Annotated in this window: 52 protein-coding genes, 2 tRNA genes, 1 rRNA gene, 3 pseudogenes, 2 riboswitches and 1 other annotated feature (2 of these 61 only partly in view); of the genes and pseudogenes, 45 read left to right on the top strand and 13 right to left on the bottom strand. The window is 30.6% G+C overall.

Annotated elements, in window-relative coordinates; translation table 11 throughout:
* Nucleotides 1-1075, top strand: a sequence feature (23S ribosomal RNA rRNA prediction is too short) (it extends 672 nt beyond the left edge of the window).
* 70 nt (nucleotides 1076-1145) lie between these two features.
* The 3 genes from rrf to C1715_RS14580 all read left to right on the top strand — a co-directional run bounded on the left by rrf (nucleotide 1146) and on the right by C1715_RS14580 (nucleotide 3956).
* A 5S ribosomal RNA gene (gene rrf / locus C1715_RS14570) occupies nucleotides 1146-1262 on the top strand.
* Nucleotides 1263-1269: 7 nt separating this feature from the next.
* A tRNA-Asn gene (locus C1715_RS14575) sits at nucleotides 1270-1344 on the top strand.
* Nucleotides 1345-1502: 158 nt separating this feature from the next.
* Nucleotides 1503-3956 carry an ABC transporter substrate-binding protein gene (locus C1715_RS14580; RefSeq protein WP_102401184.1) on the top strand — a complete coding sequence of 818 codons (2454 nt, stop codon included), beginning with the start codon at nucleotides 1503-1505 and terminating at the stop codon, nucleotides 3954-3956.
* A gap of 76 nt (nucleotides 3957-4032) precedes the next feature.
* Here the strand turns inward: C1715_RS14580 and C1715_RS14585 are convergent, their stop codons facing one another.
* On the bottom strand, nucleotides 4033-4947 hold the full coding sequence (locus tag C1715_RS14585; RefSeq protein ID WP_102401185.1) for a ComEC/Rec2 family competence protein: 915 nt from the start codon (nucleotides 4945-4947) through the stop codon (nucleotides 4033-4035).
* Between the two features lie 349 nt (nucleotides 4948-5296).
* On the opposite strand from C1715_RS14585, the gene C1715_RS14590 reads away from it, so the two are divergent.
* Together C1715_RS14590 and C1715_RS14595 are read left to right on the top strand one after the other, a co-directional pair.
* Nucleotides 5297-6013 (top strand): lysophospholipid acyltransferase family protein, encoded by a 717-nt coding sequence (locus C1715_RS14590; RefSeq protein WP_102401186.1) that lies wholly within the window; start codon nucleotides 5297-5299, stop codon nucleotides 6011-6013.
* Between the two features lie 568 nt (nucleotides 6014-6581).
* A riboswitch (FMN riboswitch) is annotated at nucleotides 6582-6697 on the top strand.
* Nucleotides 6698-6782: 85 nt separating this feature from the next.
* Nucleotides 6783-7433, top strand: coding sequence for an ECF transporter S component (locus C1715_RS14595; protein ID WP_102401187.1), 651 nt, complete (start codon nucleotides 6783-6785; stop codon nucleotides 7431-7433).
* Nucleotides 7434-7762: 329 nt separating this feature from the next.
* Here C1715_RS14595 and rimI read toward each other — a convergent pair whose 3' ends face one another.
* The 4 genes from rimI to C1715_RS14615 all read right to left on the bottom strand — a co-directional run bounded on the left by rimI (nucleotide 7763) and on the right by C1715_RS14615 (nucleotide 10704).
* Nucleotides 7763-8206, bottom strand: a complete 444-nt coding sequence (gene rimI / locus C1715_RS14600) for a ribosomal protein S18-alanine N-acetyltransferase (protein ID WP_102401188.1) — start codon at nucleotides 8204-8206, stop codon at nucleotides 7763-7765.
* A 1-nt stretch (nucleotide 8207) separates the two neighbouring features.
* The gene (gene tsaB / locus C1715_RS14605; protein ID WP_035293962.1) at nucleotides 8208-8906 is read right to left on the bottom strand and encodes a tRNA (adenosine(37)-N6)-threonylcarbamoyltransferase complex dimerization subunit type 1 TsaB; all 699 of its coding nucleotides are present in this window, start codon (nucleotides 8904-8906) and stop codon (nucleotides 8208-8210) included.
* Entirely contained in the window at nucleotides 8903-9361 is a 459-nt protein-coding gene (gene tsaE / locus C1715_RS14610) for a tRNA (adenosine(37)-N6)-threonylcarbamoyltransferase complex ATPase subunit type 1 TsaE (protein WP_102401189.1), read from the bottom strand. Before tsaE ends, tsaB begins: the two co-directional genes overlap by 4 nt.
* A gap of 89 nt (nucleotides 9362-9450) precedes the next feature.
* Nucleotides 9451-10704, bottom strand: coding sequence for an HD-GYP domain-containing protein (locus tag C1715_RS14615; RefSeq protein ID WP_102401190.1), 1254 nt, complete (start codon nucleotides 10702-10704; stop codon nucleotides 9451-9453).
* 301 nt (nucleotides 10705-11005) lie between these two features.
* Between C1715_RS14615 and C1715_RS14620 the strand changes: the two genes are divergently transcribed.
* From C1715_RS14620 to C1715_RS14740, 25 genes are all read left to right on the top strand, one after another.
* Nucleotides 11006-11950, top strand: coding sequence for a metal ABC transporter substrate-binding protein (locus C1715_RS14620; protein WP_102401191.1), 945 nt, complete (start codon nucleotides 11006-11008; stop codon nucleotides 11948-11950).
* A 47-nt stretch (nucleotides 11951-11997) separates the two neighbouring features.
* On the top strand, nucleotides 11998-12624 hold the full coding sequence (locus C1715_RS14625; protein ID WP_102401192.1) for a CBS domain-containing protein: 627 nt from the start codon (nucleotides 11998-12000) through the stop codon (nucleotides 12622-12624).
* 266 nt (nucleotides 12625-12890) lie between these two features.
* Nucleotides 12891-14033, top strand: coding sequence for a 1-propanol dehydrogenase PduQ (locus C1715_RS14630; protein WP_102401193.1), 1143 nt, complete (start codon nucleotides 12891-12893; stop codon nucleotides 14031-14033).
* Between the two features lie 121 nt (nucleotides 14034-14154).
* Nucleotides 14155-14985 (top strand): MerR family transcriptional regulator, encoded by an 831-nt coding sequence (locus tag C1715_RS14635; RefSeq protein WP_102401194.1) that lies wholly within the window; start codon nucleotides 14155-14157, stop codon nucleotides 14983-14985.
* 486 nt (nucleotides 14986-15471) lie between these two features.
* Nucleotides 15472-16581, top strand: coding sequence for a hypothetical protein (locus tag C1715_RS14640; protein WP_102401195.1), 1110 nt, complete (start codon nucleotides 15472-15474; stop codon nucleotides 16579-16581).
* A complete protein-coding gene (locus C1715_RS14645) occupies nucleotides 16568-16834 on the top strand; it encodes a hypothetical protein (protein ID WP_035293940.1) in 267 nt (88 codons plus the stop codon). Before C1715_RS14640 ends, C1715_RS14645 begins: the two co-directional genes overlap by 14 nt.
* A gap of 126 nt (nucleotides 16835-16960) precedes the next feature.
* The gene (locus C1715_RS14650; protein WP_035293939.1) at nucleotides 16961-18058 is read left to right on the top strand and encodes a membrane protein; all 1098 of its coding nucleotides are present in this window, start codon (nucleotides 16961-16963) and stop codon (nucleotides 18056-18058) included.
* Between the two features lie 3 nt (nucleotides 18059-18061).
* Entirely contained in the window at nucleotides 18062-18328 is a 267-nt protein-coding gene (locus C1715_RS14655) for a hypothetical protein (RefSeq protein WP_035293937.1), read from the top strand.
* A gap of 318 nt (nucleotides 18329-18646) precedes the next feature.
* Nucleotides 18647-18943, top strand: coding sequence for a BMC domain-containing protein (locus C1715_RS14660; RefSeq protein WP_035293935.1), 297 nt, complete (start codon nucleotides 18647-18649; stop codon nucleotides 18941-18943).
* 24 nt (nucleotides 18944-18967) lie between these two features.
* Nucleotides 18968-19276: a BMC domain-containing protein gene (locus tag C1715_RS14665; RefSeq protein ID WP_035293933.1), complete on the top strand. Its 309-nt coding sequence runs from the start codon at nucleotides 18968-18970 to the stop codon at nucleotides 19274-19276.
* A 35-nt stretch (nucleotides 19277-19311) separates the two neighbouring features.
* Nucleotides 19312-20802, top strand: a complete 1491-nt coding sequence (locus C1715_RS14670) for an aldehyde dehydrogenase family protein (RefSeq protein WP_102401196.1) — start codon at nucleotides 19312-19314, stop codon at nucleotides 20800-20802.
* Between the two features lie 49 nt (nucleotides 20803-20851).
* A complete protein-coding gene (gene cutC, locus C1715_RS14675) occupies nucleotides 20852-23392 on the top strand; it encodes a choline trimethylamine-lyase (RefSeq protein WP_102401197.1) in 2541 nt (846 codons plus the stop codon).
* A 130-nt stretch (nucleotides 23393-23522) separates the two neighbouring features.
* Nucleotides 23523-24476 carry a choline TMA-lyase-activating enzyme gene (gene cutD / locus C1715_RS14680; RefSeq protein WP_035293929.1) on the top strand — a complete coding sequence of 318 codons (954 nt, stop codon included), beginning with the start codon at nucleotides 23523-23525 and terminating at the stop codon, nucleotides 24474-24476.
* Nucleotides 24477-24515: 39 nt separating this feature from the next.
* Complete coding sequence (locus C1715_RS14685) at nucleotides 24516-24869, top strand: BMC domain-containing protein (protein WP_102401198.1); 354 nt, start codon at nucleotides 24516-24518, stop codon at nucleotides 24867-24869.
* On the top strand, nucleotides 24866-25312 hold the full coding sequence (locus tag C1715_RS14690; protein WP_035293926.1) for a EutP/PduV family microcompartment system protein: 447 nt from the start codon (nucleotides 24866-24868) through the stop codon (nucleotides 25310-25312). The genes C1715_RS14685 and C1715_RS14690 overlap by 4 nt, the downstream gene beginning before the upstream one ends.
* Before the next feature lie 6 nt (nucleotides 25313-25318).
* A complete protein-coding gene (locus C1715_RS14695) occupies nucleotides 25319-26002 on the top strand; it encodes a cobalamin adenosyltransferase (protein WP_102401199.1) in 684 nt (227 codons plus the stop codon).
* Nucleotides 25984-26829: an ethanolamine utilization protein EutJ gene (gene eutJ, locus C1715_RS14700; RefSeq protein ID WP_035293922.1), complete on the top strand. Its 846-nt coding sequence runs from the start codon at nucleotides 25984-25986 to the stop codon at nucleotides 26827-26829. Before C1715_RS14695 ends, eutJ begins: the two co-directional genes overlap by 19 nt.
* Before the next feature lie 18 nt (nucleotides 26830-26847).
* Nucleotides 26848-27150 carry a BMC domain-containing protein gene (locus tag C1715_RS14705; protein ID WP_035293920.1) on the top strand — a complete coding sequence of 101 codons (303 nt, stop codon included), beginning with the start codon at nucleotides 26848-26850 and terminating at the stop codon, nucleotides 27148-27150.
* The gene (locus tag C1715_RS14710) at nucleotides 27147-27410 is read left to right on the top strand and encodes a EutN/CcmL family microcompartment protein (RefSeq protein WP_035293918.1); all 264 of its coding nucleotides are present in this window, start codon (nucleotides 27147-27149) and stop codon (nucleotides 27408-27410) included. Before C1715_RS14705 ends, C1715_RS14710 begins: the two co-directional genes overlap by 4 nt.
* A gap of 80 nt (nucleotides 27411-27490) precedes the next feature.
* On the top strand, nucleotides 27491-28162 hold the full coding sequence (locus C1715_RS14715; RefSeq protein ID WP_102401200.1) for a cupin domain-containing protein: 672 nt from the start codon (nucleotides 27491-27493) through the stop codon (nucleotides 28160-28162).
* A gap of 20 nt (nucleotides 28163-28182) precedes the next feature.
* On the top strand, nucleotides 28183-28878 hold the full coding sequence (locus C1715_RS14720) for a BMC domain-containing protein (RefSeq protein WP_102401201.1): 696 nt from the start codon (nucleotides 28183-28185) through the stop codon (nucleotides 28876-28878).
* A 40-nt stretch (nucleotides 28879-28918) separates the two neighbouring features.
* Complete coding sequence (locus tag C1715_RS14725) at nucleotides 28919-30526, top strand: acetaldehyde dehydrogenase (acetylating) (protein WP_102401202.1); 1608 nt, start codon at nucleotides 28919-28921, stop codon at nucleotides 30524-30526.
* The gene (locus C1715_RS14730) at nucleotides 30526-31176 is read left to right on the top strand and encodes a phosphate propanoyltransferase (RefSeq protein WP_102401203.1); all 651 of its coding nucleotides are present in this window, start codon (nucleotides 30526-30528) and stop codon (nucleotides 31174-31176) included. Before C1715_RS14725 ends, C1715_RS14730 begins: the two co-directional genes overlap by 1 nt.
* 105 nt (nucleotides 31177-31281) lie before the next feature.
* Complete coding sequence (eutM, locus tag C1715_RS14735; protein WP_035293908.1) at nucleotides 31282-31572, top strand: ethanolamine utilization microcompartment protein EutM; 291 nt, start codon at nucleotides 31282-31284, stop codon at nucleotides 31570-31572.
* Between the two features lie 541 nt (nucleotides 31573-32113).
* Nucleotides 32114-32189: transfer RNA gene (locus C1715_RS14740), tRNA-Trp, on the top strand.
* A gap of 234 nt (nucleotides 32190-32423) precedes the next feature.
* Here C1715_RS14740 and C1715_RS14745 read toward each other — a convergent pair.
* On the bottom strand, nucleotides 32424-32645 hold the full coding sequence (locus C1715_RS14745; RefSeq protein ID WP_102401204.1) for a DUF3955 domain-containing protein: 222 nt from the start codon (nucleotides 32643-32645) through the stop codon (nucleotides 32424-32426).
* Nucleotides 32646-33106: 461 nt separating this feature from the next.
* On the opposite strand from C1715_RS14745, the gene lplA reads away from it, so the two are divergent.
* The 6 genes and pseudogenes from lplA to C1715_RS14770 all read left to right on the top strand — a co-directional run bounded on the left by lplA (nucleotide 33107) and on the right by C1715_RS14770 (nucleotide 38010).
* A complete protein-coding gene (gene lplA, locus C1715_RS14750; protein ID WP_102401205.1) occupies nucleotides 33107-34093 on the top strand; it encodes a lipoate--protein ligase in 987 nt (328 codons plus the stop codon).
* Nucleotides 34094-34372: 279 nt separating this feature from the next.
* On the top strand, nucleotides 34373-35236 hold the full coding sequence (gene lipA / locus C1715_RS14755) for a lipoyl synthase (RefSeq protein ID WP_102401206.1): 864 nt from the start codon (nucleotides 34373-34375) through the stop codon (nucleotides 35234-35236).
* A gap of 173 nt (nucleotides 35237-35409) precedes the next feature.
* Nucleotides 35410-35731 (top strand): annotated as a pseudogene (locus C1715_RS14760) (MerR family transcriptional regulator); the annotation flags it as partial.
* Nucleotides 35732-35738: 7 nt separating this feature from the next.
* A pseudogene (locus tag C1715_RS20330) lies at nucleotides 35739-35855 on the top strand (IS607 family transposase); the annotation flags it as partial.
* Nucleotides 35827-36867, top strand: a pseudogene (locus C1715_RS14765) (RNA-guided endonuclease InsQ/TnpB family protein). The pseudogenes C1715_RS20330 and C1715_RS14765, both read left to right, overlap by 29 nt.
* 156 nt (nucleotides 36868-37023) lie before the next feature.
* The gene (locus tag C1715_RS14770) at nucleotides 37024-38010 is read left to right on the top strand and encodes an NAD(P)/FAD-dependent oxidoreductase (RefSeq protein ID WP_102401207.1); all 987 of its coding nucleotides are present in this window, start codon (nucleotides 37024-37026) and stop codon (nucleotides 38008-38010) included.
* 36 nt (nucleotides 38011-38046) lie between these two features.
* On the opposite strand, the gene C1715_RS14775 is transcribed toward C1715_RS14770, so the two are convergent.
* A complete protein-coding gene (locus tag C1715_RS14775) occupies nucleotides 38047-38679 on the bottom strand; it encodes a RusA family crossover junction endodeoxyribonuclease (RefSeq protein WP_102401208.1) in 633 nt (210 codons plus the stop codon).
* 320 nt (nucleotides 38680-38999) lie between these two features.
* Nucleotides 39000-40226, bottom strand: a complete 1227-nt coding sequence (locus C1715_RS14780; protein WP_102399121.1) for an IS701 family transposase — start codon at nucleotides 40224-40226, stop codon at nucleotides 39000-39002.
* A 61-nt stretch (nucleotides 40227-40287) separates the two neighbouring features.
* On the opposite strand from C1715_RS14780, the gene C1715_RS20090 reads away from it, so the two are divergent.
* The 5 genes from C1715_RS20090 (at nucleotide 40288) to C1715_RS14800 (ending at nucleotide 44851) form a co-directional block, all read left to right on the top strand.
* On the top strand, nucleotides 40288-40422 hold the full coding sequence (locus tag C1715_RS20090) for a hypothetical protein (RefSeq protein ID WP_278320115.1): 135 nt from the start codon (nucleotides 40288-40290) through the stop codon (nucleotides 40420-40422).
* Between the two features lie 166 nt (nucleotides 40423-40588).
* A complete protein-coding gene (gene tsaD, locus C1715_RS14785; protein ID WP_102401209.1) occupies nucleotides 40589-41611 on the top strand; it encodes a tRNA (adenosine(37)-N6)-threonylcarbamoyltransferase complex transferase subunit TsaD in 1023 nt (340 codons plus the stop codon).
* 27 nt (nucleotides 41612-41638) lie between these two features.
* The gene (locus C1715_RS14790; RefSeq protein ID WP_242971968.1) at nucleotides 41639-42877 is read left to right on the top strand and encodes an MDR family MFS transporter; all 1239 of its coding nucleotides are present in this window, start codon (nucleotides 41639-41641) and stop codon (nucleotides 42875-42877) included.
* 121 nt (nucleotides 42878-42998) lie between these two features.
* Nucleotides 42999-44072, top strand: a complete 1074-nt coding sequence (locus tag C1715_RS14795; protein ID WP_102401210.1) for a methyltransferase domain-containing protein — start codon at nucleotides 42999-43001, stop codon at nucleotides 44070-44072.
* A gap of 305 nt (nucleotides 44073-44377) precedes the next feature.
* Nucleotides 44378-44851 (top strand): hypothetical protein, encoded by a 474-nt coding sequence (locus C1715_RS14800; protein WP_102401211.1) that lies wholly within the window; start codon nucleotides 44378-44380, stop codon nucleotides 44849-44851.
* Between the two features lie 831 nt (nucleotides 44852-45682).
* Here the strand turns inward: C1715_RS14800 and C1715_RS14805 are convergent.
* From C1715_RS14805 to C1715_RS14820, 4 genes are all read right to left on the bottom strand, one after another.
* On the bottom strand, nucleotides 45683-46768 hold the full coding sequence (locus C1715_RS14805; RefSeq protein ID WP_102401212.1) for an AI-2E family transporter: 1086 nt from the start codon (nucleotides 46766-46768) through the stop codon (nucleotides 45683-45685).
* A gap of 114 nt (nucleotides 46769-46882) precedes the next feature.
* Entirely contained in the window at nucleotides 46883-47704 is an 822-nt protein-coding gene (locus C1715_RS14810; RefSeq protein WP_102401213.1) for an ABC transporter ATP-binding protein, read from the bottom strand.
* Complete coding sequence (locus C1715_RS14815; protein ID WP_102401214.1) at nucleotides 47704-48753, bottom strand: FecCD family ABC transporter permease; 1050 nt, start codon at nucleotides 48751-48753, stop codon at nucleotides 47704-47706. The genes C1715_RS14810 and C1715_RS14815 overlap by 1 nt, the downstream gene beginning before the upstream one ends.
* Nucleotides 48754-48839: 86 nt before the next feature.
* Nucleotides 48840-49775 carry an ABC transporter substrate-binding protein gene (locus C1715_RS14820; protein ID WP_102401215.1) on the bottom strand — a complete coding sequence of 312 codons (936 nt, stop codon included), beginning with the start codon at nucleotides 49773-49775 and terminating at the stop codon, nucleotides 48840-48842.
* 110 nt (nucleotides 49776-49885) lie between these two features.
* Nucleotides 49886-50062, bottom strand: a riboswitch (cobalamin riboswitch).
* 364 nt (nucleotides 50063-50426) lie between these two features.
* Here C1715_RS14820 and C1715_RS14825 point away from each other — a divergent pair.
* The 3 genes from C1715_RS14825 (at nucleotide 50427) to C1715_RS14835 (ending at nucleotide 54174) form a co-directional block, all read left to right on the top strand.
* A complete protein-coding gene (locus tag C1715_RS14825) occupies nucleotides 50427-51050 on the top strand; it encodes a TetR/AcrR family transcriptional regulator (protein ID WP_102401216.1) in 624 nt (207 codons plus the stop codon).
* Between the two features lie 370 nt (nucleotides 51051-51420).
* Nucleotides 51421-52773, top strand: coding sequence for a sodium-dependent transporter (locus C1715_RS14830; RefSeq protein WP_180964104.1), 1353 nt, complete (start codon nucleotides 51421-51423; stop codon nucleotides 52771-52773).
* A 162-nt stretch (nucleotides 52774-52935) separates the two neighbouring features.
* Nucleotides 52936-54174, top strand: coding sequence for a CehA/McbA family metallohydrolase (locus tag C1715_RS14835; RefSeq protein WP_102401217.1), 1239 nt, complete (start codon nucleotides 52936-52938; stop codon nucleotides 54172-54174).
* 315 nt (nucleotides 54175-54489) lie between these two features.
* On the opposite strand, the gene abc-f is transcribed toward C1715_RS14835, so the two are convergent.
* A complete protein-coding gene (gene abc-f, locus C1715_RS14840) occupies nucleotides 54490-56409 on the bottom strand; it encodes a ribosomal protection-like ABC-F family protein (protein WP_102401218.1) in 1920 nt (639 codons plus the stop codon).
* Nucleotides 56410-56592: 183 nt separating this feature from the next.
* Here abc-f and C1715_RS14845 point away from each other — a divergent pair, with 183 nt between their 5' ends.
* Nucleotides 56593-57671, top strand: partial view of a transposase gene (locus C1715_RS14845; protein WP_102400621.1) — the 5' portion only. 232 nt of this gene lie beyond the right edge of the window; only the first 1079 of its 1311 coding nucleotides appear in the window; the start codon lies at nucleotides 56593-56595; the stop codon falls past the right edge of the window.

The following is a 57671-nucleotide window of genomic DNA, read 5'->3' on the forward strand; positions in this document are numbered from 1 at the left end:
GAGTCTGAATAGGGCGATTAGTTGCATGCTGTAGACCCGAAACCGGGTGACCTATCCATGGCCAGGTTGAAGCGGAAGTAAAATTCCGTGGAGGACCGAACCACGTTGGTGTTGAAAAACCATGGGATGAGCTGTGGATAGCGGAGAAATTCCAATCGAACTCGGAGATAGCTGGTTCTCCCCGAAATAGCTTTAGGGCTAGCGTCAGGTAATTGAGTAATGGAGGTAGAGCACTGAATAGGCTAGGGGGCATATCGCTTACCGAACCTTATCAAACTCCGAATGCCATTTACTTTTATCCTGGCAGTCAGACTACGAATGATAAGATCCGTGGTCAAGAGGGAAACAGCCCAGACCATCAGCTAAGGTCCCAAAGTGTAAGTTAAGTGGTAAAGGATGTGGGATTTCTAAGACAACTAGGATGTTGGCTTAGAAGCAGCCACTCATTTAAAGAGTGCGTAATAGCTCACTAGTCAAGAGATCCTGCGCCGAAGATGTCCGGGGCTCAAACTTACCACCGAAGCTATGGATATACTATGTATATGGTAGGGGAGCTTTCTGTACGGGTTGAAGTCGTACCGTAAGGAGCGGTGGACTGTACAGAAGTGAGAATGCTGGCATAAGTAGCGAGAAATGAGTGAGAATCTCATTGGCCGAAAATCTAAGGTTTCCTGAGGAAGGCTCGTCCGCTCAGGGTTAGTCGGGACCTAAGCCGAGGCCGAAAGGCGTAGGTGATGGACAATCGGTTGATATTCCGATACCACCATGATCCGTTTGAGAAATGGGGTGACGCAGTAGGATAGGATGTGCGCACTGATGGATGTGCGTCTAAGCACTTAGGATGATTGAACAGGCAAATCCGTTCAATCTTAAGTCTGAGGTGTGATGGGGAGTGAAATTTTAGTAGCGAAGTATCCAATTCCACACTGCCAAGAAAAGCCTCTATCGAGGAAAATGGTGCCCGTACCGCAAACCGACNAAGATTCTTCAACACTGTGCAATTTTGAAAGAACAAAAAGTTCTTTACTCTAGTATTTACATACTAGAAACTTAGTAACTAGTTAATCTAGTCCTCTAGTACACTAGAAACCTAGCTGCGCAGCAGCTACTCACTAGCCCACTAGACGCTAGCACACTAAAAAACATCTGGTGATTATGGCTTGAAGGTAACACTCCTTCCCATTCCGAACAGGTCGGTTAAGCTTCAAAGCGCCGATGGTACTGCAGGGGAAGCCCTGTGGGAGAGTAGGTCGTCGCCAGGTTATATATTCCGCGATAGCTCAACGGTGGAGCACTCGGCTGTTAACCGATAGGTTGAAGGTTCGAATCCTTTTCGCGGAGCCATTTATTTTGGGGGTTTATACCTCTTTTTTTGTTTTTTTGGAAGCGTTTTTATTTAACAATATAGTTTTTTTGTTTTATTTAACATTTTTAGAATTAAATATGTTATAGTATTTATGTATTCTATTCATAAAGTGTAACTAATCTTGGAGGCGGTCTAAATGATATTTATGAAAAAAAATAAGCAAAAAACAGAATTAACTAAAGAGTATGAAGATGAGAATAGTAAAGTGTTAGAAGGGATATATAAAATCAATGATAAACAAAAGTATCAAAGTATACTTGGTGAAAAGGTTTACGTTAGGTCAGAGGGTACTTTAGATATTACAGAACAATTAATTAAATCTGTAGAGGCAATAAATACCCAATTAGATATAAACTCTAGTAATATAGCTAAAACTGTAGATGTGTCCTCAGAGGTAGGGTCTTTTTCAGAAGAGGTAAATGCTAGTGTACAGGAAACTTTAAATGTTATTGGCAACATGATGAAAAAGGCTGATTTAGGACAGGCATCCATGGATAATTTAATAAAAAGTATAGATATAATAAAAAATACTGTTTTTAATATGGAAGAAGTATTGCTTCAATTGTCTGAGAAATATAGTAAGATAAAGGGAATAGTAGATACTATAAAGGGCATAGCTAAAACGACTCATTTATTATCTTTAAATGCTAATATAGAAGCTGCTAGAGCTGGTGAAGCAGGGAAAGGGTTTGTTGTAGTAGCTAGCGAAGTTAAAAAATTGGCAGAAAATAGCTCTATATCAGCAGATGAAATAGATAAAATAATAGAGGAGATTACAGATGTTACAGATAAAACATTAGGAATTATAAAAGAGGGAGCAGAAAAAGTTTCTCAAAGTACTAGTATTGCTGGAGAAAGTAAGAAATCTATAGATGACTTAATAGAATCAGTAGATAGGACAAAGGCTATTTCACAGCAAATAGCAAATGCTGTTAGGGAGCAAACAGAAAAAAATCAATATATGATTTCTGTTATAAGTGAAATGGTGGAAGGAAGTGAGAGGGTAAAGTTTTTCAATGAAGACATATCCATAAACGCTGAAAGGCAAAGAGCTGCATTAAATGTTTTAAAGGAGACCATAACTAATTTGAATGAACTATCTGGGAATAAAAACAATGTAGCTAAGGAAAAAGTGAAATTTAATATATGTTTTAATAAATTGGAGACTTTTGACCCATTAAAAGCTACTGATATGAATACTATAGGAATACTATCTTTAATCAATATTGGATTAGTTCAATTTGGAACTGGCACAGATATAATAGGAGCAATAGCTAAAAACTGGCATTTGGAAGAAGACAATGTTACTTGGGATTTTCAGTTGAGAAGAGGATTAAAGTTCCATAATGGAAGAGAAGTAACTGCTAGAGATGTGAAGTTTTCATTTGAAAGGCTATTGAGTAAGAAAGAGAACTCACCTAATAGATGGTTATTAAGTGCGATTAAAGGAGCAAGGGAGTTCTACCAGGGAAAAACTCATGAAGTTAATGGTATAGTTGTGTATGGAGATTATAATTTAAAAATAGTATTAGAACATCCATACAGTTCTTTTGTAAATAATCTAGCTCATGGATCATGTGCAATACTTCCTAAGGAAGAAATAAGCAATATGGGCAGAAAACCTATTGGAGCTGGTCCTTTTAAATTTAAGGAATATAGAAGTGAAGATGAAATATTAGTATTAGAGAAAGTTGATAAATATGCTTTAGGTGAAGCTATGATAGATGAAATAAACATAATATACAGCTTAGAAGATACTACTAAGGCATTTTTGGATGGAAATTTAGATTATATAGTAGTTTCTCCTGAAAATATAGAAAAGATAAGAGATAAAGGATTTAATATAAATAAGAAGTCTTGTTTAGGTTCAAGGTTTATAACTTTGAACTTTCAGAGAAACAATCCACTGATAAATAGCAAGAAAGCTAGACAAGCTATTAATTACTGTGTTGATAGGGAAAAAATAGTTAGAGAAGCTATGGGAGGATTAGAAATAGAAAACAGTGGCTTAATACCACCTATAATATTAAATGGAAGTAAGTCTGTAGGATATAAAAGAAATATGGGAATGGCAAAACAACTTATGGCTGAAAGTGGGATTAAAAATGGAAAGTTATCTTTATTAGTATCAAGAGATGGAAATACTAAGTATGTTCATTCTGCTATAGCTAGAATTTTAAAAAATAATTTACAAGATATAGGAATAGAATTAAGTGTGAATGAGGTAAAAGGATCTGAATACTATAATAAAAACAATGCAGACAAGTGTGATATGTTAATTTATGGATGGTTAGGGGATTCAGGTACTGCGGATAACTTTATGGAACCATTGATAGATTTAGAAAACCCGGCAAATAGAAGTAGATATAATAATCCTAAATTAATGGAAATGATAAATGAAACTAAAAAAATAAATAATCCTTATAAATATAGAGCCATGATTGAAAAAATAGAAAAAACCATAGTAGAGGATGCTCCATATATATTTTTAAGCAGCATATGTAACAATTATGCTTTTGGTAAAAATGTAAAAGGCTTAAAAGTAACACCTGTAAGTTTAATCAATTTACAGGATGTTTGGAAGGAATAAAGGAAAATTGTTAAGAGTTTATATTTCCAAAATAGTTATTTGGAAGTATAAACTCTTTTATAATGGAATTATATTTTTAATTTTTTGTAGTTACTTCTATGTTTTTACCATCTCCAGATACGAGGATGTTTCCATCTAAATCGGATCTATATAATTTACAATTGATTTTTCTTAATTTAGATAAAGTCTCCCTATGAGGATGGCCATATTTATTATCTTTTCCACAAGTGGATATAGCTATTTTAGGGCTAACACTTTTTAAAAAAGCTGCAGAAGTAGAAGAAACACTACCATGATGACCAAGTTTTAAAACATCGGCGGATACATCGTATTTTTTAGATAATACATCTTTTTCTACTAAAGCTTCAGCATCTCCTGTAAAGAGAAATTTATTCTCTTTATATTTTAGCTTTATTATAGGTGAATAGTTGTTTAATTCTTCATAATTACTTCTAGTGGGTGATAGCATTTCACATATTACATCCTTACCTAAGTCTAGGGATACCCCTTCTTTGGCCACATGAATTTTTAAGTTTTTAGATTTTAGTGAGTTAATCATATCTTTGTAGGTTTTAGTAGTATGATTTTTTTTAGGAGCATAAAAATTAGCTATGTCCAAGGAGTTTATAACATAACTAGCTCCACCTATATGATCTTCATGAGGATGAGTAGTTATAAAATAATCTAATTTTTTTACATTAATTTTATTTAAATAGGAAAGAAGTTTATCTTTACTATCTCTAGGACCAGCATCTATTAACATGTTTTTATTGTTCACTTGAATTAATATACTATCACCTTGTCCTACATTTATATAGTGTACAAGTATATTATCTTGAGATTTTTTAAAAGTTTCTTCTGTGTTGTTGGTAGTGTTTTTAGTATCTCTACTAGATGAATTATTAGTGTTGGAATTAGTGCATCCAACTAGCAAAAAAGCACAAAACATAATTGATAAAAATACAGAAATGAATTTTTTAAATATTTTCATAAAGTACCTCCAGTTTAAATATTAAATGCATATTTATATTATATATGTACCTATCATTTAATAAAAGGAGTTTATTTTACATTATGCACATTCAAATAAATAATAAGCCAGTATGCTAGTCTATTTTGCGTCATACTGCGTCAGCAGAACCCATCCATAGTTCTACTAGCGGCGGAACCTGCTTCCTTGTCTGACACAAAATATACAAGTATCTTTGACTTGTTATTTCTTTTCATGTACCTTATGCATTTTAAATTTCTAATTACAGTGTTTATACTGTATAGTTGAAAATAGAAATAAGCATTAGTATAATATAATTAGCTAAAAAAGTAAAAGGAAGGTATGGGACATGATAACTTTTTTAAAAATAACAGTTTTTATATTTTATATGATAGGAGCAATTTTTAAAACAATTAAACTTAGTTTTTTAAAGAAATTTTCTTCTGGGGACAAGTATAACAGATATTTAAATAAATCAGTTTATAAATGGGGAAAATTTTCAGTTGATTTAGTGGGAGTTAAACTTAATATTGAGGGAGAAGAAAACATACCAAATGAAGCATGCTTATTTGTTTCTAATCACCAGAGTAATGTAGATATACCGTGTCTAATTGCAGGAATCAATAGACCTATGGGTTTTATATCTAAAAAAGAGCTAATAAAAGCTCCAGTTATATCTACATGGATGAAAGCAATACATTGTGTATTTATGGATAGAAAAAATGTTAGAGAGTCTTTGAAGTCCATACAAGAGGGAGTAAACATATTGAAAAATGGCAATAATATGGTTATATTCCCAGAGGGAACTAGAAGTAAAAGCAGTGCCGTAGGAGAATTTAAAAAAGGAAGTATGAAATTGGCTACTAAGGCAGGGGTTATGGTAGTGCCTGTTACAATTGATGGGACATATAAGGCATGGGAAGGAAATGGTGGAAAAGGTCTTATTCCGGCAGATGTAACAATTAAAATACATAAAGGTATAAAGGTTAGAGAATTAGATAGAGAACAAAAAGCTACCTTAGCTGAGGACGTTAGAAAGATTATATTAAGTGGAATAGAAAGATAGCAATATAAGTAGTTTTTCATTGAAAATATAAAACTTAAAATTTAAAATTAATGATAAAACTCCTTTAGGAGTTTTTAATAAAATATAAATTAAAGAATTGTATAGCAATTTCAATTTACATTCTAAATTCTTAATTTAAAAGTATTATTCTACATTAAAGTTAATGTAAATTATATATAGTGATTAACCCACAATAAGGTACAATGTAATGGAATTATGAAATTTCTCCTCCATAACTTGCATAAGAGCTCGGAACAATAAATTTAATTTAAGAAATTCTAATCTTTTAGCCATATAAAATTATCTAACGCTCACATTCAGCGTCCTGCCTCAGGTTCGCTAGCCTGGCGTCCTTGCCAGGCTTACGATAATTTTATTTGTCTAAAAGAAGAATTTCTAAAATTAAATTTAAACAGTTCTTTTGCTTCTTATGCAAGTCATTCCAGAGAAATTTCATAATTCAGGTAATGTAATGCTTTTTGTGGGATAATCATATAGTAAAATATATTGAAATCTTATGAAATATAATATATAATATAAGTGAAAAATTAGTAATATTTAAAATATAATATATCTTCGGGGCAGGGTGAAAATCCCTACCGGCGGTTATAGCCCGCGAGCCGTAAGGCAGATTCGGTGTAATTCCGAAGCCGACAGTTAGAGTCTGGATGGGAGAGGAGAAATTCTTATTTTGTTTTTTGAGCCCTGAATTATTTCAGGGCTTTTAATTTTCCCAAAATATTCCTCGATAAAACTGGGAGGGGTTTTTATGAAAAACTCAAAATTAAACAAAAATATCAAAATATCATTATTAGCAGTAATAGCTTTTTTACTTATGTTTATTGAAGTATCAATACCTATATTCCCTGAGTTCCTTAAAATAGATATAAGTGATTTACCAGCACTAATTGGAACCTTTGCGTTCGGGCCTATAGCTGGGGTTATAATTGAATTTATGAAAAATGTGCTTCATGGATTATTTGCAAGTACAACAGCTTTTATAGGAGAGTTTGCAAACTTTTTAGTAGGTTCAATGATGGTAATAACTGCTGGGCTTATTTACAATAGAAAGAAGGACAAGAAGTGTGCAGTTATAGCATTAATTGCAGGCACATTAGTCATGAGTTTGGGTGCAGCTATAGTGAATCTTTTGGTGTTATTGCCAATGTATGAAAAAGTATTAGGATTTCCTATAAGTTCAGTAATAGGTATGAGTTCTAAAGTAAACCCAAAGGTTATAAATTTAGGTACACTTATAATTTGGGCTATAATTCCTTTTAACTTAATAAAGGGAGCTATAGTATGTGTTATGACTAGATTGGTATATAAAAGTGTTTCTCCAATACTACACAAGGAACAAATAAAAATAGCAAATGAGGATTTTGAAAAAAATATCAACAATAGTATAGGAAATAAATAAAAAATAAAGAGTATATAATAAAGATTAAACCATAAAAGGGTACAATGTGGTGGAATTATGAAATTTCTCCTCCATGACTTGCATAAGAGCTCGGAACAATAAATTTAAACAGTTCCTTTGCTTCTTATGCAAGTCATTCCAGAGAAATTTCATAATTAAAGTAATTTAATACTTTTTGTGGGATAATCATAATAAATAATTTAAATTTTTTTAGTTATAAAATATAAATTTTAAATTAAAGAATAATAAGGGTATGAAATTTACCTGTGAAAGTTAAATAAATAATCCCTAGTTTTTAACTAATTATTAGTTTAAACTGGGGATTTAATTTATATATTTCTATTCCACATTATTAAACCGTCTTCTCCATCGGAATAGTATTTTTTTCTAATCCCCTCTTCTTTAAAGTCAAACTTCTTATATAAGTTTTGAGCGGCAACATTAGATGTTCTAACTTCTAATGTTAGTTCTTTTACCCCAAGATTTCTACATAAATCAAAAATACCATTCATTAAGTGAAATGAAATACCTAAACCGCGATAATTAGGGTGCACCGCTATGCTTATGATATGAGCTTCATCAAGTATGGCCCATATACCAACATATCCCACCACTAAGTCATCTATAAGGGCTACTATATAGTGAGCAAATTTATTCTCTAATTCTTTTGTAAATGAGCTTTTAGACCAAGGGTCTTTAAAACTAAGTGAATTTATTTTAAGAACTGTGTCAATATATTCATCTGAGATATTTTTTATTATTATATCATTCATATTATTCCTTCTTTTTTTCATATTCTCTTTCAGCTTGTGATTTTCTTAAATAGACGGGACTAGCAGTTAATATATCATCAGTCTTATTTTCTTTAAAAAGTTCCATACCTAACTGGCCTAATGAGGCAGAATTCATTATATTCAAATGCGTAGGAGCAAAAAAGCACTGATCCAAAGAGTTTCTTAACTTAGATGAAAATTTGTAAGTGCCGTCTCCTATAAAAGTAACTGTAGAATTTTTTTCTTTTATAATATTTATTAATTCATCAATATGGATAGCCATGTAATCAGTTATTCTGCACAATTTTCCGTTATGGAATGTAAATAGGGCGGTATAAACATTGTCTCTTAAAGCGTCTAAAATAGGGCATATTAAGCCAGAGGTATAGGCTAAATTGTTAGCAAGAGAATCTAAAGAAGATACGCTCACTAAAGGTTTATTTAATCCTTGGCAAAGGCCTTTTATAGTTGCCATTCCAATTCTTAAGCCAGTAAATGAGCCAGGTCCCTTTGAACAAACAAATCCATCTATAGAGTTTATATTTAAACCTATATTTTGTAGTAGATTTTCTATCATAGGCATAAGAATTACTGAATGTTGTTTTTTATAATTAAAAGTTATTTCTCCTAAAACTTTAGCATCTTCAAGTACAGCGCAACTTGCTACTTCTGTTGAAGAGTCTATACTTAAAATTCTCATATTTTAATCTCCTTTACGTAATTATATCTATCTCCAGTGTAATTAATAATTATTTTCCTAAAATTTTCTCCTAGTTCAGGGAGCTTATATATGCTTATTTCCATATGAAACTCTGGAATAAGTTCTTCTATGTAATTTGCCCATTCTATAACGCTTACTGCAGGGCTAAATATATATTCATCAAAACCAATAGCATTTATTTCATCTGGATCATTTACCCTATAAACGTCAAAGTGGTAAAATTTTAATCTGCCATTATATTCATTAACTATATTGAATGTAGGACTTGTTATATAATCTGTAACACCCAATCCTTTAGCAATTCCTTTGGTAAGATGAGTTTTACCAGTACCTAAATCTCCAATTAGACATATAACATCTCCTGGCAAGGCTGATTTCCCTATTTGCTCTCCTACACATAAGGTTTTTTCAATACTATCTACTATAAATTCCATAAAATCCTCTCCTAGTTATTCAATAGTTTACACTATAAATATTCTATACTAAAAATACAAAAAATAAAAGGTAATCCTCTAATTTAGAATTACCTAATGTTATAATATAATTTAAGTGTATCTTTTAAATAGCACACAGCTGTAGGGCATATTTCTCCCTCAGATGCCATATTGTCTATTATGCTGAATGCCTTTTCATTATCTAAACCTTTTCTATAAGGCCTGTCTTCTGTTAAAGCTTGATATATGTCACAAACAGATAGTATTCTAGATTCCTCACAAAGCTCAGAAGAATTTAATCCCTTTGGATATCCCTTAGAATTTAATTTTTCATGATGATTAGAAGCCCAATTTTTTATGTCATCTATATTTTTTATTCTGCTCAATATCATATTTGTATAGTAGGAGTGAGATTTTATAATAGCAAATTCATCTGAAGTGAGTGCACCATTTTTATCTAATATATCTGATGGAATAGCTAATTTACCTATATCATGTAATAAGCCTGCTATTTTCATTTTAATACATTTTTCATGAGGATAATTTAAATATTTAGATACATTAAATGCTAAATTAGAAATACCTCTAGAATGCATAGCAGTAAACTTACTTTTATTATCTATGACTTTAGAAAAGATGTATGCTATACTTTCAAATTGATTTATATCCATATAAATGTCTAGTTTAGGAGAAATGTTATCTAAAATAAAATCCATGTACTGTATATTATCCATGTTAAACCAAAACATATCTATAGAGCTTACTTTGAGAAATGCATTTACAATTTCTTTTGAAAAAATTTTATCCTCTTGTGAAATTACCCAGTTTACTATGGAGTGTTTTTGTAAATACGAAGGTAACACAGGATTGTGATAGGATTCAACTAAATCAGAAATTATAATAATTTGACTTTCAATAGGAATTTCTGAACATTTTAAGCCGTTAGGACCGCTGCCGTCAACATTTTCATGGTGGTGAAGTATTATATTACATAAATCATCGAATATAGGAAAAGCATCTACTATGGAAGCTCCAATTAAGCAGTGCTGTTTTACAAAATTATCTGTGTCATCACTTTTTAATAAACTGTTTAAAGAGCCAATATCGTGTAGAAGAGAAGATACATATAATTCAACTGTAGAAGAAGTATCTAAAGAAAGAGTTTTACTAATTTCTAGAGCAATATATGTTGTTCTTTTAGAATGATGTATAAAAGTATGATTGTAAAAATTTGTATTTACATTTGAATTACTTTCAACAATTTTATTTTCACTTAAGCTTATTTGAGTTAAGTCTAAAGCTACGGATAAAGCCCTAACTACTTCTTCTAAATTAATTTTCATAGTGAAACCTCGCTTTACAATTATGGATTATTTTAGAAATTTAAGAATTTTGTATGAATATATTATACAATAATTTATTGCATAAAACAGTTATATTTTATAAAATATATATAAACATGTTTCTTAGTTTAAGATGGGAGGTATTTAAAGCTACCCCTAGAGATTTTTATCTAAGGGTAGAAAGTGTTATACAATGGAGTGGATGACATTATATTCTACTTCCATAAAATATGAAGTATTACAATAGGTAGCCATGGGGTAATAACGTATTTGATTATATAAAATTTAGAGGTGTAATATAATGAAAAAATATATAATAGCTATGTTACTTATATTAGCAGTGACTATTTCAGGGTGTAACAGTGGAAAAATTAATATAAGTAATAATAAAAACAAGGTAGAAAATGTAAACACGAATAATGCTAAAAAGGACAAAGAACAAGTTAAATTAGATATATTAGTTAGCAATAAATTTTTATACAGTTGCGTGAAGAAGATAGATGGAGGAAGACACAGGGTTGATTATATTTTTGATAAAAAAGGAAATGAAATAAATGTAAGTCATTATTATGATATAAGCTATGTACCAGATATTTTTATATATGATGAATTTAATTTTTCAAAACTTAATAATAATTATATAGGCAAGATAGAAGGAAATAGAGTGGGGATAATAAATAGTTCGAGAGGAGCAAATCCTTTGTCTTATTATAAAAATGTAGACAAGTATGGTAATGGAGATGAGTGTATATTTTGGAATAATATTGATAATTACAAGGTGGTTTTAGTAAATGTTAAAAATGCAATAGTAGAAAGAGACCCTCTAAATAGAAGTTATTATGAGAAGAACTTCAAGGAGAGTTTAAAACAGTTAGAAGAATATGAAAAGACATTTAGAAAAGATGGAGATAAAATTAAAGATAAACTATTCATAATAGAAGGCAATAGTTTGGACTATATAATGGCTTATAGTGGATTAAAAACCATAAGCATAAATGAAAATATTCAAAATAATGAGCAAGTAGATTTGAATAAAATTATAGAAGAAAAATATAAAGAAAACAAAGATAAGATGGTATTAATATATTTTAGTGATGATTTTTTTAGCAAACATAAAGAGTTTATTAGTAAGAATCAAATAAAATGTGTGAAAGTAAGTAATTTTAATATAAATACTGAATATGATAAAGTGTTGGATTATGAAAAAAAATTATTTAGTACTCTTGTAAATATTTGTACTAAATAATAAATATGATGTATAATTGTTATAAGTAACTATAAGGAGGGGGATTTATGTTTGTCAATAATTTGATGTTATCAAAAGAAAAATTAATTACGGTGACAACGAAAGATACTATTAAAAAGGCTCTAGATTTAATGGAGAAAAATAATTTTTTATCAATTCCAGTATGTGATGGGGATAAATTCTATGGAAGTATATCTAAAGAAATGATATATACTTTTTATTATGAAAAATGTCCTGACAAAAAGTGTCTTTTAGAAGATTTTCAAGTAGAAAAGGTTATGAGAACAGATGTACCAACTATAGAGCCATTACAACAAATAGAAAAAGCTGCACATTTCTTAGAAACAAAGAATGTTTCTTTTGTAGCTGTAGTGGATAATTATGGAGAGTTTAAGGGTATTGTAACTCATCATGCTATATTCCACCAGTTTACAGAATTATTTGGATTAAATCAGGGAAAGAGATTAGCAGTTATAGCTTATGATATACAAGGGCAAATATCTAGATTATCAAAGATAATAACTGAAAATAATGGTGACATTATTAGTTTTGTTGTAGTTGATCCTAAGAGTTTAACTGAAGTAAAAGAGGTAGTTGTTAGAATAAAGGCTTCTGATGAAGTGTTTAGCAAAATAGAGCAGCAAGTTAAGGAAAATGGATTTAAAGTTCAGTAAATATAATGGAAGATTTTTAAGGTGACTTATGATTTTATAGGTCACCTTTTTAATTGATTGCTGCTCATTCGTACATTGCTCATTACATAAATTTTAGATCCTAATAATAGTATTGTAATATTAATATAATATTGATATAATAAAATGCATAAAGTTTATTACAAACTTATTATGATTGTTATAATTGTGGGTTAATTTATTTTTGAGTTAAAGAATAACTAATTCATTTATATCTTAAATCTTTTTAAAATGGGAGAAGATATAATATGAAAGAATTTAGTATTAACACAAATGTCTACTTTGGAGAAGGTTCTTTAGGGAGACTAAATGAAATCAAAAATAAAAGAGTATTGATTGTATGCGATAAATTTATGGAAACTTCAGGTATGGCTGCAAAGGTACAACAAAACCTTGTTGATTGTGAAGTAGCCATATATAGTGATATTGTACCTGATCCATCAGTAGAAGTTATCGCTGCTGGTATTCAAAAGCTAAAAAGTTGTAATGCACAGATTATGATAGCTCTTGGCGGAGGTTCATCAATTGATGGAGCTAAGGCTATTAGAGAATATGTGAAAAAAATTACTGGAGGAACTTCTACTATAGAAGAGTTTTATGCTATACCTACTACAAGCGGTACAGGCTCTGAGGTAACTGAATATGCAGTAATAACAAACAAACAAGAAGGATTAAAGTATGCTCTTGCAGATAAATCTCTTCTTCCAACGGTTGCTATTCTTGATCCAGAACTGGTAAAATCTGTACCTAAATCTATAACTGCCGATACAGGAATGGATGTAATTACACATGCTATAGAGGCTTATGTTTCAAAGAATGCTACCGATTTTTCAGATGCTCTTGCAGAGAAAGCTCTTACTTTAGCTTTTAGATTTTTACCACAGGCTTATGCTGATGGAAACGATATAGTTGCAAGAGAAAAACTTCACAATGCATCATGTTTAGCTGGTATGGCGTTTAATGCATCTGGACTTGGAATTACTCATAGTTTAGCTCATGCTGTAGGTGGGAAATTACATATTTCTCATGGAAGAAGTAATGCCATTATACTTCCTTATGCAATTGAATATAATGCTAACTTAAATAAAAAAGATTTTAATTCTGAATATGATATAGCAGCTAAGAAATATCAAAGACTTGCAAAATTATTGAAATTACATGCGCCAAATGTAAACATTGGCGTAAATAATTTAATTAGAAGCATTGTAGAACTTCAAAAGACTTTGATGATTCCAACAACATTAAAAGAACAAGGTGTTGACATGAACTTAGCTCAAGCATCAAGGAAAGAAATTATTAATGCAGCTCTTAAGGATATATGCACAGCGGCAAATCCTAGAGAAACAACAGGTGAAGATTTATTGAAAATTTTTGATAAAGTTTTAGGGTAAAATATTGGATTTTATACCACTCATTAATGGGTGGTTTTTTTTATATGATATTTTAAAAAAAGTTGAGAATTTATATTAAATAAAATATAATTAAAAATATAACAAAAAAGGAGGAGTTAATATGGAAGAAGAACTATATTCAATAGGGAAAGTTGAAGAAATATGTAAAATAACGAAGAAAGCACTGAGATATTATGATAAAATGGGCATATTATCTCCTGATAAAGTAGCTGATGAAAGTGGTTATAGATATTATAGTAAGAAAAATTTGTTATCTGTACCAGTTATAAAATATTACAAGCAAAGTGGATTTAAACTAGAAGAAATGAGAGTTTTTTTAAAAGGGACAACCTGTGATTTTGTTGAGAAAAGCTTTAGGAAAAAAATTGATGAATTAAAAGAACTTGAGAGAGAAATAAATTTAAAAATAAGGTCTATTAAGGATTGGCATGATCTTATAGTTGAGGCACAGATGGTACTTGAAAACAATGTTTGTGATGTGGCTATAAAATATATAGATAATCAGAATTTAATTTTTTTAAATCAAGATTTTAAATATGACTATATGGATTCTATAATAAATATAGAGTTTAATAATTATATAGATAGCATAAATAATGCAATAACAGGTCCTGTAATTATATGTTTTCCATCTTTTGAGGATAAAATTAATGGAAGATGCAATAAAATGAAAATAATGCAGCAGACTATCTTAAAGTGTAAGGAAGAAGAAAGTATTGAATTTGGTGGTTGGATGGCGGCCTCTTGTTATCATATAGGAGCTCATGAAACCATTAATGAAACATATAAAAAAATACAAGAATGGACAAAAAAACATGGCTATATATGTTCTAAGGAATCTTATGAAAGGTATGTAACTGATTATTGGACAACTAAAAATACTGATAAATTTGTAACAGAAATTTTAATTAAAATTAGTAGAAAAAGATAATCATATGGTGTTGAAAACGTTGACCATAAGGGGAAGTATAAATGGTCTATAAAACTCATCTTGTGAAAAAAATCCCAATGTTATTAAATAAAAAAATCCATTTATTGTTTTAATAAAATTAAATTTGAATTAATTATTATTAGTTTATTCATTTATTTATTACCTGAAAATAGATTACACAACTAACTTAAATAAACGGTTTTATAGTTATTTATTAAGTTAGTTGTGTATTTTTATTTATAGATTTTAAAATTTTGTTTAAATATTCTTGTTAAATATATATTGACCTTACCCCATAGGGAAAGGCATATAATTTACTTGTAAATAAAATACCTACAAGATACAAAATGAAAAGTTTTTCAATAACTTAAAAATGAAATATTCAAAATTATAACAATCCTAAAATATTCTCACTAAAAATTTTATTTAATAATATAATTTAAAAAAACTTATTATCTATCTAATAAGCGGAAGGGGCTTTATTTTATGAAGGAAGTTTCAAAATCGGTAAGCTTAGAAGCAATTGCTGCAAAAGACAAATTATCATCTGATTTTCTTAAAAAAGGCATTTCAATTGCTCTTTTTTCAGGTCTAATGTATGGATTTTATTCAGCGTTTTTAACAATGGGAATGACAAAAGGAGTATGGGGTGACTGGTATGGCCCTAATACAGCAGGTTTATCAGCAGTAGTTATTACATATGTACTTGGAGCCCTTGGTAGTGCTGTAAATGATACATGTAGTGCTGTTTGGGCAATACTTTATGCAACTGTTAAAGGTAAACTAGGAGATTTCTTTAGATGTCTTAAAACTAAGCCAGGTGCTGTAATGATATTGGCAGCTCTTATAGGAGGACCTATTTCAAGTACAGCTTTTGTTGTAGCTTTACAGATGGCTGGATCAATTGTTATTCCGATTACTGCCCTTTGCCCAGCTATTGGTGCCATTTTAGGAAGAATATTATTTAAACAAAAGTTAGACAAACGTATGATGCTTGGTATTCTTATCTGTGTAGTATCTAGCTTTATGATTGGTAGCACTAGTATTGGCGGAGATGCTCCAAAGGGAATGTTCCTTGGAATTTGTATTGCATTTATAGCAGCCCTTGGGTGGGGATTTGAAGGATGTGTAGCTGGATATGGTACATCTATGATTGACTCAGAAATTGGTATTACAATTCGTCAAGCTACATCTGGACTTTCAAACCTAATAATATTAGTGCCTGTATTTGGTATGATATTTGGCGGTGGAATTAAATTTTCCAGTAATTTAACTGTTCAAGCATTTACAAGTGGTCCTGCAATGTTATGGTTTGCTTTAAGTGGTCTTTGTGCTTTTGTTTCATACATGAGCTGGTATAACGGTAACAGTATGTGTGGTGCTGCACTTGGTATGGCTTGCAATGGTACATATTCTTTCTGGGGTCCATTCTGTTGCTGGATAGTTCTTGGAGTAATAGGTGGTATGGACGGATGGGCATTACCTCCAATCGTTTGGATTTCTGCTATATTAATGATGTTTGGTATTCTTGTAATAGCTATGAATCCAATGGATTTATTCAAAAATAAGGAGGTAACAGGAAATGAAGCCGCTTAATTATGCGATTTTGAAATATTTCACAAAAGTCCAAGAGGCCTGCGCTGATGATGTGATAAATGCTTTAAATGATGAATATGCTAGCTTTAAGGCTTTAACAAAGAAAGCTGTGATAACAGCTTTAATGACAGCAGAAGCCAATGGTCTTATTGAAGAAACAAGATTTAAATTAGATAAAAATGGTGAGTTAAAGGTTTATTATCATGCACACGAGGATGGTGCTGCTACGATTAATAAATACATAAAAGACTGATAAGAATTTGTAAATTGACTTTTAAACTAGTTTATTAGGCTCATCACTATAATATAAAATTCATAGGGGTGAGTCATAATTATTTATTAATATATAAGAAATAGTTAATTGAAAGGAGTTTATTTTATGAAGGAAGTTTCAAAGGCAGTAAGTGCAGAAGCTATTGCTGCAAAGAAGAAATTATCAAGTGATTTCTTCAAAAAAGGTATATCCCTAGCTTTATTTTCAGGAATTACCTATGGAATGTATACTGCATGTCTAACAATGGGAATGACAAAAGGAGTATGGGGTGACTGGTATGGTGCTAATAAAGCTGGTTTATCAGCATTTGCCTTAGCATACTTAGTTGCAGCACTAGGAAATGCAATAAACGACACATGTAGTGCTGTTTGGGCAATTTTATATTCATTAGTTAAAGGTAAATTTGGCGATTTCTTAAGATGCATCAATTCGGCTCCAGGGCGTGTAATGATATTAGCAGCTCTTATTGGAGGACCTATCGCTGGTACAGCTTATGTTATAGCACTTCAAATGGCTGGTTCAATAGTTGTTCCGATATCAGCTCTTTGCCCTGCTATTGCAGCTATCTTAGGAAGAGTTTTGTATAAGCAGGAATTAAATAAACGTATGGCATTTGGTATTGTAATATGCGTATTTGCCAGCTTTTTAATTGGTAGTACAAGCCTTAGTGGTGGTACCGCTTCAGCAAAAACTATTATTGGATTTATTATAGCTATTGTTGCAGCTCTTGGATGGGGTTTCGAAGGTTGTGTAGCTGGATATGGTACAGCAATGATTGACCCTGAAATTGGTATTTGTATTCGTCAAGTAACATCAGGTATAGCAAACCTATTTATAGTAGTTCCAGTATTAGCAGTTTTATCTGGCAAAATTGGTCTTTCGGTTGAGCTTGCTACTAAAGCATTTACAAGTGGTCCAGCAATGATTTGGTTCGCGTTAAGTAGTTGTTTAACAGTTTTTACATTTATGACATGGTACGCTGGAAACAGTATGTGCGGAGCAGGACTTGGTACTGCATGTAATGGTACATATTCATTCTTTGGTCCATTATTCTGCTTATTATTACTAGGAGTATATGGTGGAATGGATGGTTACTCATTACCTTCAGTTGCTTGGATTGGAGCAGTAATAATGATGTTTGGTATTCTTACAGTATCTATGAATCCGTTGGATCTTTTTAGAAGCAAAAAACAGGAGGTATAATAGATGAAGCCGCTTAATTATGCAATTTTAAAATATTTTACTAAAGTTGAAGAAGCTTGTGCTGAAGATGTTATAGAAGCATTAAGAGGAGAATATGGAAATTTTAAGGCTTTAACAAAGAAAGCTGTAACAACGGCTTTAATGACAGCAGAAGCCAATGGTCTTATTGAAGAAACAAGATTTGAATTAGATAAAAACGGTGAGCTAAAAGTTTATTATCATGCTCATGAAGATGGAGCTGCTACAATTAATAAATATATAAGAGATTAATTTTTAGTATTGATTAATTTTTAACATTACCCTATGGGGAATGCTTATATACAAAAAAAGCTTTTATGAATTTATTAAAATAATTATTTTTGTAAATATTAGGAGCGAATTTTGCTCCTAATAACATGCTCCATAGTGAAATATTTAGAAAATTTTATTAAAAGAAATATATTGACTTTCCCCCAAAGGGTAAGGGATATAATCAATATATAAATAAATAACAATAAACAAAAGATAAATGAGAACATAAAATAATAATAATATTTGTGCAGTCAAACAAGAATATATTGGGTTAAAAACAGGAAGGAGGAATTATCAATGAGATATTATGGAGAAGAGGCTTTAGGACTTGTAGAAACAATAGGATTAGTTCCTGCACTTGAAGCTGCAGATAAAATGCTTAAGGCAGCTAATGTTGAATTAATTTCATATGAAAACATTGGTTCAACTCTTGTAACTATTATGGTAAAAGGTGATGTGGGAGCAGTAAAATCTGCCGTAGAAGCAGGTGCCGCAGCAGCTGCAGCTATTGGTAAATTAACAGCACACAATGTTATGCCACGTCCTATTAAAGAAGTTGGAGATATTGTTTCAGTACACGATATAGATGCATAAAACGCAGAAAGGAAATGATTACATATGTCAAGATATAAAGCTTTAGGATTAATCGAAACTTTTGGTCTGGTTTTTGCTTTAGAAGCAGCAGATGCTATGTGCAAAGCAGCAGATGTTGAACTTATTGGATATGAAAACGTTGCGTCAGGTTATATATCTGTATTAGTTCGTGGCGATGTTGGTGCTTGTAAAGCAGCGGTAGAAGCTGGAGCTGCAGCAGTTAATGCAATGGAGGATGGAAATCTTTATAGTTCAATAGTTATTCCAAGTCCACATGAAGATCTTGAGAAAATAATAAACCGTTATGCTATTCCAAATCCTATAACTGAATAGTAAAGTGAACTTTTTTAAGAAAAGGAGAGAGGAAAATGAATATTATCGATAATGATTTACTCTCCATGCAGGAAGCTAGAATTCTTGTTGAAAATGCTCGTGAGGCGCAAAAAAAATTAGCAACATTTCCACAAGAAAAGCTTGATGAAATAGTTGAACGTATGACGGAAGAGATTGAAAAACACTTAAAGGAACTTGCAAAGATGTCTAATGAGGAAACTGAATATGGAAAGTGGGAAGATAAATACACTAAAAACCGCTTTGTATGTGAGTATCTGAAAAATAGACTTAAAAACATGAATTGTGTAGGTATCATTAATGAAGATAAAATGAACAAGACAATGGATGTTGGAGTACCAATGGGTGTTATTATAGCTTTTTGTCCATCAACGAGTCCTGTTTCTACAACTATACATAAGGCGCTAATTGCAATTAAATCTGGAAATGCAATTATATTTTCACCTCATCCAAGAGCTAAAAATACGATTTCTAAAACAGTTGATATTTTGATTCGAGCTGCAGAGGGTGTAGGACTTCCGGAAGGTGCTATTGCATATCTGCATACAGTAACCAAAAGTGGTTCATTGGAGCTTATGAATCATAGGGATACTTCTCTTATAATGAATACAGGAGTTTCAGAAATGCTCCATGCAGCTTATAAATCTGGTAAGCCAGTAATTTATGGCGGCAATGGAAATGGTCCAGCATTTATAGAACGCACAGCTGATATAGAGAAGGCTGCCAAAGATATTATTAGCAGTAAGAACTTTGATTATGGGGTTGTTTCTGCCGCTGAACAGTCAATTGTTGTGGATAGCTGTATTGTAGCAGAAGTAACACAAGAGATTCAAAAAAATGGTGGATACTTTATGACAGATGAGGAAGCTGAAAAGTTAGGAAATATCTTTTTTTACAAAGATGGAAGTCCTGACTTAGAGATGATTGGTAAATCACCGCAATTTTTAGCTAAGAAAGCTGGTTTTAGTATACCAGAGGATGTGAAAGTTCTTATTTCTAAGCAAAAGTTTGTTTCTCAAAAGAACCCTTATTCAAAAGAAAAGCTTTCTCCAGTATTAGCATTTTACATTGAAGATGATTGGATGCATGCTTGTGAAAAGTGTATAGAATTGTTGCTTAGTGAAAGGCAGGGACATACACTTATTATACATTCAAAGGATGAAGAAGTTATTCGTCAATTTGCATTAAAGAAACCAGTTGGAAGAGTACTTGTTAACACTCCGGGAACTTTTGGAAGCATGGGAGCAACTACGAATTTGTTTCCTTCAATGACTTTAGGCAGTGGTTCTGCAGGTCAAGGTATGACTTCTGATAATGTTTCACCTATGAATTTAATATATGTACGTAAAGTTGGATATGGAGTTCGTAGTGTAGATGAAATTGTTAATTCAGTAAATCATAAAGAAGATTCCAATGAGGTCTTAAACCATAAGGCAAATGCAAATGAAATAGATAACTTTAAATTACTAGAGAGTATTTTAAAAAAAGTTATGAATGACTTAAGATAAAAAATCATATTTAAAATATGAAATACACTATAGAATGTGAGGGAATGAATTGGATATTCGTGAATTTTCAAATAAATTTATGGAAGCTACTCAAAACATGTCTGAAGAAGAACGTGCTAGTTTAATGAAAATGTTTGAGAGTGTTTCTAAAGAAATAACAAAAGAAGAACCAACAACTTGTCATGTTGCATGTGACAATAATGGACAAATCCCAGATGGAATGACAGAGCGTTTAGTTAAGTTAAAAGAAAATTACTTAAAACATGTTCCATCAATAACAACTCACCGTGCAAGAGCTATAACTAAAATAGCTAAAGAAAACCCAGGTATGCCTAAGTCAGTTCTACGTGGTAAATGTTTCAAGCATTGCTGTGAAACTGCACCACTAGTAATTCAAGACCATGAGCTTATCGTTGGAGCACCAAACGGAAAACCTCGTGCAGGAGCATTTTCTCCTGATATAGCTTGGAGATGGATGGAAGATGAATTAGATACAATATCAACTCGTCCACAAGACCCATTCTATATATCAGATGAAGATAAGAAAATAATGCGTGAAGAGTTATTCCCATTCTGGAAAGGTCAATCAGTTGATGAATACTGTGAAAGTCAGTATCGTGAAGCTGGTGTATGGGAACTTTCAGGAGAATCTTTTGTTTCAGACTGTTCATACCACGCATTAAATGGTGGAGGAGATTCTAACCCAGGATATGACGTTATTCTAATGAAAAAAGGTATGCTTGACATAAAGAGAGAAGCAGAAGAAAAATTAGCTGAACTTGACTACGAAAGACCAGAAGATATTGAAAAAATATACTTCTACAAATCATTAATCGATACTGCTGAAGGTGTTATGATATATGCTAAACGTATGTCAGATTATGCTGCAGAGCTTGCTGCAAAAGAAACTGACCCTAAGCGTAAAGCAGAACTTTTAAAAATTTCTGAAATAAATGCTAGAGTTCCAGCACATAAACCAAGCAATTTCTGGGAAGCAATTCAAGCAGTTTGGACTATAGAATCATTACTTGTAGTTGAAGAAAACCAAACAGGTATGTCTATAGGACGTGTTGACCAATACATGTACCCATTCTACAAAGCTGATATCGAGTCAGGACGTATGAATGATTGTGAAGCATTTGAATTAGCAGGTTGTATGCTTATAAAAATGTCTGAAATGATGTGGTTAACAAGTGAAGGAGCTTCTAAGTTCTTCGCAGGTTATCAGCCATTTGTTAACATGTGCTTAGGTGGTGTTACTAGAGAGGGACGTGATGCTACAAACGAATTAACTTATCTATTAATGGATGCAGTTCGTCACGTTAAAATATATCAACCATCTTTAGCTTGTCGTATACATAAAGGATCACCACAAAAATATCTTAAGAAGATAGTTGACGTTATTCGTTCAGGTATGGGATTCCCAGCATGTCACTTTGATGACGTTCATATAAAAATGATGTTAGCTAAAGGATGTTCTATAGAAGACGCAAGAGATTACTGCTTAATGGGATGCGTTGAGCCACAAAAAGCAGGAAGATTATATCAATGGACTTCTACAGGATACACTCAATGGCCTATATGTATAGAACTTGTTCTTAATCATGGTGTACCACTATGGTATGGTAAGCAAGTATGTCCAGATTTGGGAGATTTAAGCCAGTTTAAAACTTATGAGCAATTTGATGCAGCTGTTAAAGAGCAAATCAAATACATCACTAAATGGACAAGTGTTGCTACAGTAATTTCTCAACGTGTTCATAAAGAACTTGCACCAAAGCCACTTATGTCTATGATGTATGAAGGATGTATGGAAAAAGGTAGAGGAGTAGAAGCAGGTGGAGCTATGTATAACTTCGGACCAGGAGTTGTATGGAGTGGTCTTGCTACTTACACAGACTCTATGGCAGCTATAAAGAAATTAGTATTTGATGATAAGAAATACACTTTAGAGCAATTAAATGAAGCTTTAAAGGCTGATTTTGTTGGATACGAGCAATTAAGAAAAGATTGTTTAGAAGCACCTAAATATGGTAATGATGATGATTATGCAGATTTAATTGCTGCAGATTTAATTCAATTTACTGAACAAGAGCACCGTAAATATAAGACATTATATTCAGTGCTTAGCCATGGTACTTTATCAATCTCTAACAACACTCCATTTGGACAGCTTACTGGAGCTACATCAAATGGACGTAGAGCTTGGATGCCTTTATCAGATGGTATAAGTCCAACACAAGGAGCAGACTTTAAAGGACCTACTGCTATAATTAAATCTGTTTCTAAAATGTGTTGTGAAAACATGAATATAGGTATGGTTCATAACTTCAAGTTAATATCAGGTCTTCTTGATACAAAAGAAGGTGAAAACGGAATAATTACATTATTACGTAGTGCATGTGCCCTTCAACTTGGAGAAATGCAATTCAACTATTTAGATAATAAGACTCTAATAGAGGCTCAAAAACATCCAGAGCAATATCGTGACTTAATTGTTCGTGTTGCTGGATATAGTGCATTCTTCGTTGAATTATGTAAAGACGTTCAGGATGAAATCATCAGCAGAACTGTACTTAACCATTTTTAATTAGAAGAATTTTTGAGATTACTTAAACTAAAACTTATAAATCTGTAATCTACAGAATACTTCTGTAGATTGCAGATTGCAATTAAGATATATATTAAAAATCAAGGTAATGAAACTGGAGAATGAAAATATGAGTAATGAAAATTTAGGTGTAATTGAACGTAAAGCGACGATTTTTAATATACAGAAATACAATATGTATGATGGAGATGGAGTAAGAACTTTAGTATTCTTTCAAGGTTGCCCTCTTCGCTGTAAGTGGTGTGCAAACCCCGAAGGAATGATTAAAAAACATAGAGTTATGTTTAAAAGTAATTTATGTGTTAATTGTGGGGCTTGTGTTTCAGCTTGTCCTGTGGGAATACACACTATCTCTAATGAAACTTTAAAGCATGAAGTTAATCGCGATATTGATTGTATTGGATGTGGTAAATGCAAAGAAGCATGTACTAAATCTGCTATATCAATAGTTGGAGAAGTAAAAACTATCTCTGAACTTTTGGAAATTATAGAAGAGGATAGAACTTTTTATGAAGTTTCTGGTGGCGGAGTTACATTAGGTGGTGGTGAAGTTCTAATGCAGCCTGAAGCAGCTTCTAGTTTATTAATGGCATGTAAGCAAGTAGGAATAAATACTGCAATTGAGACTTGCGGCTATGCAAAACTAGAATCAGTACTTAAGGTAGCAGAGTTCACAGACTTATTCCTATTTGATATTAAGCATATTAATTCTGATAAGCACTTTCAATTAACAGGTGTTAGGAATGAACAGATTTTAGAAAATCTCCAGGAACTACTTCGTCGCAAATATAATGTAAAGATTCGTATGCCTTTACTTAAAGGTGTAAATGATCAACAAGAGGATATTAAAAAAGTTATGGAGTTATTAACACCATACAAAGATTATAAAAACTTTAAAGGAATTGACTTGCTTCCATATCATAAGATGGGGGTAAATAAATACAACCAATTAGGAATTGAATATCCTATAAAGGATGATCCGAGTTTAAAAAATGAAGATTTAGATAGAATTGAAGGATGGATTAAAGAATATGATTTACCTGTAAAGGTAATCCGTCACTAAATAATTTTCAAATAGATAATAAGATAGAAGGTAAGGTTTATGGGAGATTTTCTTGATAGAAACATACAACGTGTTATACAAGAGTCAGTGCCAGGAAAGCAGATTACAATAGCTCATGTTATTGCATCACCCATGCCTGATATATATGAACGTCTTGGAATTGATGAAAAAGGAGCAATAGGTATTTTAACTCTTTCTCCTTATGAATCGGCTATTATTGCAGCGGATATTGCTACAAAGGCTTCCGATGTGGAAATTGGATTCCTTGACCGTTTCACAGGTTCTGTTGTAATAAATGGTGATGTACAAAGTGTTGAAACAGCACTTGGTGCAGTAAATGATATTTTAAAGGATATGCTTGGATTTACTCCGGCTCCCATTACAAGGACATGAGAAGAAAGCGCATAATGGTAATTGGACCTTCAAAATCAGGCAAAACCACATTGGTTAATGCATTAAACAATTATGATGGTCCATTAAGAAGAACACCAGATTTGATTTATGGTAAAAACACCATTGATGTTCCAAGCTCTTATATAGAAAATGCATGGATGTATAAGCATGTAATAGCAGCAGCTCAGGATGCATCTCATGTGCTTATAGTGGTTGATCAGTCTAATAGCAGTGAAATATACTCCCATGGATTTGCAAAGTCCTTTAGATGCCCGGTAATCGGGGTTATAACAAAGTGTGACTTGGTACCTGAAAATGAAGAAAAATGTTTAAAACAGCTAAAGAACATAGGAGTGTCAGAGCCATATTTTCATATTAGTTTTAAAATTGGAACAGGAATTGATGCTTTGAAGAAGTATTTATTTGAAAAAGGTGAGGAGTAAAGGTCGATGATGAGATTTATTACTGAAGAGTACTTGAGAGACTTATTTAGAAAAGAACCTTTTGATACCTACAAGTTACAACAAGGACAGCGCCTTACACCTGGAGCAACTCAATATTTGTCTGATAAGAGAATAAAATTAAATGATGATGCTCCAAAAGCAAATAAGAATGTTTCTAAAAACAATAAGGCTGAAACAAAAGAACCAATGGTAAACAGCAATTTAAATTTGAATAAGAAACTTTGCTTAAAATTGAAATCTATGGAGGCAGTATTTCTTGTTACTAGTAGTGAAATATTAAAAGAGGATATTATCTTAGCACAAAACATTATAAATTTGGGTAGAAAAATATCAAATATCAGAAATGTTGTGGATGGAAAAGGTACTCTTGAGCCAATTTACTGCAGAGAGTGTACTGGAATGAATTCATCAAATTTTATAACAGAGCTTGATGATTGTTTCGAGATAACAGAATTTCATATGCAGCTTGCAAAAAGCAATGCAATTTTAAAAATGCACACACTTCGCTGTGCTTTAAGGGAATTACAGTTTGAAATAATTGATACCTACAAAAATGATGATGACGGTTTAAAAGATAGCATTATAGGGAACGTTAATTCAATAATTAATTCGCTGTCTCAATTGATTTGTTCAGCAGTAGGAGGAAAAGAATGTCAAAGGAAAAATTAACTTTTGAATATTGTGATAATATGGTTCAAGAGTTTGAGGAAGTAATAGAAAGACCAATTGTTAATGGTTCTTCTGTTTATTATACAGGTGTAGACTTAGGTACTGCTTGTATAGTATTGGCTGTTTTAGATGAAAACTACAAGCCTGTTGCAGGTGCATATAGATATGCAGATGTAGTTCGTGACGGTATGGTTGTGGATTATATTGGAGCAGTAAGGATTGTTAGAGAACTTAAGCAGGAAATCGAGGAAAAATTGAATACAGAGCTTATTTATGCGGCGGCTGCAATTCCACCTGGAACTGATGCTTTAGATTCTGGAGCAATTAAAAATGTAGTTCAAGCAGCTGGCTTTGAATTGACAAATCTTTTAGATGAACCTACTGCTGCAAATGCTGTACTTAAAATTCAAAATGGTGCAGTTGTAGATATCGGTGGTGGAACAACTGGAATATCTGTTTTAAAGGATGGAAAAGTAGTTTATGTTGTGGACGAACCTACAGGTGGTACTCATTTTTCACTAGTTATTGCAGGTGCATATGGAATGCCTTTTAATGAGGCAGATAAATTTAAAAGAGATAATAAGAACCACAAGGAAATTTTACCAGTACTAAAGCCAGTAGTTGAAAAGGTGTCAACAATTATTAGTAAGTATATTAAAGATTATGATGTTAATGAAATTTCTTTAGTAGGTGGTACTTGTTGTTTGACAGGCATCGAAGAAATTATTCAAAAAAAGACTGGCGTGTATACACATAAACCTAAAAATCCTATGTTTGTTACACCACTTGGAATAGCATTAAGCTGTACACAAGATATTATGGAATAATAAGGAGAGTGTTTAAAAGTGGATTTTAGAATTATAAAATCACCTTCCCATAGCACTAAAGAAATTCTCATAAAACGTATCGGTGTAAAGTGCGAAACGGATTTAAACAGCGTTGATGCAATAGGACTTGTGCAAGGTAAGCTTATCGATATGATTTATGCTGCAGATATTGCCGAAAAAGCTGTTGGGGTTACTGTTGAAGAGATTAGGGGTACATGTCCCCAACACATGGTTTTAATTGGAATTTTTGGTGACACATCATCAGTTGAAGCCGCCATAAATGAAATTAAAATGAAAATGAAAGAGGGAAAAACAATATGATAGTAGCAAGACTTATTGATAATGTATGGGCCACTAGAAAGGCAGAATCACTTAGCGGACTTAAATTTATGCTTGCAGAAGAAATTGGTGGAATAGATGAAGGACGCAGATTTATTGTTGTGGATATTATAAGTGCAGGTATTGGTGATAGGGTTATCGTTAGTACTGGCTCCTCTGCCCGCAAAATGTTGGGTGACGACAATATTCCTGTGGATGCAGTTGTTATTGGAATAATTGATGATGATTGTCAGTTTGGTTAAATAAGATCTTTCTTAAAAATAATCACAGGATTTTAAGAGTTTTATGGACAGCAATATTATTTTGAAAGGAAGTGAAAAATATGAAAAGATTAATTTGTGCAAAAGATGTTGAAGCATTAATACTAAAAAATGAAAAAGTATTTTATTTAGAAGGCAGTGAAATAATTACTCCATCAGCTAATGATCTTGCAAAAAATAGTGGAATAATATTCACTACAGAAGCACCAGCACCTAAAATTGAGCATGTAGAAGCTAAAAAAGCTCCAAACATGCCAAACATAGAGGGTATGGATGTTGAAATGATGCTTAATTTCTTTAAAACAATGATGGACAAGGGTCTTTTACAACAAATGCTTGAATGTTTAAAGCCAAAGAATGTTCTATTTGAAGCTGAGTCTGATCCTAGCGGACTTAAAGTTGTTAGAGGAAACACAGTAAAAATGGATGTATTTGACACTGGTAACCCAGATGCAAAAGTTTATTTTCAAGAGTTAGTAAACAAAGAAGAATCAAAAATGAGTGCTGGATTTTTAATTATTGAAAATTCAAAATTTGATTGGGAATTAACTTATGAAGAAATTGACTATGTTATCGAGGGAACTTTAACTGTTGAAGTTAATGGAAAGACATACACAGCTTATCCTGGAGATGTGTTATTCGTACCATCAGGTTCTAAAGTAGTTTGGGGTTCTCCAGACAAGGCTAGGGTATTCTATACAACATATCCAGCAAACTGGGCGGATCTTTTATAGAAGACTAGGAGGATTGACCTATGCAAGCGCTTGGTTTAATAGAAACAAAAGGATTACTTGCAGCTGTTGAGGCGGCTGATACAATGGTTAAATCCGCAGATGTAAGTATTATTGAAAAGACTTATGTAGGTGGCGGTCTTGTTACAATTTCAGTTACAGGTGATGTAGGTGCAGTAAAAGCAGCTATAGAAGCTGGGGTAGCGGCTGTTAAAAAACTTGATCAAGAATTTTTAGTTTCAGAGCATGTAATTCCACGTCCTCACGAAGAATTGGAGAATATAATTGGATCTAATACTACAGCAGAATGCATAGAAGAGCCATCATCTGATGAAAAGATGGAGGATGGAGAAAATGCAGATAAAGTAGAAGAACCAGAAAATCCAAAAGTTTTATCATCTGATAAGAAAGAGGATGTAGAAACTATAGAAGAAACTGAAGATGAGGCTAAGGAAAATCAAAATAAAGATGCTTCAGAAGCTGATTTAGATAAACTACATAAGGTGAATTTAGAGAATTTACATAAAGACGATGTAGATAATTTAGTAAGTAAAAATGGTATAGAAAAAACCATTTTGATATTATCTAAGTTAAAAGTAGTTAAGCTTAGAAATCTAGCTCGTGAATATAAAGATTTTGTAATTACAGGCAGAACAATTTCAAAAGCAGGTAAAAATTTATTACTTGCAAAATTCAAATTATATTACGAGAAAAATTAGATTTATATATTGTAAAGTTTACGAAAGGAAGTAAGGAATAATGGAAAACTTCGACAAGGATTTACGTTCAATACAAGAAGCAAGAGACCTTGCTAGACTAGGAAAAGTAGCAGCTAATAAAATTGCTGATTATACTGAAGAACAAATTGATAAAATTTTATGCAACATGGTTAGAGTTGCAGAAGAGCATGCTGCTTGTTTAGCACAGATGGCAGTTGAAGAGACAGGTTTTGGTAAAGTTGAAGATAAAACTTTTAAAAATCATTTAGCAGCTACTGTACTATATGATTCAATAAAAGATATGAAAACTATCGGTATAATTAAAGAAGACGAAGCAAATAAGCTTATAGAGATTGCTGAACCAGTTGGTTTAGTTATGGGCATAGTACCTTCAACAAACCCAACTTCTACTGCGATTTTCAAAGCTATGATTTCAATTAAATCTCGTAATGCTATAGTTTTCTCACCACATCCATCTGCTGCAAAATGTACAATTAAGGCAGCTGAATTAATGCGTGATGCAGCTATTGAAGCTGGTGCACCAGAAAATATTATAGGTTGCATAACTACTCCAACAATCGGAGCTACAAATGAATTAATGAAGAGCAAAGAAGTTGCTATAATAATAGCTACAGGTGGTCCAGGAATGGTTAAAGCTGCTTATAGTGCAGGAAAGCCAGCTCTTGGTGTTGGGGCAGGAAACTCTCCAGCGTACATAGAAAGAACTGCTAATGTAGAGAAAGCTGTTAGAAACATCATTGCAAGTAAGACTTTTGATAATGGTACAATTTGTGCTTCAGAACAATCAATAATTTGTGAAGAGTGCAATGAAGCTGTAGTTATTGAAGAACTTAAAAAGCAAGGTGGATATTTCATGACAGCAGAAGAAACTGATAAAGTTTGTAAGCTGTTATTCAAAAATGGTCATGCTATGAATGCTAAGTTTGTTGGAAGAAGTGCACAAGTTATTGCAACTGCTGCAGGATTTACAGTTCCATCAGAAACTAAAGTACTTATAGGAAGACAAAATGGAGTAGGTGAAGGCAATCCATTGTCATATGAAAAACTTACAACAGTTCTTGCATTCTATACAGTAAAAGATTGGCATGAAGCATGTGAGTTAAGTATTGAATTACTTCAAAATGGAATTGGTCATACAATGAGTATACATACTGAAGATAGAGATATAGTTATGAAGTTTGCTAAAAAGCCAGCTTCCCGTATACTTGTTAACACTGGTGGAGCACAAGGTGGAACAGGTGCAAGCACAGGTCTTAACCCTTCATTTACTTTAGGATGTGGTACATGGGGAGGAAGCTCAGTATCTGAGAATGTTACTCCAGAACATCTTATAAATATAAAGAGAGTTGCTTATGGTTTAAAAGATTGTGCAACATTAGCATCTAATGATCCAACTTTCAACCGTATAAAAACTGCTGAGAACTGTCATGGTGTTCAAAATGTTGAGAAGCAATTTATGAACATGAGTCCAGCTCAAATTGCAGCAGCTGCAGCAGCTTTAAATAAAGCTACTGAGTGTGTTAAAAATACTGATAACTGTACTGAGTGCGGTTGTGAGAGTGCAAAAAATGAGGAGCTTTTAAACTTAGTTAACCAAATAGTTGCCGCTATGAAGGGGGCAAACTAATGGATAATTTAGAGGCAGTATTAAAGCTTTTACTAGAAACTGTAAAGGGCAAAAGTGAAAATACTGTATCTCAGGTAAATTCATCTGAGATTCCAGTAGGTATTTCTAATAGACACGTACATCTTTCACAAAGGGATTTAGAATGTATTTTTGGAAAAAACTATCAACTTACTAAACTTAAAGATTTGTCTCAGCCTGGACAATATGCGTGCAAAGAAGTTGTAACAGTATGTGGACCAAAGGGTGCAATTGAAAAAGTTAGAATTCTTGGACCAGTAAGAAGTAAGACTCAAGTTGAAGTATTAGCTGGAGATTGCATTAAACTTGGAGCAGTATCACACGTAAGACTATCTGGAGATTTAAGCAGAACGCCTGGAATTACATTAGTTGGACCAAAAGGTTCTGTTCAAATTGAAGAAGGCTTAGTAGTTGCACAAAGACATATTCATATGACACCTGAAGATGCTAAAAATTTAGGGGTCTGTGATGGAGATATAGTATCAATAAAATTTGATGATTTCAGAGGCGGAATATACAGCAACGTAGCTATCAGGGCTAATGATGCTTCAAAGCTTGAATGCCATCTTGATATCGAAGAAGCTAATGCAATGGGCATTAACTCAAAATCAAAAATAACAATAGTGAAATAGAAAAATAATCAATAACAATTAAAATAATAAAAAGTGGTAAAAAATAAATGATTATAATTAAAAATTATAATATACAAATAATAAGATAATTAGGAGGATTTTAAAATGAAATATGATGCATTAGGAATGATAGAAACTAAAGGATTAGTAGGATCAATAGAGGCAGCTGACGCTATGGTTAAGGCAGCAAACGTATATTTAATAGGTAAAGAATATGTTGGAGGCGGACTTGTAACTGTTATGGTTAGAGGAGATGTTGGAGCTGTTAAAGCTGCTACAGATGCTGGAGCTGCTGCTGCACAACGTGTTGGAGAATTAATATCAGTTCACGTTATACCACGTCCACATTCTGAAGTTGAAGTAATTCTTCCATCAACTAAAGAAGCTGCAAAATAGGATTTAATTAAATTGTAAGTAAAATGCCGCTAAAGTATATTTAGCGGCATTTTCATTGTTGTCTATAAATAAAACCACCTGCTTAGCTGGTGGATATTTATTGATTTTTTTATTAAATATCAACAATCATTTTCAGAATATTGATTTTATGATTATACCACAAAGAGTATTACATTACTTGAATTATGAAATTTCTAAGAAATGAGTTGCATAAGAAGCGAAGGAACTGTTTAAATTTAATTTTAGAAATTCTTCTTTTAGACAGATAAAATTATCGTAAGCCTGGCAAGGACGCCAGGCTAGCGAACCTGATGCAGGACGCTGAATGTGAGCGTTAGATAATTTTATATGGCTAAAAGATTAGAATTCCTTAAATTAAATTTATTGTTACAAGCTCTTATGCAAGTCATGGAGGAGAAATTTCATAATTCCATTACATTGTACCTTTTTGTGGTTAAGTCATTTTATTAGTTTTCAGCAAAATTTAATGCAAATATATGTTGACTTATATTTCATATCATGATACAATAATCTTCGTCAAAGGGGTATAGCTCAATTGGTAGAGTAGCGGTCTCCAAAACCGTTGGTTCCGGGTTCAAGTCCTCGTGCCCCTGCCATAATGAAAGCCAGTAACCACATGGGTTACTGGCTTTTTAATATACATATTTAATTTAGTGATTTTTAAGCATTTGGTTGTCTTTTGGTTGTTTCTCAAAAGTATGCTTAAGAATTACTATTTTTTTATAGAAAGATTTCATATTTATTAATCTGACTTTTTTACAGATTAATATGTTTTGTCGATGAATATTCATTTTCAGATTTATTTGAAATAATTATGGTAATTAGATATTTTAATTTTTACTCGATTTCTTGTAGTTTCTAGACAATGAGGTTATAAAGATTATTAATGCAGAAACTATACCAATAATTATAAATAACCAACCTATTGGTATTAAGAAAAATGGTTCTATAAGAGTACCATCTGGAGCAATCTTTGACCCAATGATGTTATAAGCAACTATACAACTAATTGCTATAATAAATGATATTAAAGATAAAAGATATTTTTTCATAAAAGTTACCTCCTGTTAATTAGTATAAGTTTTATATTTTTTATTGAATAATAGTATAATACCATAAAAATTATCGTTTATCAATAAAAAAAATATCTAATTCGATATATATTTAGTGTAATTCAATATATTTATTCCGTTTTTCAATTAAGGTTTTTCAATCAAGGGGGTGGGGTTGCAAGTGAGGTGTAATTAAGGTTTCATTTTACAATTAAGGTTTGCAATTAAGATTATAAAAACATTAATGGAATTGATATGAAAATCAGATTAACAATAGTCGGCAATAGTATAAATAAATTAGGGTGCTTTAATTTGTATTTAAAATATAGTAATGATAATATAAATAAATATAGTATAATGTTGGTATAATTTTAATTGTTTATTTCGGTGGTAATTCACGTAACATTTATTTTGTATGAAAACTTTTGAAGTGTATATTAAGCTCACTGGAGGGGATGGACTTGATATTTATAAATAGTAGCTGTACAGATCCATATATTAATCACGCTGTAGAAGAGTATATACTTAAGTATAAGGATACGGATTGTTTTATATTGTGGAGAAATAGAAGATCTATACTTATAGGAAAAAATCAAAATATTCTAAGAGAAATAAATTTAGAATATGTTAAAGAAAAAGGTATTGATGTAGTTAGAAGGGTATCTGGTGGGGGAACAGTTTTTTGCGATTTAGGTAATTTGAACTTTACATTTATAACTAAAAAGGATTCTGATTTTGTAGATTTTAAAGGGTTTACTAAGCCTATAATAAATGCTTTAAAAAAGCTTGGAGTAGATGCAGAGTTTAATGGAAGAAATGATTTAACAGTTGAAGGAAAAAAGTTTTGCGGCAATGCCCAATATTCTTATAAAAATAAAGTTCTACATCATGGAACTTTATTATTTGATGCGGATTTATCAGACTTAGTAAAAGCTTTAAAAAGCAATCCAATAAAATTTAAGGACAAGGCTATTAAGTCAGTATCCAATAGGGTTACTAATATAAGAAAATATCTAAATAAGGATATGAACGTAGAAGAATTTAAAAATAGCCTTATAAAATTGGTGATGGAAGAATTTAATTGTAAGGAGTTTTATGAACTAAATAAAGAAGAGATGGAAAAAATAAATAAAATATCTGAAGAAAAATTTTCTACTTGGCAATGGACTTATGGAAATTCACCTAAATTTCAATTTTTTAATGAGGATAAGTTTAAATGTGGAGTAGTTCAAATTAGTTTATCAGTAAAGGATGGAAATATAAGTAACATAAAAGTAAATGGAGATTTTTTTGGTATGAGAGAAATTTCTCAATTAGAAAATATGCTTTTAGGAAAGAAATATGATGAGGATAACATAAAGCAAGTTATTAAAGATGTATCTGTTTCAGAATATATCTCTGATTTAACAAGAGAGCAATTTATGGGGTTGATGTTTAATTATAAGTAAACATATGATTAACCCACAATAAGATACAATGTAATGGAATTATGAAATTTCTCCTCCATGACTTGCATAAGAGCTCAGAACAATAAATTTAATTTAAGCAGTTCCTTTGCTTCTTATGCAAGTCATTCCAGAGAAATTTCATAATTCAGGTAATGTAATGCTTTTTGTTGGATAATCAACATGTATGATTTATAAGTTGTATGTAGTTTATGCATAGAAAAATAGAATGTGTGTGTATTATATTATATGCTGCATTGAATATTTTAAGGGGGAATTAAAATGTACGTAAGAAAACCAGAATGGTTAAAAGTAAAATTAGTTAGAAATCACAATTCTATTGAAGTGGAAAATCTATTGAAAGATTTAGAATTAAATACTGTATGTGAGCATGCTTTATGCCCTAACAGGGGAGAATGTTTTCATAAAGGTACAGCTACTTTTATGATACTTGGAAGAAATTGCACAAGAAATTGTACATTTTGCAATGTAACTAAAAGTAAACCAGAGCCTGTAAATGAAAAGGAACCGGAAAATTTAGCTAAAGCTGTAGATAGACTTGGATTAAAACATGTGGTTGTTACTTCTGTAACTAGAGATGACTTAGAAGATGGTGGAGCAGGGCATTTTGCTAAGGTTATAAAGGAAGTTAAGAATTTAAATAAAAATGTAACTATTGAGGTTTTAATACCTGATTTCCAAGGAAATGAAAAAGCTCTTAAACTAGTAGCAGATGAGAAGCCGGATATAATAAATCATAATGTAGAAACAGTACCAGATTTATATCCAGGAGTTAGACCAAGAGCAATTTATCAAAGATCTCTTAAGGTTTTAGAAAATGTAAAGAAATTGGATAATTCTATTTTGACTAAATCAGGAATAATGCTAGGATTAGGAGAAACAAAACAACAAGTGGTTAGTCTTATGAAGGATCTTAGAAAAGTAGATTGTGACATATTTACTATAGGACAATATTTACAACCATCTAAAAAACATCACGATGTAGTAGAATATGTTCATCCAGATGTATTTGAGGAATATAGGAAAATTGGAGAAAGTTTAGGATTTAAATACGTTGCTTCGGCTCCTTTAGTTAGAAGTTCATATAATGCAGTAGAAGTGTTCAATAAAATTAAAGGAAAATAAACACTCCATTTTATAGTCTCCAATATATACATACTTTACATAAACTGATAAAATGGATTAGAGACATTAGTTTATTTGTTTTAAATTTGGAGGAGATATCTTTAGTTATTTAAAATATAGATAAAAGTAATTAAATATAGTAAAATGTACTTATGAAAAGGAAGTGAGTACATTTGAAAAATAATAATTATAAACCAAATGAAGTTGTAGAGTTAATTAAGTGTATCAGTTAGAACATTGCAAAGATGGAATAACGAAGGAATATTAAAAGCATTTAGAACAACAACAAATAGAAGATATTATACTTACGAACAATATAAAGAGTTTAAAGGAATATCATCTTCTGAAAAAAGAACAATTATATATACAAGGGTTTCAACTTCTAATGAAAAAGATGATCTAAAAAATCAAGTTGAGTTTCTTAAACAATATGCTAATGCAAAAGGAATTATTGTAGATGAAATTATAGAGGATTATGGAAGTGGATTGAACTATATTAGTTCAAGATATAATTTCCATACTGCATATTTTTAGTTGCAGAATTTATGGCTTAAGAAAATATAAGAAAAAGATAAAGGAAGATGAAGAAGTTGAAAAAAGCATACAAAATAGAAATTAAGCCAACAGAAGAACAGATAACTAAAATTCATCAAACTATTGGTGTAAGTAGGTTTATATAAAATTTTTATATTGCTCATAATAAAGAAGTTTATGAAAAAGAGAAAAAATTTATTAGTGGTATGGATTTTTCTAAATGGCTTAATAATGAGTATATTCCTAATAATACCGATAAAATTTGGATTAAAGAAGTATCCTCTAAAGCTACTAAACAAGCCATTATGAATGGAGAAAAAGCTTTTAAAAAGTTTTTTGATGGTAAAGCAAGTTTTCCTAAATTTAAGAAAAAGAAAAATCAAGNCATAGTTAAAAGTGGTACAGTAAGTGAAAAATCAGATAGATATTTTGTTTCAATTTTAGTTGAAGAAGCTATTAATTTAGACAATAAACCTTATTCAGAAGGAATAGGAGTAGACCTTGGACTAAAGAATTTTGCAATTTGTAATAATGGTTTATCTAAAAAGAATATTAACAAAACTAAAACAGTTAAAAAAGCAGAAAAGAAACTAAAACGTGAGCAAAGAAAACTTTCAAGGAAATATGAAAGTTTAAAATTAAGAAATAAAAAAGAGAAAGGAGAAGCTACTCGTCAAATTATCCAAAAACAAATAGTCAAGGTACAAAAACTTCATCAAAGACTTACAAATATAAGAACTGATTACATAAATAAAACAGTGAATGAGTTAATAAAACAAAAACCAAGTTTTATAACTATCGAAGATTTAAATGTAAGTGGAATGATGAAGAATAGACATTTAGCTAAAGCGGTTGCTGGGCAAAAGTTTTATGAATTTAGAATTAAACTTATTTCAAAAGCTAAACAAAATGGCATTGAAGTAAGAATAGTTGATAGATTCTATCCAAGTAGTAAAGTGTGTAGCTGTTGTGGAGCATATAAGAAAGATTTAAAACTATCTGATAGAGTTTACAAATGCAGTTGTGGGCTTTCTATTGATAGAGATTTAAATGCATCAATAAATTTAGCTAATGCTAAAGAATATAAGATAGCTTAATTAAACAAGCACTTATATGTGTACCCAAGGCTATTTGGGGAATTAACGACTGTGGAGTGCTATACAAACTGTAGTAGCTTAGGCAAGGCAGAGTACGTTGAAGCAGTAAGAATCTCAATATGGATACATTTGACCATATTTTGAGTAGCAGATTCTATGCAATTATATGACATTATTGTAATAGGAGGAGGGCCTGGAGGCCTATCCGCTGCTATTTCTGCTAAAAAGCAAGGAATGGGTAAGGTTTGTATAATAGAAAGAGAGAATTCTTTAGGCGGAATGCTAAACGAGAATATTCATAATGGGTTCTGTTTAGAAGATTTTGAAGAATATGTTACTGGTCCAGAGTATATACAAAAACTTGTAGATGAAGTAAATAAATATAAAATAGAAACTAAAATAAATTCTACCGTATTAAGGCTTACTAAAGATAAAGAAATAACTTATGTAAGTGAAAAAGAAGGTATAAAAAATATAAAAGCTAAAGCTGTAGTTTTAGCCACAGGATGTAGAGAACAGTCTATAGGTGCTATAAATATACCAAGAAATAGGTGTGTTGGTATATATACTTGTGGAGCAGCTCATAAACTAGTGAATTTGCACGGATATCTACCAGGAAAAGAAATTGTAGTCTATGGCTCAAGTAATTTAGCATTATTAACTGCTAGAAGAATGAAATTAGAAGGTGCAAATGTGAAAATGGTGGTAGAAAAGAATCTACAGCCCATAGGAAAGAAAGAATATTTTAAAGAGTGTATAGATGACTTTAATATACCCTTTAAGGAAAGTTGTTATATAGTTGATATAAAAGGAAGAGATAGAGTAGAAGGGTTAACTTTAGCTTCACTAAATAAAGATAGAAAAGTAATAAAGGGTACTGAATGTTATGTGGAATGTGATACATTACTTTTATCAGTACAATTGTTTCCAGAAACTGATATAACAGTGGATGCTAAAATTTCACTAAATAACTCATGGGGTGGACCAGTAGTAGATGAGAATATGTGTACATCTGTAGAGGGAATATTTGCTTGTGGAAACTTACTTAAGATTAATTATAATACTAATCATGTAGTTTTTGAAGGAAATAAAGCTGGCAAGTTTGCAGCTGCATATGTAAAAATATTAAAAGAGACTATTTAAATTTTTAGTGCTGTACAAAACATCAAATGTACAGCACTAAAAAAGTTTTTTAAAGCAATTATTGCAAATAAATGAACTGCCTTTATTAATAGATAGTCCTTCTTGAGTTTTTATAGGTTTGCCGCATATTTCACAGAATTCATTACTAGGATTATCTGAAATCTTTTTTTTGTTACATTGGCAAGAAATTAATTTATTTTTTTTATTTGCTGGTGGTGAGTAGATTATAGGCTTTTCAGCTTCTTCTTTTTTGAATACAGAGTATTCCATAGAATATTCACTTTCAGGGAAGAGTTCTAATTCAAACCGAGGATTATCTTTATCGTAAAATTCCTCAATAATTAATCTTCTTATTTGAGCATCGTTTATAATCAATCCGCTTTTTTCTATTCCATCAAAAATACTTTTAGTTATATTTGTGGTATCGGGATGTCTTTTTTTACTTTTATAATATACTTTTAATATAGCTATTAATGATTCATTAAGCACTGTATTAGGATTTTGACATCTAGCTTCATAAGCTATCTGCTGCTCATATAGAGCGTATCTATCGTGGTATTTTCCAGAATTATAAGGTAGTATGGCTCGTCCTCGATTATTAGAAAGTTTAAAATTAGATTTAGTTATGGGAGATCCTTTAATTATAACTTTAGCGTAATTACAAATCATACACAAACTCCTTTTTTATATTATCAAAAGAATTATATCATAATATGAATATAATATAAAATGTATGAGTTTTGAAAGTTTTTAGGTTTTCCTTGATGATATATAAAGTTTTTTGTATTATAGAAGTTAAGGTATAAAATTAAATGTAGTAATATTTTAGGCTATATGAAAATATTGTATTACGGTATTTTTTTAAGTTAAGAACTTAACTTCTTTAATTTTAAAAGCTAAAAACCCAAATATAGATGTAAGTTCTTTAATAGGAATATAGTTACAGCATTTAATTCTATACTTTCCCTATAAGTAACTTACAAAATTTTTTAAGAAACTAATTTTAATTCAGCAAGTATTGTGTCTAAAGGTATATCATTTTTAGCTTCCTCATAAACAAAACGCACCAATTCTTTAGCCGATAGGCTTTTTATAGACTTTATAGTATCACCAATGGTTTCAAGTTTTTTAGGATTATATAATCTATAAATCTCTAAAAAATTGATTGCTAAAAATGTAAGTAGAAAATACCTCTCGATAGAGAGTATACATTGAACTTTATATTCGTCAAAACCTAAGTGTGTTTTAAGATATTTGTAATTAGTTTCAATGTTCCATCTATATAGATAGTATTTTATTATAGCTTTATTACTAAGTTCTATGTCTGTAGACATTAGATATACTGGTTCTTTAAAGCTGTCCCCATCAACTTCATAGCAAATTAAGGCTAATGCATTTTCAATCTTTGAAACTTTGCCTTCGTATTTATATACTCTATAATCCTTACCTTCGACGGTAACTACATCTAAGGTAGATGGATTTATATATTTAGCAAATTCCTTAATTTGCATTGAAATTCCTAATGGAGAGATTTTTCTATTAGATTTTAAAGCCCCAATAAAGTTAAAACCTTTTAAAATACAACCATTAATTAACTTTTCGCTAGTGTACCAACTATCAGTAAGACAATATATTTTATCGCAGTTAGAAGGTTTTTCAAAAGAATTAATAAAACCTAAAGCTATATCTGGTTTACTCATAAATTTTTTATTATGATTTTTGCAGTTTTCTTCGTTAAAATAAGACTTATAGTTTAGCGGAATAGACATATCCTCTGCTACAAAATTAGAAGTAACTACACAGTGGGACCAAAGATTTTTACCTTCTGTATGGCAATGATTATAGCTTAATCCTTGCATCTTCTTTGCTTGAGTTTTTGGATTAACAGTATCATCTATAACTAAGAATCCTACGGATTTAGGCTTTATGAGTTTATTAAAATGTAGTTTTAAATAATTAATACGATTTCTATCTATGAGACTATCGTCCCATTTAGAGTTACTCAAAAATCTATATATGGAACTGCTGCTTTTAGCAGCTAGTATATATTCTGAAATCTTTAATAAAGATTTAGTGCCATCTAAATTTATTAATCCATTAATAATAGTGGATATATGATGAAATTGAGGTTTACTCATTCCATAATTTACATCATTTAAGTAATTGTAAAGTTCATCATTAATGGATACAATATGATTAGTAAATTTACTTGGCATACTGACAACCTCCCGTGTTTTAATTGAGTAGTAACTTTTATATATCACGGATAAGGTCAGTGTGCCATATTTATTTTTTGGTAATACTACCAATTTAACTTTTTATTTTGCAGAAGTTAAGTTAAGAACTAATAATGAAAAAGTAAGAGCTAATAGTGAAAAAGTAAGAGATATTGAAAAAATTCAGCAAAGCTGAATTTTTACTACAATTATTACTTATTACCTATTACTTACAAATTAATTATAAAAAACTCTTAGAGTTTTATCCTTACTTCTTACTTCTTAGCTCTTAACTATTACTTATTATACTTTGCATTTTAATATAAAATTTAAATACTATACAGTAAAGGAAGGAATTTATTATGAATGAAGATATAAAAATATTAGCCATAGAAAGTAGTTGTGATGAAACAGCAGCGGCAGTAGTTGTAAATGGCAGGGAGGTATTATCTAATATAATAGCTTCTCAAATAGATATACATACTAAATTTGGAGGAGTAGTTCCAGAGGTGGCTTCTAGAAAACACATAGAAGCTATAAGTGCAGTGGTTCAGGAGGCTTTAGATAAAGCTAATGTTACATTTGAGGATATAGATGCTATAGGTGTTACCTATGGACCTGGATTAGTAGGTGCGCTACTGGTAGGACTTCAATATGCAAAAGGACTTAGCTATGCGTTAAACAAGCCATTAATAGGTGTAAATCATATAGAAGGACATATAAGTGCTAATTTTATAGAATATAAAGAATTAGAGCCACCTTTTGTATGCCTTGTGGTATCTGGAGGACACACTTTCATAGTATATATGAAGGATTATGGTGAATTTGAAGTTTTAGGTGGAACTAGAGACGATGCAGCAGGAGAAGCTTTTGATAAAGTTGCAAGAGCTATAGGCCTTGGCTATCCGGGAGGACCTAAAATAGATAAAGTTTCAAAGAGAGGAAATGCTGAAGCGATAAAATTCCCTAGAGCTAATTTTCATGATGATAGTTTGGATTTTTCCTTTAGTGGAGTTAAATCTGCAGTACTTAATTATTTAAATAATAAAGAAATGAAGAAGGAAGAGATAGTGAGGGAAGATGTGGCAGCATCGTTCCAAAAGGCAGTGGTAGACGTACTGGTGGACAATGCTATAGAAGCTTGTAAAAATCAAAATGTAGATAAAATAGCTATTGCAGGTGGAGTAGCTGCTAATTCATGCCTTAGAGAAACTATGATTAAAAGAGGAGAAAAAGAGGGAATAAAGGTATTGTTTCCTTCAATGATTTTATGCACAGATAATGCAGCCATGATAGGTAGTGCTGCTTACTTTGAATATAAGAAGGGAAACATAGCTCCGTTAACTTTAAATGCCATTCCAAATTTAAAATTAGGGGAAAGATAAAAAACTTAGAATAGTGGGGGTGAAAAATTGGGGATAAATAAAAAGGAAAGATTTAAATCTTTATTAGAAACTTATTCTGGATTGCCGAAGGAAATATATGTTTTATTTATAGCTAGAGTTATAAATTGTATTGGAAATTTTGTTTATCCATTTATGACATTCTTCTTGAAGGATAGATTAAATATGTCGCCTAAACAAATAGGTGTATTTATAACAATAACTGCAGTATGCGGCGGTATTGGAGCCTTAGCAGGTGGAAAGTTAGCTGATCATGCAGGAAGAAAACGTACAATAGTTATATCTCAAGGTTTAGCTGCTTTTTCATTAATTTTATGTGGCATATTAAATAATCCGCATTTTATAATATGGCTACTTATTTTATCAGGAATATTTAATGGTGCAGCTCAGCCTGCTAATAGTGCAATGCTTGCTGATGTCACTAATAAGCAAAATAGAAAAGCAGCATTCTCTCTTTTATATTTAGGTATAAATGTAGGGTTTGCCATAGGGCCATTAATTGCAGGGCTTTTATACAATGATCATATGAGAATTTTATTTATAGGAGATGGGATAACTACAATAATATCATTAATTTTGGTAGTATTGTATGTAAAAGAATCTATACCTGAAAAACAGCAAATGGAAATAGTAAGTAATGATGACGAAAAAGGTGAAGAAGGTTCTACTATTTTAGCATTAATCAAGAGACCAAATTTACTTATATTCACTTTAATTTCTATTGTATATTCATTCATTTATGCTCAAGCTGGTTATATAATACCACTTCAAGTAAATGATATTTTTGGAAGTATGGCTTCCAAAAAATTATACGGATATTTAATGACTGTAAATGCTCTTACAGTAATATTTTTCACCACGGTTATAACTCATATTACAAAGAAAAATAAGTCTGTATTTAATATTGCATTGGCAGGAGTTTTTTATGCTGTAGGTTTCGGAATGTTATCTGTCATAAAAGCATATCCATTATTTATAGTTTCTACAGCAGTATGGACAGTAGGAGAGATTTTATGCTCAACAAATTCAGGAGTATACATAGCAAATCATAGCCCAATGTCACATAGGGGGAGATTTAATGCCCTTATACCTATAATATCTGGAGCGGGCTATGCCATAGCACCATATATAATGGGTGGAATTTTAGAGAATTACGGATTTACATTATCCTGGACTTTAGTTTTGGGCCTAGCTGTTTTGTCAGGAATCTCCATGTATGGACTTTACATAAGCGAAAAGAGAAAATAAGAATAATGGGAACTGTCAATTAATTATGTTCTGAGCAATTAACCTTGCATAAGTGAAACCAAAAGTGCAAGGAATTTAATTTATTAATCTACTATACTGTTTTTAGAGAGGAGGGATACGTTTGAACTGGTATGAACGAATTAACGAAGCATTTGACTATATTGAAGAACACTTAGATAGCATCATTGATTTAGATAAAGTTGCTAATATAATGTGTCAATCTATAGTTAGTTTTCAGCGTACATTTTCTATATTTATGAATATGTCAATATATGAATATATACGCAGAAGGCGTATGACATTGGCTGCTATTGAATTGCAAACAAATTCTATAAAGGTCATCGATGTAGCCTTGAAATATGGTTATGAATCGCCAGAGTCATTTACTCGTGCTTTCAAAGAGATTCATGGGATATCACCATCAGCAGCACGTAAGAAAGGTGTTCAGCTTAATCTATTTCCACGTATCACTTTTCTACTCACAGTAAAAGGAGATATTGAAATGGATTACGAAATGTATAACAAGAATGAGCAAATCGTCAACCTTAAAGGACATAATTGGGCTATTGACCCATCGCCACAGCTTAAGCCTGTAGATAATTGCATTTACTTAGCAAATAAATGGAGGGAATTAGGTTATGTTGATCTTTTAGACTTAGGAACAGGACTTGGTCGCAATGCTATTTATTTTTCAAAACAAGGGTTCAATGTAACCGCAATGGATATTTCTGATTATGCAGTTCAATACTTAAAAACATGGGCTACAAAAGAAAATCTGCCTATAAATGCAGAGATTGGTGATATGCTATCTCTACATTACTCCAATCAATCATTTGACTGTATCTTTGCTTACCATGTTCTTTCTCATACTGATTCAATTGGCATGAAAAAAACAATTGCAGAAATTGAAAGGGTGCTCAAACCAAATGGTGAGGTATATTTGTCATTTTGCTCAAAAGAAAGTACAGAATTTATTGAGAATAGATCTAACAAATTAGACAAAAATACTCTTATAAGCCGAGATGAACTTGAAAAAGGTATACCTCATTTCTACGCCGATTTAAATGATATCAAAGAACTTTTAGTAAATTTTAAGATAGAGCTCATAAAACATACAGAGTATTTTTACAGTGGCTTCAACCCGCATAACCATCGAAGGGAAAAATTTTATTATGTTAATGCTATCCTAAAGTGAAGAAAATAAGCATAATATACGGCAAACTTAATACACAATATTTTCATATTGTAAAGTAAAAAACTAATATTAAAAATTTTTAGATAGTATGTGTCTGAGGGTTATATTTTTTAATAATTCAATTTTTAAATACATTTTACAATTTTAATATTTTATAAATTAACCTAATAAAATAAAAATCGCAATATATATTTCATAGTATTGAATATTAACTTGATGACATTGGGCAAAAAAAGGGTGAGACTTGGTTAAAAAGTAGTATTATAGAATAGTGACTAAAATAATAATAGATGGAGAGTGAGATAATGAAAAAATTAGTTTTAGCAATTATTATGGGAGCTATATTAATTTTAAGTGGTTGTGGTGAAGCAAAATCAAAAGACGAAAAGTCTAAATTATACAATGATAATGGGTCAATAGTAAAAGAGTATGATTCATTTAATTATTTTTTTAGAGATAGTGAAGGAGAAGATTCTAATTTTAAAATGAGCTTTAAAACATTTTCTGGTACCGATACTATTATGAAGATTGATTCCGATGGCAAAGAAGAATTAAATCTTACGTATGATATAAAAGTCAATAAAGGTAAAGTAAAATTAGTATTTATTAACCCAGAGGATAAAATTGAGGTAATAGTTGAGGGAAAAGGAAAAGGAAACTATAAAACTACACTAGAAAGCGGAAAGTACAGAGTTAAGGCGGTTGGTGCAGAAGCCAAGGGAAATTTAGAAATTAAAGCTAATACTAATGCAAAAGTTGTAGTTAAAGGAGAAGAATAGAAGTGATAAAAACAAGCTAGGCGTAGCCGTTCGTTTAAGCCCTAATTCCCGGTTACTAATAATACTTTGACGTAAGGCATTAGCTTGTATAAACCTTAAATTTGTAGGGTAGACCAGGTAAAAGGTAAAAGGTAATAGGTAAAAAGTAATAAGTAAGAGTTAAGGATAAAACTCAAAGAGTTTTTTATGATTAATTTATGAATAAGTAACAAGAGAACAGGTAAAAAATAGAATTACTCGAAAAATTCAGAAAAGCTGAATTTTTAGTACAACTATTACTTCTTAGCTATTACCTGTTACTTATCTATAGATTTTAAATTTATCTAACAATTAAAGTTATATATTCTTATATATAAATCCTAATCATGCCTATGTATTTAGGCTGGCTGCCGCCAATAAGAGATTTTTAAAGCGCTTAAAAAAAGACTATAACTATTCCATTTATTTAATTAAAGATTTTCGGTAACATAGTGGAGGAAAATCCTCATTAACTCTTAACTCTTACTTTTTACTTCTTACCTTCTCCACTAGTAGGCCGTCTCCACACCATAAGTAATGGACGTATGAACCGAAAAATCTGTCTTTAAGGTAACAATAAATATATTTTTTTAGACTATTGAGCTAGCCTTAGAAATCCTTTGTTTTCAAATTTCAATACCCGTTAAGAAGCTTTCATGTTTGAGCGCCGTTAGAAGCGAGTTTGAAAGCTTTAGGGGATTGAAATTTGAAAACATTAGAATTTCTTGGCGTACTGCGAACAGTCTAATAAAATATATTTATTGTGGATTTAAAGACAGATTTTTCTTATGGCACTTGCTTCGTAATTTATGCTTATTCTGAGAGTTTTTTTGCTATAAAATTATCTAAAAATGTTTTTAATACTGCTATAACAGGAACACTTAAAAACATTCCTATAACACCAAAAGTTCCTCCACCTACAACTATGGCTAAAATTATCCAGAAAGGACTTAATCCTACCTTATCACCTAAAATTTTAGGCCCTAAATATAAACCATCAAATTGTTGAAGTGCAAATATAAATATAATTACCCAAATAGCTTTTATAGGATTATAAAATAAGGTGATTATAAAAGCTGGTATCATTCCTATAAAAGGTCCGAAGTAAGGTATCATATTAGTCAAACCTACTATGAAACTTAAAAAGAATGCAAAGGGAACTTTCAGTATAGCTAAACCTATAAAACAAAGTACGCCTATTATAAAAGAGTCTATAGCTTTACCAATTATGTATTTAAGAAAAATATTATCTATTTCTTTTGAAATATGTATAATTCTATCCACGGTTTCTTCTTTTAATGTTGCATATAAAAATCTTTTAAAACCATATTTAAATTTTTCTTTATCCTTTAGTATGTATACAGAAATTATAAATCCTAGGATAGCTTTAAAAAATGAGGATGTAATGGTGATAGCTTTTGTTAAAGCTATATTTAAGCCTTCTCCTATGGAGGTGGTAAATTTACCAGCAAGTTCAGTTATCTTTTCATCTATATCTATTCCAAGCTTGTCTAGAAAATCTAAAGTTAAATTAGAATTATCTAACCAATGTTTTGTCTTATCTATGTAATCAGGAATGTTTTTAACTAAGTCACTAATACTGTGAGTTATTTTAGGAGAGACTCTTGTTATTAATAGTATTATACTACCTAGTACTAATGTATAAACTATCAGTAGACTAATTGCTCTTTTTAGTTTAAATTTTTTTTCTAAATAGTTAACAGCAGGACTTAAAATATAAGCTATACAAAATGCCCATATGAAAGAACTGATTATGGAAAAAAATGTTTTGAGACATTTTGCAAATAAATCAATGTTGTCAATGAATTTAAATAGTAAAAAAGAGATAACTAATATAGGTATTAAATTTAAATACGGTATTTTTTTATTTTTAATCAAAACAGTCACTCCTTGTATAATAAGTTAAGATGAACTTTTTAAAATAATATATTTAAAATAATACCATAAATAATACGTAAAAAATAAAACTTGTTGTTGAATTTTATAATGAAATTACAAATAAGTAATATTGTTTTTGTACAAGTTATTTTGATTTTCTATTAATTTTTTACTTATAGGTATTATATGAGGTCTTAAAGTTATAGGGTCTTTTATAATGTTAACATCTATGTCATAGGCTAATTGTATATTATGTTTAGTTAATACTTGTTCTGGTGTGCCTATAGATATTATTTTACCATCTTTTAAAAGTATAAGATAGTCACTGTATTGTGATGCAAGATTTAGATCATGTAGAACAGCTACTATTGTCATATTTAAATTTACAAATTTTATAGTGTCTAAAAGTTCAATTTGATGGTGTATGTCTAAATTAGAAGTTGGTTCGTCTAGTAAAAGTATATCTGTTTTTTGGGCAAGAGCTCGTGCTATAATTACACGTTGACGTTCTCCACCACTTAATTCTCTAATATTTTTATCTTTTAAATTCCATGTATTAGTTATTTTCATTGATTCTTCTACAATTGTCAAGTCTTCATGGCTTTCAGAAGAGAATCTACTTATATACGGATTTCTTCCCATAAGTACTATGTCCATAACTGAAAAGTCGAAATCAATGGAAGTGTTTTGTGGAACCCAGGATATTTTTTTAGCTAAATCTTTATTCTTAATAAAATACAAATCTTCATTTTCAATAAATATAGTATTCTTTATTTGTTCAAGGGATTTATTGATATTTTTTAAAAGAGTAGTTTTGCCAGAACCGTTTGGACCAAGTATGCTGTAAAATTTATTTTTTTGTATGTTAAAATTTATATTTTCTAATATGCTTTTTTCTCCATACTTAAAATTTAAATTTTTCACAGTTATCATCATTATAGCACCTTCTTTTTATTTTGGTATAGTAAATATAAAAAATATGGTGCACCGAATAGTGCGGTAATTACTCCAACAGGTATTTCAGAAGGATTTATTAATGTTCGTGCTAAAGTATCTGTAATAGTTAAAAATATAGCTCCAAATAGTGCTGAAAAGGGAAATAAAATTCTGTGGTCAGGTCCCACTATTAATCTAGCTATATGAGGAATTATAAGTCCTACAAATCCAATTATACCTGTAACTGATACGCAGGAAGCAACTATTAATGAAGATGTTAGGAGTATTATTTTTTTTGTTTTTTCTACATTTACTCCAAGACTTTCGGCGGTAGTATCTCCAGTTAACATAATATTTAAGTCTTTGGATAAAGATATTATTATAAAGGAACCTATTAATATTATAGGTACTACTATTTTTAGTTCTTTCCAACTAGCAGATGAAACGCTACCCATTGTCCACATATATATATCTTCTAATTGATTTCTATTAAAGAGCATAAGTATTGATATTATGGAAGAAAGCAAAAAACTCATGGTTACTCCAGATAAAAGTAGTGTATTTGTGGGAAGCTTTTTTCCAACTCTTGCAATATTGTAAACAAATAAAGTAGTTAATGTACCACCTAAAAAAGCGAAAAATGATACCCCGATAACGCTATTCCAAAAGGAAAAATTTAATATTATACCTACAGTAGCACCTAAAGCAGAACCAGATGAAATGCCTAGTATATAGGGGTCTGCCATAGGATTTCTAAATATAGCTTGAAAAGAGCAACCTACTACAGATAAACCTATACCTATTATTATGGACATTAGTATTCTAGGTAAACGTATATTTAATACTATTAAGCTTTCAGAAGCTTTAATAGTAGAAGTATCTATTAAATTATTAATAAAAGGAAGTTTTGAAAATAAAATTTTCATAGATTTAAAGAAGTTTATATCAGCAGCACCCAATGCAGCACAAAATATTATAATCAAAAACAAAATAGTAGTGAGAGTAATAAATAATATATTGTAGTGTTTCTTTTTTTCTATAGAATGCATGATTTTTCTCCATTTCAAATTATTCTTTAAAGGACTATTGACAATACAACCATTTGTATTAGGTGTCAATAGTCCTTTATAGCTGTTTATTTAAATAATTCAGGATGTATAATTTTTGCTAATGCTTCAAGACCGTCTGCAAGTCTAGGGCCTTGTCTATCTAAAAGATTGTTATCTATTTCATATAGTTTGTTATTTTTAACAGCAGATAAATCCTTATATCCATTTGTATTTTGTATTCCTTTTTTAGAATCGAAATATTTAGAGCATATTACCATATCAGGATTTTTTTCTATAACTTTTTCGATACTATATTGCCAACCTTTAACGTCAGAAGCTATATTTTTTCCACCAGCAATTTCTATAAGTTCATTTATAAAAGTATCACCACCAGCGGTGTAATCACCAAATTTACCATAGGATATTACATAGTATATAGAAGGTGTAGATTTACCTTTAACTTTTTCTTTTATAGATTCTACTTTCTTTTTCATATTTGAAACTATTTCATTTGACTTTTCTTTTGAATTTAATATAGTACCTAATTTTTCTATGGTACTATATGCTCCATCTAGATTATCTTTACCATAAAGTACTACGGTTTTAATATTTAATGCTTCTAGCTTTTGTAAAACTTTTTTATCAAAATGAGTAGAAGCAATAACTAAATCTGGTTTTAATTCAGCTATTTTTTCTATATTAGGATTTTTAAGACTTCCTACAGATTGAATTTTTTTAGAAGCTTCTGGATAATCACAATAATCCGTCCTTCCAACTAATTTATCTCCTTTTCCAAGAGCAAAAATAGTTTCTGTTATATTCGGAGCTAAGGAAACTATCTTCTCAGGTTCTTTTTCTATAGTAACATCTCTATTATATGAATCCTTTATGTTTAAAGGATAAGAAATTTTCGTATCATCTTTGGTTTTAGATGAGTTAGAATTTTTATTACTACAGGCTGCTAGGGAGAATAGCATTGTTAAAAATAAACAACTTACTATAAACTTTTTAAATCTTTTCATACGAATCCTCCTAATATTTTTAATTTTAACAATATAAAAAACCATTATCTTGCGTAAAAAAGATAATGGTTACAAAAAACAAACCAATGTCAGCTTTATCCGCGCAAGCTAATATTAAACCATTATAGGCAGGTCTCCTGACTTAGAATCATCATCTATTGGCGCCTTCCCTAAATTAAATTAAGTGGCATATAGTCAATAGACTCTTCGTTACAGTGGCGGGACCGTATGAGATTTTCACTCATTTCCCTTTTAAACATCATAGTACCTATAATATTAATTATTTAATAAATTTACAAAATGATTATAGCACTTATGTATTCTTTAATCAAATGATTTAATGAGTATACTGTAAGTGGTAGTTCCCATTAATATTTTAATGTAGAGAGTTTTTATGTAAAATTTAAAATGGTTAATTATAAAATTTCACTACATTTTACATTTTTGTGGTTTAATCATAATATAAAAATAATAAATTTTAAGTTTTTGGTTACTAATAATTTTATATTAATGTTATACTAGATATTAGTTAATAATTATAATACTATTACTGAGAAAGGAGGTAACGTTATAAGTTTCTAAACTTTTTAGTAAATATTAAAAGGTGTAAACTTTAAAAGTTTACAAGAAACTTTTAACGGTAAATCATCAGTGGGAGAAAAACCTTCGTTAAAGCGAAATAAAAGAAAAGAGAATAAAACTATTAAAAGGAATAGTTTGTATGATGCAGCATATGAATTATTTATAACTAAGGGGATAAACAATACAGCTATAGATGATATAGTAAAGAAAGCTGGAGTAGCAAAGGGAACTTTTTATTTATATTTTAAGGATAAATATGACATATTTGATAAAATAATTTTAAAAAAGAGCTCCGTAGTAATTAAAGAAGCTATGTCAGAAACTGAGAAAAATAAAGAAAAATTTGATGATTTCATAGAGGCTATAATATTTTTTATAAACTATTTAATTGAATACTTTAAGAATAATAAAATGCTTCTAAAATTAATACATAAGAACTTATCTTGGGGCATATACAGAAAAGCCGTGTATGATATAGATACTAATGAGGATATGAAAAGACTAGTAGATATATTTATGAAAAATATAAATTCTGGTGAATATGATATAGAAGACTCGGGAAAAACTCTATTTATAATATTAGAGTTAACAAGTTCTATATGTTACAGTGGTATAATATTAGAGGAGCCAGATAATATAGATAATATGAAACCGGTACTCTTTAAAAGTATAAGAAAAATATTAAAAAAATAAAATATTAACAAAGTAAAAGAACAATTATAGTTAATTTAAAGTGACTATAATTGTTCTTTTTATTTAGTATTTTTATAAATGATTTATAAAAGTACAAAGCTATAGAAAAATTATTAAAACAAAATGAATTTATCTATATATATAAATCTAATCATACATTCTAAGCAATAAATGAATAAAAAACTTGCAAAAGACATGTGAATAAGTTTACTTCCTTTAAAAGGTAAAACATACAATGAACCATATATAAAGGGTTTACTATATAAAATTGTTAAAAAAATAATAAAGAGTTTTCTGAAAAAAGGTATTTTAAATTAATAAAAATTCATATATAATAGTATGTAACATTTAAAAGGAAGGGAGTATGTTTATGAGCAAAGAAGTGCAGGTTAAAGAAAGGGAGCAATGGGGCTCTAAACTTGGCTTTATATTGGCGGCAGCAGGATCGGCAGTAGGACTTGGCAACTTATGGAAATTTCCTTATAAGGCAGGAACAAACGGAGGAGGAGCTTTTGTACTTGTATATGTAATTATAGTTTTATTGTTAGGGTTTAGCTTGATGATAGCTGAAATTGCTTTAGGAAGGCATACTCAGTTGAATGCTATAGGTGCCTATGCAAAAATCAGCAAAAAATGGGGTTGGGTAGGTGCTCTTGGAGTTTTTGCAGCTTTTCTTATATTATCTTTCTATAGTGTTGTAGGCGGATGGGTTATTAACTACTTAGTAAAGTCAGCAACGGGAGCTTTAAAAGTAAGTGATCCAGAAATTCTAAAGGGGATATTTGGAGGATTTGTGTCTTCTACTACTATGCCTATAGTATATAGTGGGATTTTCATGATAATTACTCTTGCTATAGTATTTATAGGTATTGGTAAAGGAATAGAAAAAGCAAGTAAAATAATGATGCCATCTTTATTTGTCATAATTATTATTTTAGCAATACGTTCTGTTACATTACCAGGAGCTATGGAAGGTGTGAAGTATTTTATAATTCCGGATTTTTCAAAAATAACAATGGATGTGGTTCTTGATGCACTGGGACAGGTTTTTTTCTCTCTTAGCTTAGGTATGGGGTGTATGATAACTTATGGAAGTTATCTTGGAAAAGACACTAATATACCTAAAAGTGGAATTATAATTCCTTTAATAGATACAGCAATAGCTTTGTTATCGGGATTTGCTATTTTACCAGCGGTTTTTGCTTTTGGATTTAAACCAGATCAAGGACCAGGACTTATGTTTGTAACATTACCAGCAGTATTCTCTAAAATGCCTTTTGGAACAATATTTGCAGTATTGTTTTTTATACTTGTATTGTTTGCTGCACTTACTTCTTCTATTTCATTACTAGAAGTAGTAGTTGCATATATAGTTGATAAGTGGGGATTTTCTAGGCAGAAAACTTCAATATTTATAGCTTCGGTTATATTTTTAATGGGAATACCAGCTTCCTTATCACAAGGTATATGGAGCAATATTCATTTACTAGGTAATAGAGGATTTTTTGATACGTATGATTTTATATCTAGTAATATATTATTACCATTAGGTGGTCTGCTTCTATGCGTATTTGTGGGATGGGTTTGGAATAGAGAAGTGTGTACAGAGGAAATAACTAATGGTGGAGAAGTAAAATTTAGGTTGAAAAATGTTTGGTTCTTCTTAATAAAGTACGTATGTCCAATAGCTATATTTATAGTATTTCTTAGATCACTAAGATAATGTAAAATAATCCTCAGTGTCCATGACGAAACCTTAAATTAGTAGAGGTTGGGTAGGCACTGGGGATTAAAATCTTTGCGGACTTAAGCACATTAATTATTTAAATAAATATTATAAGATTATAGATAATATTTGTTTATAATGTGCTAAGAGGGTGAGGAAATGTTTGAACAAAAAGAAATAGTAAAAAAGGTAGAGCCTTTAGAAGATGAAAAAATAGAAAACAGAAAACCTAAAATACAGATTTATCTAAATTCTAATAATGTAAAAAAAGATTTTTTAAATATAAAAATGTACTTAGATGGTAAAACTATTAAGTATAAAGTTAGTGATAAAAAAATAAAATATACACCTAAAAATAAACTTAAAATAGGAAGTCATATTATAAGGATCTCAGCAATGGTTTCTAGTGGAGAATCTTATGATTATTCATGGAATTTTACTATAGAAGAAAAAGAAACTTTTAATTACTATTTTGGAAATCTTCATTCGCATACGTCTTATTCAAGTGGACAAGGCACTCCGGCAGAAGCTTTTGATAGTGCTAAAAACAAGGGAATGGATTTTTGGGCTTTGACGGATCATTCTAGAGCTCTTAACAGTGATGAGAAATGGAAGAAATACATGAGTACTTCTAGTAAATTTAATAAAAAACATAAAAGGAATTTGGCTATTTACGGAAAAGAAATAAGTGTAAAGGGTATTGGGCATTTAAATTTATTCAATTGTGATAATATGGATAAATTAAAAATAAATAGATTAGACAAATTAGAAAGTGTAATTGATAAATATAATGATGCAATATTATGTATAAATCATCCAGGAAAATCTATATATAATTTAAAAGATAAAAAACACTTAAATAAGAATATATGCATTATGGAAGTTGGCAATGGAAGCTTTGGGGAAAAATACAATAGATATGAGAAATATTATTATGGTATGTTAGATGAACAGTGGCACTTGGGAGCTGTAAATGGTCAAGATAATCATAAAAGGGATTGGGGTAAATGGGACAATTTAACTGTGATTTTAGCTCCTAAATTGAAGGATAAGTATATTTTTGAAGCTATTAGAAACAGGAGGATTTACTCTACTGAAAGTAATACCATGAAGCTTAAATTTAAGTTAGGAAATATTTGGATGGGAGGTATAGTGAAGGAATACAAAAAAGGTGAAATTATACAGTTTACTGTGGAGTGTGAAGATAAAAAAATACCCATAGAAAAACTCCAAATAATAACTAATGGTGCAGTGATTTTAGAAGAAAAAAATATTGAGGACTACAAGTGTCTGTGGAAACCTAAAATTAAATTAGAGAGAGAGAATGCTTGGTATGTGATTAAGGTTATTCAAAAGGAAGGGAGGATTGGAATATCTTCTCCTATAATAGTAAAATAGGACAAAACTTCAAGAATTCCAACTTTAAATTTAAATTCTACATTAGATGAATAAAAGTTCTTAATTTAGAATGTAAAATGTAAATTTGTGAAAAAGGTAATAATTAAGTAATAGGTAAAAAGTAAGAGTTTCTTTAAAAAATCCAGCAAGGCTTAATTTCACCACAACTATTACTTTTTACCTAGTACTTACAAATTAATTATAAAAACTCCTTGAGTTTTATCCTTAACTCTTACTTCTTACTTATTAGCTATTACCTACTCTATTATCTATTAATTATCTGCAAATTTAATATTTGCACTTATGGTTTAATATTTACAAACCAGATAATTCTTCCCAGGCTCCATAAAGTGTATCTATTTCAGCTTGTAAAGATATAATTTCTTTATTTACATTTTCGCTTTTTTCTGGATTGGAGTATACTTCTTCTTTGCACAATTCATTTTGCAGTTTTTCTAGAAGCTTTTCTTTATTGGATATATCTTCTTCTATTTTTTTAATATCTAATTTTTTTTGCTTTTCCAGTTTTTCCTCTTCTCTTTTCTTTTTCTTTTCTAATTTTATTTGGGTTTTTGTTTTACCATCATTTTCTTCCTCTAGCTCAAATCTCAATGGATTTTTTTTCTTTTCTATATAATAAGAATAATCTCCTAGATATTCTTTTAATTCATCTTCTTTTAATTCATATATTTTGTGTACTACTTTATTTAAGAAGTATCTATCATGGGATATTAATAATACGGTGCCATCGTAGTTAAGTATAGCATCTTCTAAAGCTTCTCTAGACATAATATCTAAATGATTCGTAGGCTCGTCTAGAAGAAGAAAATTGGATTTAGATAACATAAGTTTTAAAAGATTTATTTTACACTTCTCCCCTCCGCTAAGAGTATGAATTTCTTTAAAAACATCATCACCAGTGAAGAGAAAAGCAGCTAGATAATTTCGTATTTCTGTTTGAGTTAGATTCGGAAAAGTGTCCCAAACCTCATCTATAACAGTTTTATTTAAATTCAAATCAGATTGTTCTTGATCGTAGTATCCTAAGAATACATTTTTACCTAAAACTTTAATTCCTGAATCTGGGCTTAGCTTATTCATTATTATTTTAAAAAGTGTAGTTTTACCTCTGCCATTTTCGCCTATTAAAGCTGATACATCTCCACTTTTAATATCTAAATTTAAATTGCTAAAAAGATGTTTTTCTCCAAAGCTCTTACTTAAATCTTCTATGTGAAGTACATCATTACCACTTTTTATACTGGTTTCGAAAGTAATTCGAGCTGACTTTGTATCTTCATCGGGTTTCTCTAAGCGGTCTATTTTGTCCAGTGCTTTTTGTCTGCTTTCTGCGGCTTTTATGCTTTTTTGTCTGTTAAAAGACCTATACTTTTTTATTATGTCTTCTTGTCTTTTTATTTCTTGTTGCTGAAGGTTATAAGCTTTTAGTTGAACCTCGTAGTCTTTTTTTCTTAAGTCTAATGACTTGGAATAATTCCCATTATACATGCTCATACAGCCGTTTACTAATTGAAAGGTTTTATGGGTGACTGCATCAAGAAAATATCTGTCATGAGAAATTATAAGTACAGAACCTTTATAATCTTTTAAATATTCCTCTAGCCATTCTATAGCATCCAAATCTAAATGGTTGGTAGGTTCATCAAGTAATAAAATGTCGGGTTTTACAAGAAGTAATTTACATAGTGCTACTCTAGTCTTTTGACCACCACTTAATATATTTATTGGTTTATGGAAATCACTTTCTAGGAAGCCTAATCCTGCTAATACTCTATTGATTTCACCTTTGTATACATATCCACCTCTATGATTGTAAACTTCTGTTAATGTGGTATAGTCTTTTATAGCCTTTTCATGGTAATGTGCATTATCTTCACTATAGGGTTCGTTCATTTTTTTTTCTAGTTCTTTTAGTTTCGATTCTATATCGGTTAAATCTTTAAATACAGTGAGCATTTCTTCATGTATATTAAGTGAAGATTCTAGAGATAAATGCTGAGATAAATATCCTATTTTTTTATTTTTATCTATAAAAAGTTCCCCACTATCTTGCTCAATATCTCCGGTAAGTATTTTAAATAAGGTGGATTTTCCGGCACCATTTACGCCAATTAATCCAATTTTGTCTCCTTCATTTATATTAAAAGATACTTTATTTAAAATAACATCTATTCCATAACTTTTATGTATATCTTTACAACTTAAAATAATCATTATAATCACCTTCTTAAAATTCTCTATTAGCCTTGAGCATAACTCTAAGGCCTTGATATCACTAGCCACGTAGGGCTATTTTTTTTTAATCACTCAAATATATATCATAGGATTTCCTCACATTTTTGTCGAATTATACTATATTACCACACATAATATAAAAACAATAAGGAGGAAACCTCTATGTACCAACGTCAAGAAATCTTTAACATAATTGAACTTTTTACTTCTCAAAAGCTTATCAATTTTTATACAAAAATCTTTGATAATCTTGATTTATCTCCATTACCCGATAGGGTTCCTTCTAAATATGGCCCTACTGGATTTTCACGCCATGCTCTTTTTAGAGCTTTCATCGTCATGAAATGTGAGAAGTTTGCCCAAATTACTGATCTTAAAGATTTTTTAGAAAATAATTTAATTATAGCCCAACTTTGTGGTTTTAACATTCTTAAATCTTTACCTTCATACTGGGTTTTTCAGAGATTTATTAAAAATTTATCTAACTCTTATCTTAAAGAAATCATGAAAAATCAAGTTAATGTTCTTAAGGAGTTAGGTTTTATTGATAACAATTTTGTATCTGTTGATGCCACTCCTGTTAAAGCTAATACTAAATTTAATAATCCCAAATCTTTTTCAAGTAACAAGTTTTCTAAAAAGAATCCTCCATCTTCTGATAAAGATTGTAAACTAGGAGTTCATACTGCTAATAACTCCTTGAATGTTCAAGTTTCAGAGGATAAACCCAATAAATCAAAGAAAAATTATGAATTTTACTGGGGATACAAAAATCATGTTATTTGTGATGCTATATCGGGTCTTCCTATTGCTGAATTTACTACAACTGCCGATATCAATGAAATTTCTAATTTTATAGAAATTCTTACTGCTACAAATGAATGGTTTTCACTAAAAGACAGTTACATTATTGCTGATAAAGGATATGATTCAAAGCAAAATCATGATTTTATTCGTAACACCCTTAAAGGGCTTGCTTTCATTGCCTTAAATAAGCGTGGCACTAAGAAAAATAGTTTAACATCTACAGGTAATGTTATATGCAATGGCGGTTTAGCCATGCATAAAGATGGCAAACAATACTTTGATTCCTATATTAAGCAAAAATTCTGTTGTCCTTATAGAAAATCAAAAGATGATTCATTATGTCCATGTAAGCATAAAAAATATTTTAATGGTAAGAAAAACAGAGGTTGTGTAAAATACATAAGCATTGGAACTGATTATAGAGCTTCTATCAA

This window comes from Haloimpatiens massiliensis (assembly GCF_900184255.1).
GTDB lineage: Bacteria > Bacillota > Clostridia > Clostridiales > Clostridiaceae > Haloimpatiens > Haloimpatiens massiliensis.

Excerpts from the sequence above, each read along its gene's own strand:
- C1715_RS14580 (WP_102401184.1), top strand. The coding sequence starts at position 1,503 with ATGATATTTATGAAAAAAAATAAGCAAAAAACAGAATTAACTAAAGAG.
- C1715_RS14585 (WP_102401185.1), bottom strand. The coding sequence starts at position 4,947 with ATGAAAATATTTAAAAAATTCATTTCTGTATTTTTATCAATTATGTTT.
- C1715_RS14590 (WP_102401186.1), top strand. The coding sequence starts at position 5,297 with ATGATAACTTTTTTAAAAATAACAGTTTTTATATTTTATATGATAGGA.
- C1715_RS14595 (WP_102401187.1), top strand. The coding sequence starts at position 6,783 with ATGAAAAACTCAAAATTAAACAAAAATATCAAAATATCATTATTAGCA.
- rimI (WP_102401188.1), bottom strand. The coding sequence starts at position 8,206 with ATGAATGATATAATAATAAAAAATATCTCAGATGAATATATTGACACA.
- tsaB (WP_035293962.1), bottom strand. The coding sequence starts at position 8,906 with ATGAGAATTTTAAGTATAGACTCTTCAACAGAAGTAGCAAGTTGCGCT.
- tsaE (WP_102401189.1), bottom strand. The coding sequence starts at position 9,361 with ATGGAATTTATAGTAGATAGTATTGAAAAAACCTTATGTGTAGGAGAG.
- C1715_RS14615 (WP_102401190.1), bottom strand. The coding sequence starts at position 10,704 with ATGAAAATTAATTTAGAAGAAGTAGTTAGGGCTTTATCCGTAGCTTTA.
- C1715_RS14620 (WP_102401191.1), top strand. The coding sequence starts at position 11,006 with ATGAAAAAATATATAATAGCTATGTTACTTATATTAGCAGTGACTATT.
- C1715_RS14625 (WP_102401192.1), top strand. The coding sequence starts at position 11,998 with ATGTTTGTCAATAATTTGATGTTATCAAAAGAAAAATTAATTACGGTG.
- C1715_RS14630 (WP_102401193.1), top strand. The coding sequence starts at position 12,891 with ATGAAAGAATTTAGTATTAACACAAATGTCTACTTTGGAGAAGGTTCT.
- C1715_RS14635 (WP_102401194.1), top strand. The coding sequence starts at position 14,155 with ATGGAAGAAGAACTATATTCAATAGGGAAAGTTGAAGAAATATGTAAA.
- C1715_RS14640 (WP_102401195.1), top strand. The coding sequence starts at position 15,472 with ATGAAGGAAGTTTCAAAATCGGTAAGCTTAGAAGCAATTGCTGCAAAA.
- C1715_RS14645 (WP_035293940.1), top strand. The coding sequence starts at position 16,568 with ATGAAGCCGCTTAATTATGCGATTTTGAAATATTTCACAAAAGTCCAA.
- C1715_RS14650 (WP_035293939.1), top strand. The coding sequence starts at position 16,961 with ATGAAGGAAGTTTCAAAGGCAGTAAGTGCAGAAGCTATTGCTGCAAAG.
- C1715_RS14655 (WP_035293937.1), top strand. The coding sequence starts at position 18,062 with ATGAAGCCGCTTAATTATGCAATTTTAAAATATTTTACTAAAGTTGAA.
- C1715_RS14660 (WP_035293935.1), top strand. The coding sequence starts at position 18,647 with ATGAGATATTATGGAGAAGAGGCTTTAGGACTTGTAGAAACAATAGGA.
- C1715_RS14665 (WP_035293933.1), top strand. The coding sequence starts at position 18,968 with ATGTCAAGATATAAAGCTTTAGGATTAATCGAAACTTTTGGTCTGGTT.
- C1715_RS14670 (WP_102401196.1), top strand. The coding sequence starts at position 19,312 with ATGAATATTATCGATAATGATTTACTCTCCATGCAGGAAGCTAGAATT.
- cutD (WP_035293929.1), top strand. The coding sequence starts at position 23,523 with ATGAGTAATGAAAATTTAGGTGTAATTGAACGTAAAGCGACGATTTTT.
- C1715_RS14685 (WP_102401198.1), top strand. The coding sequence starts at position 24,516 with ATGGGAGATTTTCTTGATAGAAACATACAACGTGTTATACAAGAGTCA.
- C1715_RS14690 (WP_035293926.1), top strand. The coding sequence starts at position 24,866 with ATGAGAAGAAAGCGCATAATGGTAATTGGACCTTCAAAATCAGGCAAA.
- C1715_RS14695 (WP_102401199.1), top strand. The coding sequence starts at position 25,319 with ATGATGAGATTTATTACTGAAGAGTACTTGAGAGACTTATTTAGAAAA.
- eutJ (WP_035293922.1), top strand. The coding sequence starts at position 25,984 with ATGTCAAAGGAAAAATTAACTTTTGAATATTGTGATAATATGGTTCAA.
- C1715_RS14710 (WP_035293918.1), top strand. The coding sequence starts at position 27,147 with ATGATAGTAGCAAGACTTATTGATAATGTATGGGCCACTAGAAAGGCA.
- C1715_RS14715 (WP_102401200.1), top strand. The coding sequence starts at position 27,491 with ATGAAAAGATTAATTTGTGCAAAAGATGTTGAAGCATTAATACTAAAA.
- C1715_RS14720 (WP_102401201.1), top strand. The coding sequence starts at position 28,183 with ATGCAAGCGCTTGGTTTAATAGAAACAAAAGGATTACTTGCAGCTGTT.
- C1715_RS14725 (WP_102401202.1), top strand. The coding sequence starts at position 28,919 with ATGGAAAACTTCGACAAGGATTTACGTTCAATACAAGAAGCAAGAGAC.
- C1715_RS14730 (WP_102401203.1), top strand. The coding sequence starts at position 30,526 with ATGGATAATTTAGAGGCAGTATTAAAGCTTTTACTAGAAACTGTAAAG.
- eutM (WP_035293908.1), top strand. The coding sequence starts at position 31,282 with ATGAAATATGATGCATTAGGAATGATAGAAACTAAAGGATTAGTAGGA.
- C1715_RS14745 (WP_102401204.1), bottom strand. The coding sequence starts at position 32,645 with ATGAAAAAATATCTTTTATCTTTAATATCATTTATTATAGCAATTAGT.
- lipA (WP_102401206.1), top strand. The coding sequence starts at position 34,373 with ATGTACGTAAGAAAACCAGAATGGTTAAAAGTAAAATTAGTTAGAAAT.
- C1715_RS14770 (WP_102401207.1), top strand. The coding sequence starts at position 37,024 with ATGCAATTATATGACATTATTGTAATAGGAGGAGGGCCTGGAGGCCTA.
- C1715_RS14775 (WP_102401208.1), bottom strand. The coding sequence starts at position 38,679 with ATGATTTGTAATTACGCTAAAGTTATAATTAAAGGATCTCCCATAACT.
- C1715_RS14780 (WP_102399121.1), bottom strand. The coding sequence starts at position 40,226 with ATGCCAAGTAAATTTACTAATCATATTGTATCCATTAATGATGAACTT.
- tsaD (WP_102401209.1), top strand. The coding sequence starts at position 40,589 with ATGAATGAAGATATAAAAATATTAGCCATAGAAAGTAGTTGTGATGAA.
- C1715_RS14800 (WP_102401211.1), top strand. The coding sequence starts at position 44,378 with ATGAAAAAATTAGTTTTAGCAATTATTATGGGAGCTATATTAATTTTA.
- C1715_RS14810 (WP_102401213.1), bottom strand. The coding sequence starts at position 47,704 with ATGATGATAACTGTGAAAAATTTAAATTTTAAGTATGGAGAAAAAAGC.
- C1715_RS14815 (WP_102401214.1), bottom strand. The coding sequence starts at position 48,753 with ATGCATTCTATAGAAAAAAAGAAACACTACAATATATTATTTATTACT.
- C1715_RS14820 (WP_102401215.1), bottom strand. The coding sequence starts at position 49,775 with ATGAAAAGATTTAAAAAGTTTATAGTAAGTTGTTTATTTTTAACAATG.
- C1715_RS14830 (WP_180964104.1), top strand. The coding sequence starts at position 51,421 with ATGAGCAAAGAAGTGCAGGTTAAAGAAAGGGAGCAATGGGGCTCTAAA.
- C1715_RS14835 (WP_102401217.1), top strand. The coding sequence starts at position 52,936 with ATGTTTGAACAAAAAGAAATAGTAAAAAAGGTAGAGCCTTTAGAAGAT.
- abc-f (WP_102401218.1), bottom strand. The coding sequence starts at position 56,409 with ATGATTATTTTAAGTTGTAAAGATATACATAAAAGTTATGGAATAGAT.